This is a genomic window from Alcaligenes sp. GW821-FHT11D07, assembly GCF_058808495.1.
Genome location: NZ_JBXART010000003.1, coordinates 56,271 through 113,941 on the forward strand (window position 1 = coordinate 56,271; position 57,671 = coordinate 113,941).

Sequence of the window (57,671 nt, forward strand, 5' to 3'; positions counted from 1 at the left end):
TCTACCTGTTCCAGCAACCAACGCGCCACCAAAGCCTGGGCGGTGTGCAGATCTTTGGCCTGTTCACCATCCAGATCCTGACGCACCATCGCCTGACCCTGAGCATCTTTCACTTTGAAAGCAGGTTGAGAACTGCCAATGCCCGATACCTGACCGCCAAACTCAAAGGCCAGTTGGTCGCCCGGCTGCACCTTGTACATATGGAATTTCAGGCTGGAGCTGCCTGCGTTAATGACCAGAATCTGCTCGCTCATGAGTTCTGAGCCTCCAGTGCAATTTTGCGCTCCAGGTAGCCCGCGTAGATGCTGGCAACCGCGCAGGAGGCCATGCGAGTCTGAGCGCTGTCTGCACGACTGGTCAGAATAATTGGCACGCGAGCGCCCATCACGATGCCAGCAGCTTGCGCCCCCGACAAAAAGGTCAGGTTTTTGGCCAGCATATTGCCCGCTTCCAGATCAGGAGCCACCAGAATCTGCGCCCTGCCTGCCACGGGCGAGACGATGCCTTTGATACGCGCCGCTTCAAGGCTGATGGCGTTATCCAAAGCCAAGGGGCCATCCAAGACACCGCCCGTAATCTGGCCGCGATCTGCCATTTTGCACAGCGCCGCCGCCTCCAGAGTTGTCGGGATTTTTTCAGTGACTTGCTCGACTGCCGACAAAATGGCGACCAGGGGAGTGCCCAGGCCCAGACCGTGGTGCAGATCAATGGCGTTTTGCACGATGTCCGCTTTAGTGCTGAGGTCCGGGAAAATATTGATGGCACCATCGGTGACAAACAACGGTTCCGGATAGCTGGGTACATCCATGATGAACACATGGCTTAGACGACGGCCGGTACGCAGGCCCTTGCCCTGGGTGCACAGCACCGCCTGGATCAGTTCATCGGTGTGCAAACTGCCTTTCATCAGCAACTGAGCGCGACCTGCCAACACTTCCGAGACCGCAACCTCTGCCGAAGCATGACTATGCGGGGTATCAATCACGTTTATGCCATCCAGGCTGTAGCCGTGCTCTGCAGCGACTGCATGCAATCGCGCCTGCGGACCCACCAGAACAATATCAAACAGCCCTTCCGAACGCGCCTGCAAGGCAGCGCCCAAAGACACATCATCGCAAGGATGAGCCACCACACAAATCCGACTGTGCTCTTTCTGAGCCTGTTTGATCAATCGGGAATAATGACTGGAAGGCCCAGTACGATCCGTAGCTGCCGGGGCCAAACCCAAGCCAACAGGGTGATTCATGATAGATGACTCCTTGTAGATGAAAGAAGGCTAACCCAACACTAAACCATTTATCTGTACGCCTGTCTTTGATTGCGAACAGAGAAACCTCAATATTTTGCCTATATAAGGTTGGCTCGCCGCTTAAATGAAGCATAAAGCTTAGGGAATTAAAAAATCCGGTTTACCCATGCGGTAAACCGGATTTTCAACAGGCTGTCATCGTTTATTCAAAAACCCGCGTTCAGGCAACTGCTGCAAATCAGACCTTACAAGTCTAAATCGCTCAAACTAGGGTGCTCATCAGGGCGACGCCCCAGGGGCCAATGAAACTTGCGCTCGGATTCCGTGATGGCCAGATCATTAATACTGGCGTGACGTACGGCCATATAACCGTGCTCATCAAATTCCCAATTTTCATTTCCATAACTGCGCCACCATTGGCCATATTCGTCATGCCATTCATAGGCAAAACGCACGGCAATCCGATTTCCATGCCAGGCCCACACTTCTTTAATCAGGCGATACTCACGCTCTTTTTGCCATTTACGCTCTAAAAAAGACTGAACCTGATCACGTCCCCACGGAAATTCGCTGCGATTGCGCCAGCGAGTATCAACGGTGTAAGCCTGCGACACCTTGACGGGATCACGGCTGTTCCAGGCATCTTCTGCGGCACGCACTTTCTGGCGAGCACTCTCCAAACTGAAAGGAGGCAGGGGAGGACGTTGTTCCATAGTGATCTCCTAGAAAACAAAAGTGGACCAGACAGTCTAGCGGCAATTCAGGCCGGGACACGTATCAGTCCGCATCAGCCCACGCAGCTTGCTCAAACTGGGTCACCAGAAAATCAATAAAGGCTTGCACCCGCGCAGAACGCGAACGACCGGGCGGGGTCAACAGATGCAAGGTCAGGCTGGGCAGGTCCCACTGCGGCAAGACCAGCTCCAGCGCCCCCCGTTCAAGCAGGTCTCCCAACAAGAATTGCGGCAACACCGTCAACCCCAGTCCTTGCAACAAAGGGGGAATCAAAGCCTGGGCATTATTGACTTGCAGAGCGCAAGGCACCGTCTGGGAATAGTGCTCCTTGCCTTGCTGAAAGCGCCAGACACTGCCCCGCCGTTCATAGGCATAGCGCAGGCTGATATGGCTGGCCAGCTCGCTGGGATGCGTCGGTCTGCCGTGCTGGGCCAGGTAAGACGGTGCGGCCACCAGCCGCAAACGCAAATTGCATAAACGACGCACCAGCAGGCTGGAGTCATCCATGGACGAAATACGCAAAGCCATATCAAAGCCCTGCTCCACGATGTTGACCTGCGCATCGTTGAAATGCAGGTCCAGCAGCACTGCCGGATGTTCTCGCATGAAGTCTGGCAACAAGGGGGCCAGATGCTCCAGGCCAAAGGACATGGGGGCAGCAATCTTGATACGGCCTTGCAGTTGCTCGCGCTGATCCCGTGCCAGGGCCTCAGCGCTTTGCCCTGCGGCCAGCAAAGCCTGCGCCTGCTCCAGGCTGGCTTGCCCGGTTTCGCTCAGAGACAAGCGTCGTGATGTCCGATGAAACAAGGACACTTGCAGCTGCTTTTCCAAGCGCGTAATGGCTTTGGAGACGGTAGGTTGCGACAAGCCCAGCACCTGGGCCGCCTGAGCAAAGGAGCCGGTTTCCGCTACCGTGGCAAAGATCGCCCATGCTTGTAAGTCTGGAAGTGTTTTCATGAAAAATTTGGAATGGATACTATGCAATTGATTCTATTTTATTCATACCACAAGAGGCCTAGAATTCTTTTTAGTATCTAATTTTCAGGAGCGCATCATGATTGAACATCGGCCTTTTGATCAGCTGGGCGGCGCAAACCACGGTTGGCTGGACGCCAAGCACCACTTTTCCTTTGCTAACTACTATGACCCTGCCCGCATGAGCTGGGGGGCACTGCGTGTCTGGAACGATGACACCATCGCGTCCAACACCGGTTTCCCACCGCACGATCATGCCGACATGGAAATCATTACCTATGTGCGCGAAGGGGCCATCAGCCACCAGGACAGCCTGGGCAATAAAGGACGTACCGAAGCAGGCGACGTGCAGGTAATGAGCGCCGGCACCGGGATTCGCCATGCAGAGTACAACCTGGAGTCCACCACCACGCGGATTTTCCAGATCTGGATTCAGCCGGAAAAACGTGGTCTGCCTCCTGCATGGGGTGCCAAACCTTTTCCCAAGGATGAGCGTTCGGGACAGTTTGTGGCCTTGGCCAGCGGCTTTGAGCAAGACAAGGAAGCCCTGCCGATTCGCGCTCAAGCCCGAGTTCTGGGGGCTACTCTGAAGAAAGGCCAGACCGCATCGCTGAGCTTGCCTGCAGACCATCTGGCTTATCTGGTATCAGCGCGCGGACGGGTTACGGTCAACGGTCTGGAGCTGAATGCTCGGGACGGTGCTGCGATTCGCAACGAGACCGGGCTGGAGATTGAAGCCCTTGAATATGCCGAGCTGGTCTTGGTGGAAACAGCGCAATAAGCCTATTTGGCGGGCTCTTGAAGGGGGCACTTTGCCGGTGCCCCCTTCTTTTATTTACCGGCTCAGCTTGCTGACCCGGCTTGCGGACAGTCCCTGCAAAGCATGGCTGCCGGAAATGCTGTCCAGCGCATCGGCAAGGCATTTTCTGGCCGTGTCATTGCCGCTTGCAACGTCAGTAAACCCGGCCATAAAAATGGGCCGGAAACATTCAAAAAACAGATCAAAGACCTCGAAACAACATCATTAAACTCTTTGTTCTTAAACTACAAAGATCTAATCTCATTAATATCGTTACAATTGTTGTAACATCAAATTTCAACATTCCCTTACTGCGCGCTAACGCACCGTGTCTTCTCCCCACCAGTATTTTGTTCTGATCGTCCCGGCCTGCGCGGCATTGCTGGGCGTCGCCATGATTTACTGCTGGAGCCGTTTACGCGACCATCGCTACCTGCTCTGGATTGCCACGGGCTATATCGTCACCGCCATTCCCATGGGCATTCACAGCTTGATGCCCAATGCTTTGCTGGCTCGCTGGACACTGCCTTTATCCACGATGTATCTGATCGGCGTATGGGCCATGTCCCATGGCGTTGCATTACGATTTTCCGGACGTGCTCATACCGGAATCGCCTGGCTCCTTATTATCAGCACCTTGTCGCTGCAGTTTTATTTCTCTGTATTGAACGATGAGCTCTGGCTGCGACTATTGATTCTGAATACGGGCCTTGCCCTGCTGGTCGCCCTGCCCGCGAAATCCATTCTGCGCGGCCGCAGCGCTACCTTGCCGCTGGCTACCTTGCTGCGCGCGTCCTACCTGACGGTACTGCTCTATGCCCTTGTTCGTGTCTTTGCATTGGCTACCCTGATCCCCCAGGAAACGCAGCCCGAACTGACACGCTCCGGTTTTTGGCTGGTGATGCTGGCCACCAATATGCTGATCAGCATCTGGCTGGCTCTGGCTATTTTGACCAGCACGGCCATGTCCATTGTGCAGACCCTGGATCAGGAGCGCAGCCGCGATTCTTTAACGCGCCTGTTAAACCGCCGGGCTTTTTTCGAGCAGGTTCAAAAACGTCTGGATATCTTCGGCCCCAGCGGTTGGGCAGTGATTACCTGCGACCTGGACCACTTCAAGCTGGTCAATGACACCTGGGGCCATGCTGCCGGGGACCGGGCCCTGAAAGAGTTTGGCGCTTTGCTGGCCCGCACGGTACGGCAGGATGATCTGGCCGCCCGCTTCGGCGGCGAGGAGTTCGTCTTGCTCTTGCGCAGTTCCAGTCTGCATACCGCGGTTCTGGTGGCAGAGCGCCTGCGCAGCAGTGTGATGAACCTGCACATCCACGCTACTGCCCACACGCTGACAGCCAGCTTTGGGGTTGTACAACTGAGCGGCAGCGTCGATATCAACCAGGCAATCGAACAGGCCGACAGGCTGCTGTACGAAGCCAAGCATGCAGGCCGAAACCGCGTCGTCTGGAAGGCTTCCTGAGCGGTTTTTGCTGCTTGCTGCTAACCTTACGGATTCTTTTTTGAGCCAGCCCTGTCAGAGGCTGTCCAATCGAACGATCACAGCACAGGACGGGGCATTGCATGCCCCCTAGGAGACCCCATGTCACTTACCGAACTTAGCGCCAGCGAACTGCTGGCCGGTCTGGAAAAAAGCCAATTCAGCGCCCGCGAAATTGCCGATTCTTTGCTCAAGCAATCGGAAGAAATGGCCCATTTAGGTGGCTTGGCACATTTGAACTCGGACTTGTTCTACCAGCAGGCGGATCAGTCCGATGCCCGCCGCGCTCGTGGACAAGCCTTGCCGCTGGACGGTGTGCCACTGGTCTTGAAAGACAATCTGAACACCACGGATATGCCCACCACCTCCAGCACCGGCGCGCTGCAGGGTCGTATTCCTTTGCAAGATGCGCAGATTGTCAGCAACTTGCGCAAAGCTGGTGCGGTACTGCCCGCCAAAGCCGTGATGCACGAGCTGGCCTTTGGCATTACCACTAACAATGCCACCACCGGCCCCAGCCGTAACCCCTATGATCCCGACCGCATTCCGGGCGGTTCTTCCGGTGGTACCGCCACCGTGGTTGCTGCACGTCAGTTCCCTGCGGGTCTGGGCACGGACACGGGTGCATCCGTGCGTTTGCCTGCTGCGCTTTGCGGTCTGTACGGCTTTCGCCCGACGGTGGGCCGCTACTCGGGCCAGGGCATTGTGCCGCTATCACCCACTCGCGATACAGCAGGCCCCATGACTCGCAGCCTGGCTGACATCAGCCTGCTCGATTCCTTGCTCTGCGAAAAAGCACCGTCCATTATTGCTACGCCCTCCTTGAACGAATTGCGTTTGGGCGTGCCGCGTGACAATTTTTGGAAGAATCTGGATGCTGGCGTGGCTGAGGTCACTTTGGGCTTTTTGGATGAACTGCAAAAAGCCGGTGTCACCCTGGTGGATGTAGACATGTCCCCGGTGCTGGCCATCAATGCCCGTGTCGGCATGCCGATTGTGCTGTACGAAACCCTGCAAACCTTGCCCCAGTACCTGGCAGAGAATAAATACGGCATTAGTCTGGATGAGTTGATTGCGGGTATTCACAGCCCGGATGTCAAAGAAATCTTTGATGCCATCACAGGCGACTACACCATCAGCCAGGAAGCTTACGAAGAAGCTTTGAACGTAGACCGCCCCCTGATGCAGCAAGCCTATGCCGAGCTGCTGCGTCACGCCAATGTGGGCGGGTTGATCTTCCCGACCACGCCATTGACCGCCTGCCGCATTGGCGACGATGAGACCACCCTGTTGAACGGCAAGGCCGTGCCCACCTTCAACACCTATATTTCTCGTACCGATGTAGGCTCCAACCTGGGCGCCCCCGGCATCTCCCTGCCTATCGGCCTGTCAGGTGGATTGCCCGTGGGCATGTTGATCGAAGCCGGTATCGGCGCAGATGATCAGTTGCTGGCTTTGTGTCGTGCCATTGATCCTTTGCTACCTGCAACACCGGCTCCGGACTTGAGCAAACGGGCTACAACGGCTTAGGCCATCATCAGAACCGTCCACGCAAAGTCAAAGTGGCATTACGGGGCTCGCCATAAAAGCTGCCCCAGCCTGGCGCACCAATGGTCTGGTAGTACTTCTTGTCGAACAGATTATTGACGTTCAAGGCTGCCGACCAGTTCTTGTTGACCTGGTATCCCACCCTGGCGTTCCACAAGGCGTAAGAAGCTTGAGCCACTTTGACACCGCGGGTTTCGGTATGACTGCCGCTTTGGAAGTTCACCCCTGCGCCCAGATTCCAGGCCGAGTAAGTCCCCGGTAACTGGTAGTCAGACCACAAACGGAAGATATGCTTGGGGGTTACCGTACGCCCGAAAGAAGTCGTCTGTACTTGCGTGTCGTCCAGGAACTTCAAGGTATTGAAGGTATAGCCAGCAAACAGCTGCCAACCGGGAGCCAGCTCACCGCTGATCTCGGCATCAATACCCTGACTGCGCACTTTACCGCTGGACAGGTAGCAAATATCGCCAACCGCGCAATTGCCCACCAAATCTTGCTGAGCCCGATTTTTCTGATCAATGCGGAACAAGGCGACAGACGTGTTCACCCGCCCATCCAACAGCTCACCCTTAACGCCCAATTCATAATTGGTGCCCTCAATAGGGTCCAGCACCTTGCCGGCCGCATCTAATGAGTTCTGAGGCTCGAAAATCTGCGCAATGCTGGCATAAGTGGACCACTCAGGGCTGAGTTCATAAATCAGCCCCCCATAAGGGGTGACCACGCCGTTTTCTTTATAGGGATCGGTGTAAGACAGCCCCGTATCACGATAGCGGCTGTTATTTTCATACCAGCTGATGCGCGCCCCGGCCACCAAGGTCAAAGGGTCGCTCAAACTGAAACGCCCCACCCCATACAGGCCCTTCTGCTTCATTTTTACAATGGTTGCCCCACCACGATACGAGTTCTCTCGCAACCAGTCATCCGCGGGTTCTGGCACATGAGGGTTCGGGTTCCAGACATCAATGGAATGATTCATGCGCGCCAAGGAAAAGTCATCCTTGCTGGTCAGATCATTGAGGCTTGCACCAAAACTGAGTGAGTGCTTGCGCCCCAGCGCTTCGAATGCGCCATTGACCTCCAGGTCCAAGGCCTTATTGCGGGTCGAAAAATCAAACACACCACCGGCCATCAGAAAACCCAGGCCCGTGGCTGGATTTACCGGGCCATCCATATAAAAGGCATATTTGGAGTCATTGGACTCTTGCGTACTGGTGCCCGTCAGACGCATTGACCAATCATCATTGAAGCGATGGGACAACTCCGCAAAAGCCGATGTTTGCGTACCATTCCAGCGGTTCCAATCCTGAGCCAAGGACGTTGACCGGCTCAAGCCCAGGTCATCCCCATTCGGGTAATGCGGCAAGCCATGAAAAAAGGGTTTGGAACGCAGCTTTTCGTAGCTCAAGCCACCGGTCAAAGTCGTATCCGGGCTGAAATCATAGCTAAGGGCGCCATACAGCACACCGGTGCTGCTTTCAGCGTGGTCATAGAAATAATCGCGCTCGTTGTAGCTGGCCACCGCTCGGCCCCGCAAAGCGCCGTCCTCACTTAAAGGCCCAGTCACATCCAAGTCAGCCCGATAGTTATTCCATGACCCACCGCTAAACATCATCTCAACCTGGTTTTCTGCCAGAGGGCGTTTGCGCACCAGGTTCACGGCGGCACTGGGTGACCCTGCACCTTGCAGCAGACCTGTAGCACCCCGGATGATCTCAACCCGGTCCAAAATTACCGTATTGCTGGTGAAACTATTGGCTTGGGGGTAATAGAAAGCGCGGTTAACGCCGTCAAATTGATAGCTATCCACCCGGAAACCGCGCGAAAACACATAGTTCCCGCCCATGGGGCTTTTATAAAGCGTCATGCCCGTGCTGTTGGCCAGCACATCGTCCAAGGTCGTGGCGTTCTGGTCATCCATACGTTGACGCGTCACCACTGTGACCGACTGCGGGATTTCTTTCAGACTTTGCTGACCTTTTCCTATGGTGACTGCCCGCGCGGTATAGCTACCCGTTCCTTCCGTTACAGGGTCTTTCGCCCGGCTTTTAACCTTGACCGACTCCAGCATGGACACGCCCGGCGACTGCTGGGGAACACGGCGCAAGTGATAGCCTTCACCGTTGCTATTTGCCACGGCCTGCAAGCCGGTACCACTTAAGAGCAGGTCCAGACCTTGTTCAGCGGTATAGCGTCCGCTCAGCCCCTGCGTCATGACCCCACTGGTCAAATCCGGGGAGGCCGCCACCGTCACCTTGGCCGCTACGCCGAACTGGCCCAATGCGGTATCCAAAGCGCTAGGCGCAATCGCAAAAGCGATCCCTTGCTGAGAGACTGCCTGAGCCCAGCTTGTTGCTGGCATGGCAAGCGGAGCAGCCACCAAAGCAAGGCTGATGGCAAGACGCAAACGCGTGGGCTGTGCGCGTGGCGTCGTCAACACGGCGAAGTGGGAGGAGGACTGACTTGGAGGCATGACTGAAATTCCTGGTTCGTCGAATAAGAAGATCAAACCCCGGGCGCCTCGGGGCTATCACTAGGTCTGACGAAACAGAATGAGAAATCTTCGGTGCTGTTACAAAATAAGGACGGCAAAACTTAGAAAGACGATTCGATGCGCGCTCTTATACCCGCCCTACGCTGACCCAATAAGGACTGCGGTATCTCACGCTCAAGTGCAGCACCCCAGCCAAAACCTCCAAGGCCTTGTCCGTATCATCAAGCCGAAACGCTCCCGACACGGTCAGATGGGCGACCTCGGCATCACAGCGTAAGAAACCAGGTCGATAACGGCCAAGTTCGACCAAAAACTGGTCCAGACGCATCCGGTCTGCCACCAACATGCCCTGGGCCCAGGATGGCCCTGAGCCTTCCAAGGCAGCTGCAGCAGACAGGCTGTGGCGATCAAACTCCAGCTGTTCACCGGCATGTACGACCGGAGCGGATTCTGGGGCGGCTGACCGCTCTACCCTAACTGCCCCTTCGAATACCGCCAGCCGTGTCATGGACTTGCCGCCATCCATCTGCCGAACCGTGAAGCGGGTGCCTAAGGCCGTCAGTACGCCATTGGGGGTGTCCACGGTGAAGGGGCGGCCGGCCACATCCTTGGCCGTACTGATCAGAATCTCACCCCGACGCAGTTCAATTCGGCGTAGTTGCTGGTCGTAATGCAGCTGCACAACAGAGCCTGTGTTCATGGTCAGCACCGTGCCATCAGGTAGCTTCACAACGTGCAACTCGCCCGTCGCGGTGCGATACACCTCATTGCCATCAAACAGCCCTTCTTGCATCCCAAGCAAGCCCAAGGAGCCTAGTGCCACGCCCCCCAGCATCCACTTCATGGCAGAGCGACGCGAACGTTGTTCGCAATAGCGCAAGATAGTCTGGCCGGCGACGGGCGCGGAAGCACTATTGCCGATAGCAGTATTCAAATTCTGACTGATTCCCTGCAAACGCTGCCAAGCCAGTTCATGGCGGGCATCAGCCTGCCTCCACTGCTGACACGCTGTTTGCGTTGCCGCATCCGGCCTGTCCCCGATACGCATCATCCACTGGGCTGCCTGCTTGATGATGTCAGGGTGCAAGGGTTCCGAAGAAGACATGTTCATGCGTATAAAACCGCATAACAGTGCTGCCAGGCTTTGACCATATCGCGCTGCACCGCCTGCACTGAAATCCCCAATGCTTGCGCCACCTGTTGGTAGGGCAAGCCTTCCACCTGCACCATTACAAAAACCCGCCGTACCCGTGAAGACAATTGCTCCATCATGCGACACACCGAGTCCAGCGCTTCCACGACCAGGGCGTGGGTCTCCGGGCTAGGCTCCGTTTCTTGACTGCGGGCGGCCAGGGTTTCCAGATATGCCTGCTCAATGGCCTGCTTGCGCCACTGATCGATCAGCAAGCGTTTGGCCACCGTGGTCAGAAATCCGCGCGGCTCGTTAAAAACAGCCGCGGACTGGCTACGAATCACCCGCTCAAACGTGTCATGCGCCAGATCAGCGGCATTGTCCGTATTGCCACTTAAGCGACGACGCAGCATCTGCACCAGCCAGCCGTGATGCTCGCGGTACAGGCTGACGAACTCGTCGGAGGAGGCGAAGTCAGAGGGGTTTGAGGTGGAGCTCATTCAAACGGTAATGGGAATGATTGCTAATTAAGAACGGTATTGTACCTGCACCAAAGCCAGATCGCAGTGACCCTATTGCAAGGTTTAAAATCTGTTGTTGTGCAGGCTATTTCCCGGTAAACGCGATCCCATTTTCTTAATTGATTCAAAGCTCAGCGCTGTCAGAACGTCGTTTTTCCTCCATGAAGGACGATGAGCAAACTGTCCCTTGGCCGCGCTCTACCCCCTGCACCCTCCCCTCAGATCCACGAGAACATGAATACACAAATTATTTTGCTGCGCGGTGTAATGCCCACAGGCAAGAACAAAGTCCTGATGGCCCCGCTACGTTCAGCGCTGGAAACAGCCGGACTACAGGAGGTCAGGACTTATATCCAAAGTGGCAATGTCATTGCCTCTACGGCGCTAGGCCAAACTGAACTGGAAAACCTGGTTCACCGGGTCATCAAAGCTGAGTTAGGGGGAGATATTCAGGTGGTGGCACGGACACCGGCTTACTTTTCTCAAGTAATGAACGGCAACCCGTTCAAAGATGAAGACCCGAGCCGGCTTTATTACACCTTGCTCAAGACGCAGCCTGAAAAGATCGTGTTGCAGGCGTTTCTGGATCTGGGGCACGCGCCCGATCGCGTCCAGGTGGTGGGAGATGTCGCCTATATCTTGTGTGCAACTAAATATAGTGAACTGAAAGCCAATAACAACTTCATCGAGAAAAAACTCAAGCTGGTTGCCACCACGCGCAACTTCAATACGATGAGCAAATTGCTGGCCTTAAGTACGGCGCAATAAACAGCCCATCAGGCTCCAAGCGCCTGCCTAGGGCCACTCTGGTGATCTCTGCCACATTAAGCAAGGTCGGCCCAAGAGCCTTGTAAAATCAAATACTTTGAGCAAAAGCCCGGCTCTTTTAGCGCTTTAGCGAGCGAATTCTGCCCGGGCTTCTCATCAGCAAACGCGGCCAAGCGCCCGCATTGTCTCAGTGGCCCAGGACAAATATGTAACAGTACTGGCCTCCTGCTCTTGAAATTAGTGAACTCGTCCCTATAATTAGCACTCGAAGGGGTTGAGTGCTAAACGCCTCGCCCCCCAATCGGACTCACAACTAAAGTCATATCTAACAGGAGTTTCTCCATGGCACTGCGTCCTTTGAACGATCGTGTGATCGTCAAGCGTCTGGACAACGAACGCACCACCGCTTCCGGTATCGTTATCCCCGAGAGCGCGACTGAAAAGCCTGATCAAGGCGAGATTCTGGCCGTTGGCCCTGGCAAGAAGACCGAAGATGGCAAAGTTCTGCCTCTGGATCTGAAAGTCGGTGACAAGGTTCTGTTTGGCAAGTACTCCGGCCAAGCCGTCAAGATCGACGGTGACGAGTTGCTGGTGATCCGCGAAGAAGAAATCTTCGCCGTGATCGAATAAGTACCGCCAACAAAAATTCAATAGGATTCAAACCATGACCGCAAAACAAGTGTATTTCGGCGACGATGCACGTACACGCATCGTACGTGGCGTCAACATTCTGGCTAACGCTGTTAAGACCACCATGGGCCCTAAAGGCCGTAACGTTGTGCTGGACCGCTCCTTTGGCGCTCCTACCGTTACTAAAGACGGTGTGTCCGTTGCTAAAGAAATCGAACTGAAAGACAAGTTTGAGAACATTGGTGCTCAACTGGTTAAAGAAGTCGCTTCCCGCACCTCTGATAACGCCGGTGACGGTACCACCACCGCTACGGTGTTGGCCCAGTCCATCGTTGAAGAAGGTCTGAAGTACGTTGCCGCTGGCATCAACCCAATGGACCTGAAGCGCGGTATCGACAAAGCCGTGGTTGTTGTTGTGGAAGAACTGCGCAAACTGTCGCGTCCTTGCACCACCACCAAAGAAATCGCTCAGGTCGGTTCCATTTCCGCCAACAGCGACCACTCCATTGGTGAGATTATCGCCAATGCAATGGACAAAGTCGGCAAAGAAGGCGTTATTACCGTTGAAGACGGTAAGTCGCTGGAAAACGAGCTGGACGTGGTTGAAGGTATGCAGTTTGACCGCGGCTACCTGTCGCCTTACTTCATCAACAACCCAGACAAGCAAGTTGCTGTGTTGGAAGATCCGTTTGTGCTGATTTTCGACAAGAAAATCTCCAACATCCGTGACCTGCTGCCCGTACTGGAGCAAGTTGCCAAGACCAGCCGTCCTTTGCTGATCGTTGCTGAAGACGTGGAAGGCGAAGCCCTGGCTACGCTGGTTGTGAACAACATCCGCGGCATCCTGAAGACCACCGCTGTCAAGGCTCCTGGCTTTGGCGACCGTCGTAAAGCCATGTTGGAAGACATCGCTATCCTGACTGGCGGTACCGTGATCTCCGAAGAAACCGGTATGTCTTTGGAAAAAGCGACTCTGGACGATCTGGGTCAGGCCAAGCGCATTGAAGTGGCCAAAGAAAACACCACGATCATTGACGGCGCTGGTAACGGCACCGACATCGAAGCTCGCGTGAAACAAATCCGCGTGCAGATCGAAGAGTCCACTTCCGACTACGATCGCGAAAAACTGCAAGAGCGCGTGGCCAAACTGGCCGGCGGTGTTGCTGTGATCCGCGTTGGCGCTGCCACCGAAGTCGAAATGAAAGAGAAAAAAGCCCGTGTTGAAGACGCGCTGCACGCCACTCGCGCAGCCGTTGAAGAGGGTATTGTTCCTGGCGGTGGCGTAGCCCTGCTGCGTACACGTGCTGCTGTGGCTCAACTCAAGGGCGACAACTCCGATCAGGACGCCGGTATCAAACTGGTACTGCGTGCTATCGAAGCCCCACTGCGCACCATCGTATCGAACGCCGGCGAAGAAGCCAGCGTCGTGGTTAACCAAGTGGCCAGCGGCACCGGCACCTACGGTTACAACGCGGCTACCGGCGAATACGGTGACCTGGTCGAGCAAGGTGTTCTGGACCCAACCAAGGTAACCCGCACTGCCCTGCAAAACGCAGCTTCGATCGCCAGCTTGTTGCTGACTACCGAAGTGGCCGTGTCGGAAATCGTGGACGACAAACCCGCTCCAGCCATGCCTGACATGGGTGGTATGGGCGGCATGGGTGGTATGGGCGGCTTCTAAGCCACTTATCAGCACCCAAGTCAGGGCGGGAATTGATCACTTCTGCCCTGGCTGCCACGCTTCAGTACCAAAAACCGGATGGATTTTTCCATCCGGTTTTTTTTCGCCCAAGCAAACCCCTATAATCAGGGCACCTTAATCTTTGTCTTCCTTCATGTCGGACTCTCCATTCAAAAGCAAAGGCGGTCTGGGCCGCTTGTTCAATGCCCTGCGCTACTCCAGCCAAGGCTTGGCCGCTGCCCTGCGCTATGAGGCCGCCTTTCGCCAGGAACTGGCATTGGCGATCATCTTGGCGCCACTGGCTTTCTGGTTGGGAAATAGCCCGCTGGAAGTCATGGCCTTATTGGCAACCCTGGTGTTTGTATTGGTGGTGGAGCTGCTGAACTCGGCGCTGGAGGCTTTGGCCGACACGATTACGCTGGAGCACCACCCTTTGATCGGGCGTGCCAAGGACCTGGCCAGTGCTGCTGTGCTGATGTCCCTTATTTTTGCTGGTGCCGTCTGGCTCAGCTTTTTGTATAGCCGTTTATTTTCCTGATTCCCATGACATTCATAGAAAAACTGAACCGTGCCTGGACTGACAACCAATCCATGCTGATGGTTGGCCTGGACCCGGACCCTGCCCGCCTTCCTTTGGAACTGGCTGGCAAACCCGGCGCGATTTTTGAATTTTGTAAGGCGATTGTGGACGTCACAGCCGACTACACCTGTGGAATCAAACCCCAGATTGCTTACTTTGCCTCGCAAGGTGCAGAAGACCAGTTGCAAGACCTGTGCGATTACGTGCGCAGCCGCTACCCCCACCTGCCTATTGTGCTGGATGCCAAGCGCGGCGACGTCGGTTCAACCGCCGAGCAATATGCCCGCGAGGCCTTCGAGCGCTACCGCGCCGATGCCGTCACTGTCAGCCCCTACATGGGCTACGACTCGGTAGAACCTTACCTGGAGTACCAGGACAAGGGCGTGATCGTGCTGTGCCGCACATCCAATCCTGGCGGCTCGGACCTGCAATTCATGGAAATGGCCGACGGCACCCCTTTGTACCTGCACGTTGCCAGCCTGGTAGCCGAAAAGTGGAACAAAAACGGCCAATGTTCTTTGGTGGTGGGCGCAACCTTCCCGGAAGAAATCGGCAAGGTGCGTGAGCGCATTGGTGATATGCCTTTGCTGGTCCCCGGTATCGGGGCTCAGGGTGGCGATGTGGTCGCTACTGTGGCTGCCGGCATGGACTCGCAGGGCAAGGGCATGATGATCAACTCCTCGCGTGCCATCCTGTATGCCAGCCGTGGCGATGACTGGCGTGATGCCGCACAAGCGGCGGCCACGGCCACGCGCAATGCGATCAATGATGCCCGTACCGCTGCAGGTCGCTAAACAGACCTTGCCGCCCTGCTGATGGCTGCTCCTTGCAGCAGCCTGGGCAGCACTTAAAACGGCACATAAAAACACCCCGTCGCTTGATCTCCAAGCGACGGGGTGTTTTTTTATAACTTCTGGCGTAACAAGACCTAGCGTCGGCCCTGATTGCGCCATTGCACCAGCTCTGGACTATCAGGCCCCAACAGTGTTTCCAGCGCCTGCTCGGTATGTTCGCCCAACTGCGGCGGAGCCATGCGATAGGTAACCGGACTATCTGAAAAACGCATCGGGCTGGCCGTCATGCTGACTTTGCCCGCCTGACTATGAGCCAGCTCGATACGAATATTTCTAGCCTGCACTTGCGGATGAGAAAACACCCCGTGCAGATCATTGATAGGCCCGGCCGGTACACCGATCTTATCCAGCAATTCCAGCCAGTACGCACTGCTGTGTTTTTGCATGGCCAGACTCAGAATCTGCTCCAGTTCATCGCGGTGTTTCACGCGTTGACTGTTGATGCGAAAGCGCTCGTCCTCAACAATTTCCGGATGCCCAATTGCGTCGCAATAAATCGCAAACTGGCGGTTATTGCCGATCGCCACAATGATGTGGCCATCTTCAGTCGGAAACACCTGGTAAGGCACCAGATTCTGATGGGCATTGCCTGCTCGCTTAGGAGCCTGTCCGCTGACCAGATAGTTCATGTTCTGGTTCGCCAACATGGCGACCTGGCAGTCCAGCAAGGCAATATCAATATGCTGCCCCAAGCCGCTGCGTGAACGCTCGAACAAGGCTGCCAAGATGCTGCTGGTGGCATACATGCCCGTCATCAAATCAGCGACGGCCACTCCGGCCTTTTGAGGACCGCCACCGGGTTTGTCGTCCCGCTCGCCAGTCAGGCTCATCATGCCGCCCATCGCCTGGATCATGAAGTCGTAACCTGGGCGCTCGGCATAAGGGCCGGTCTGACCAAAGCCGGTAATCGAGCAATAAATCAGCTTCGGGTTGATCTCTTTCAAGCTGGCGTAGTCCAGACCATATTTGGCCAAGCCCCCCACTTTGAAGTTCTCCACCAGAATGTCGCAGTGACGCGCCATGGCTCGCACCACATCCGCGCCTTCCTGGCTGGCAATATCCAGGCTGATGGACTGCTTATTGCGGTTGGCCGACAAGTAATACGCGGCTTCCGCCGTGTCTTGCTTGTCGGGTGTCTGCAAGAAGGGAGGCCCCCAGGCACGGGTATCATCGCCGGTTTCAGGGCGTTCGATCTTGTAGACACTCGCACCCAGATCGGCCAGGTTTTGAGTACACCAAGGGCCTGCCAGAATGCGGGTCAAATCCAGAACCCGAATACCCTCCAAAGGGGCAGGACGGGTAGCCTGCGGGGCGTGCTGATCGCTCACGTTACGGTGCTCCATTCAAAAACAATTAGTCCAGCGTGATATCAGCTTGTTTGATCAAGCTGCCGAACTTCTCGTCTTCCTGGCGCAGGAATTCAGCGTACTGGGCAGGGGTGGAGGAAATGATATCCACACCCTGACGGCGGAAGGTTTCCACGAATTCTGTTTCTTCGCTGACCGTTTTCATGGCCTGGCTCAAGCGATCAATAATTTCGCTAGGCGTGCCGCTGGTCACGTGAAAGCCAAACCAGGCGGTCACGGTATAGCCTTGGTCCAGACCCAGTTCTGCAAATGTGGGGACTTCAGGCAATAAGGACGAGCGCTCCGAACCCGATACCGCCAAGGGGCGCACGGTATTGGCGGCAATATGCGTAATCGCCGTGCCCATGCTGTCGAACATGAAAGAGATATGCCCGCCCAGCAAATCCGTCATGGCAGGTGCACTGCCGCGGTAGGGAGCGTGGATGACATCAATATTGGCCATCGTAGTGAAAGCCGCTGCGGACAGGTGGGAGGAGGAACCGTTACCGAAGGAGGCATAGGTCAACTCTTCAGGATTGGCACGCGCATAGCTGATCAACTCTTCGCCACTGTTGAAAGGGCTTTGCTTGGCATTTACTACCAGCACGTTCTGCCCTTCTGCCACCAAGGACACAGGGGCCAGATCCTTGACTGGGTCGTAAGGCAATTTCTTGTACAAGTGGTTATTAACCACTGCCTGCCCAACTGCAGCCAGCAAGATGGTGTAGCCATCCGGTGCAGATTTGGCCACCAGATCAGTAGCAATAATGCCGCTGGCGCCCGGTTTGTTTTCCACAATGATGATCTGGCCCAGATCCTTGGACAGCTGTTGGGCCACACCGCGTGCAATCACATCTGTCACACCGCCGGGCGTGAAGGGGACGATCAAGCGGATAGGCTTGTCCGGGTAAGCCGCCTGGGCTCCCAAGGAACAAAACAGCAGGCCCACTCCAGCCAGGAGGGGGGCGATCTTACGGGCTACTAACTTTTTCATGAATCACTCCACACTTATTTTGTTCGGTAATCGAACACCGATATTAATTGGCTAAGTCTTGTTTTTTTTACAATTTATCATCGATAATTCTTATTAATCCCTAGTGGTTCGATAATCGAACAAAACAAGCTCGGTGGTGGAGATCTGATAATGGTGACAAGTAAAGACACGATTCCGGCTGCGGACAGCTTCAAGGGCGATCCTGACTACATGCAGTCCCTGGCCCGTGGCCTGCAAGTCATCACCGCTTTTTCCGATAGAAGACGGCCCCTGCGGGCCGCAGAGATTGCCCTGAAAACAGGTCTGGCACGAGCGGTCGTTCAACGCTGCCTGTATACCTTGCAGGCCTTGGGCTATGCCCAGCAGGAAGGAGCGTTCTGGAAGTTGCGGCCCGCAATCTTGCAGTTGGGGCACGCTTATTTTTCGTCGACATCCATCGTCAGTCTGGCCCAGCCCATCCTGGACGATTTAAGCGAGCGTGTTGGTGAAACCTGTGCCTTGGCGCTGCTGGATGGGGACGAAATCCTGTATCTGGCACGAGCGCAGCGACAGCGTGTCTTGACCGTATCGTTGGGGCTGGGTAGTCGCTTGCCGGCTCACTGCACCTCTATCGGGCGCATGATGCTGTCCCAGCTTCCCCAGGCCAGACTGGATGCGTATCTGGACACGGCCCCCTTCAAGATCATGACGCAATACACCGCCCATACCCGCGAGGCTTTGCAGCGCGAGCTTAAGCAGGTGCAGGAAAAGGACTATGCCTTGATCAAGGAAGAACTGGAGCTGGGATTGACGGCGATTGGTGTGCCGGTGCGCACCGCCAGTGGGCGTGCCATCGCAGGGATGAGCATCAGCATCAAGAACTGGCAGGATTCGGAAGAGAAGCTGATTCAGCGCTGCCTGCCCGAACTTCGTTCGAGCGCCCGGCAGCTAGGTTTGATGCTTCCTGTCTAAACAGGGATCAGGCGGGGTTGAGCATGGTCAGCGCGTTGACCAAGGCGTACTCCACCGCCTGCTGGCGGATCTGAGCACGATCACCGTTAAAAATATGAGCGCTTGCACGGGTAACGATACCGTCGCCCCGGCGCTGTGCGAAACCAAAGCAAACCAGACCAACCGGCTTGCCCGCAGTGGCTCCGTCCGGACCGGCAATACCGGTGGTAGAGATAGCCAGTTCGGCACCCGCTGTGGATTCCAAGGTGCCTGCTGCCATTTCCATGGCCGTCTCTTCACTGACCGCACCAAAGCGATCCAGTGTGTCCTGATTCACCCTAAGCTCCTGGACCTTAGCCATATTGCTGTAGGTGACAAAACCTCGCTCGAACCAGGCGCTGGAACCGGGCAGATCCGTCAAGGCAGCCGCTAACAGACCACCGGTGCAGGACTCGGCGGTAGCAACCATCCAGCCGCGATCTTTCAGGGCTCTTCCCAAATTCAGGGCGGCATTGCCGTGCTCGTATTCGCTCATGAGAACACTCCAAAACGTACCAAGACAGCCATCAGCAACAAGGTATACCCCGCCGCCAGAAGATCGTCCCACATAACGCCAAAACCATTATGCAGACGACGATCAAAGTAACGGATCGGTGGCGGTTTGAGAATATCAAAGAAACGAAATAACACGAATGCGATGGTCTGGGCTAACCAGGTCTGGGGAATCAGCCAGAGGATCAGCCAGAACGCCACCATCTCGTCCCAGTTCATGCCGCTGTGGTCAGAGACGCCCAAATCGTAGCCAGTACGATGGCAAGCCCAACAACCAATGAAAAAACTGACAGGCAAAAAGATGGCCATTTGCATGTCCGACAGAACATGCAGCCCCAAGACCCACAAGACCCAGGCCAGTACAGTGCCCCAAGTACCGGGACCTGGACGCAAAACGCCTGTACCGCCACCAAAGGCGATCAGGCGCCACGGTTTTTTCACGACCCAGTCCAGCGTAGGACGCTGAATAGGATTTAAAGAAGGATCAGGAAATGTGCTCATGAAGCAGACTCAGCCACCAAAATGATCGAAACCGCCCTGGGCAGGGGCAGGATGCAGGCCCTGTTGATCACGCACATAAACCCCACTACCTGCCTGCATAGCGCCGATACGGCTCAGCAAGACGCCTTCACGCCGGGCCAAGCCCATGATGGACTCGCGCTGCTGGGGGTCAGCGGTAAAACACAGCTGGAAAACATCACCGCCGACCAAGGCCGCTTCACGCTGCAGATCGGCAGGCAAACCCTGTAGCGACTCATCCAAGGGCAAGGCATCCCAATCCAAGTGCGCAGCACATTGGCTGGCATGGGTGATATGGCCCAGATCCTGAACCAGCCCGTCAGACACATCAATAGCAGCATGCGCCAGCCCTGCCAGAGCATGCCCCAGGCGATAGGGAGGCCAAGGCTGCTCCAAGGCGCCACGGCTAGCGGCCAAGCGCTCAGGATCAGCAGCAAGACGTCCCTGCAAGAGACGCAAGGCAATATCTGCCGCGCCCAAGGTGCCGGTCAGCCAGATGTCGTCACCAGGCTTGGCCGCACTGCGCAGCAAAGCCTTGCCGGGCTCAACTTCACCCAAGACGGTAATGCTGATGAAAACGCCCTGCTTGCTGCGTGTGGTGTCCCCGCCAATCAAGGGACATTGCGCCTGATCAGCCAGTTGAAACAGCCCTTTTGAAAAGGCTGACAACCATTCAGGGCGAACTTCAGGCATGGACAAAGCCAAGAGGCAGGCCCGTGGCCGTGCGCCCATTGCACCCAGGTCGGACAGATTCACTGCCAGCGCCTTGTGGCCCAGCAGAAACGGATCGACGTCAGGAAAAAAATGCTGCCCCTCGATCAGGAGATCTACGCTGCTGGCCAGTTCCCAGCCCGGTGTAGGGGTAAAGAGAGCGCAATCATCACCCACTCCTAAATACGATTCAGGAGCGGGGCGATTGAAATACTGCTGGATAAGACCGAACTCGTTCAGCACGGCACGCCCCGTTTTAGCGGCGGGCCTGCTTGGCAATTTCGGGGGCGCGCACGTCGGCGGCCAGTTTGTCCAGAACGCCGTTGACGAATTTGAAGCCGTCCGTACCGCCAAAGGATTTGGCCAGTTCCACCGCTTCGTTAATGGCAACGCGATAAGGCACTTCGACGTGATGGACAAGCTCGTAGCTGCCAATCAGCAAAATGCCGTGTTCGATGGGAGAGAGCTCTTCCAAAGGACGGTCAACGTAAGGCAAAAAGCGTTCGCGCAGCACGGGAGCTTCGCGCATCACACCGAACAGCAAGGTTTTGAACCAGGCTGCGTCGGCTTCACCAAATTCTTCGTCACCACGAATATGGGCGTCGATAGAAGTGGCTTCTTGCAGGCCATCGGCCCCTCGCAAAAGCCAGGAGTAGATGCCCTGCAGGGCAAATTCGCGCGAGCGGCGGCGCGCGGATCGTCCGTTGGCCTTGCTGGCCGGGACTTTATTTGTCGTCGTCAAGATCTTCGTCCTCGTAATCTTCGTCCTCATCGTCGTCCAGCTCGGGTTCGAGGACGGCGATAAGATTGCCCAGTTCCACTGCTGTACGGGCGCAATCGCGGCCCTTTTCAGCAGCGCGAACTTCGGCTTGTTCATCTGTGTTGGTGGTCAGTACACCGTTGGCAACGGGAATGCCGGTTGCCAAGGAGACCTGTGTAATTGCCGACGCGCTTTCGTTGCTGACCACTTCAAAGTGATAAGTGTCGCCACGAATGACTGCACCCAATGCGATCAGGGCATCGAATTCGCCGGTTTCGGCCATTTGGCCCAGGGTAATGCCCAGTTCCAGCGCGCCGGGGACGGACAGTACCGTCACGTCACGCTCGTCCACGCCCAAAGCTTCCAGCTCTTTCAAGCAAGCTTCCAACTCGGTCAGACCGATGGATTCGTTGAAACGCGCACGCACAATACCAATGTGCAGACCTTCCCCGTTCAGGTCAGGGGTAACGATGTAAGGATTCATGTTGGAAGCTCCGCTTAGGATTGAGAATCTGGTTCGCTATGGTAACCCGTCACGGTCAATGCAAACCCTGCCATACTCGGCATTTTACGTGGTCGCGACATCAAACGGGCTTTACCAACATTGAGGTCACGCAAAATCTGTGCACCAATTCCATAAGTGCGCAAATCATTGCGGCTGGGACGACCACGGGGAGCTTGGGCCGGGCTATTTTCACCCCAGGCCTGGATCTGTTCAAAGCTTTGTTCTTCGGAATTCTGGCAGTTCATCAACAAAACCACACCGCTGTCCGATTTGGCCACTGTGCGCAACGCCGTAGGCAAGGTCCAGCTATGGCCAACGCTGTCTTCCACCAGAACATCCAGCACGGTAGTGGGTTCGTGCACACGCACCAGGGTTTCAACTTCCGGGCTGATTTCGCCGTGAACCAAGGCCAGGTGCAAGCCACCCGATGACAAGTCGCGATACGCGTGGCATTCGAACTCGCCATACGGCGTTTTGACCGGCTTGCTGTGCATGCGCTCGATCATGGATTCGTGTTCGCTGCGGTACTGGATCAGATCGGCAATAGTGCCCACCTTGATGCCATGCTCACGGGCAAACACCAGCAAATCAGGCAGACGCGCCATGGAGCCGTCTGGATTGAGCACTTCGCAAATCACGGCAGCAGGCGTCAGGCCAGCCATCGCAGTCAGGTCGCAACCGGCTTCGGTATGGCCGGCACGCACCAGCACCCCCCCTTTTTCTGCTTTCAAAGGGAAGATATGGCCAGGCTGCACCAGGTCCGTCGGGCGGGCATCGCGCGCCACCGCAGCTTGTACCGTGCGAGCACGGTCAGCCGCAGAAATACCAGTTTCCACGCCTTCCGCCGCTTCAATTGACACCGTAAAGTTGGTGCCAAAACGCGTCCCGTTACGTGTCGCCATCAAAGGCAGGTCCAGCTGACGGCAGCGCTCTTCGGTCAAGGTCAGGCAAACCAGGCCACGGCCATGGGTCACCATGAAGTTGATCGCTTCGGCATTCACGAATTCGGCGGCCATGACCAAGTCGCCTTCATTCTCGCGATCTTCCTCGTCAACCAGAATAACCATGCGCCCTGCGCGCAGTTCTTCAACAATCTCTGGAACGGGCGCGATAGGACTGGCGCCAAGTTGACCAGCGTCGGACTGAATTTCTTGATTCATCGTGCTCTTTGCTCAGACAGATAATAATTAAGGGCTATTTTACGACACCCAGGCCCCGGCGGGCAGCTTCATTAGTCGGTACACTTGAAGACCGTGCCAAACCGCCTAAAGCTCCTATGACCGAACCCATTTTGCCTGCTCTGGACGAAAAACGTCGACGCATCCAATCAATTGAAACGGGTTTTGGCCTGTTAAAAGCGCTAGTCGACAGCGGCAAGCCCATGATGCTGCGTGATCTGGCAACCCAGGCGGGCATGAGCTCGGCCAAGGCGCACCCCTATCTGGTCAGCTTCACCAATGTGGGGCTGGTGCAGCAAACCCCTGCAACGGGATTGTATGAGCTTGGCCCCTTTGCCTTGCAAATGGGACTGGTCAGCCTACAGAGCCAGAACCCGGTCAAGATCGCCCTGCCCCTGGTGCAATCCTGGGCATCGCGCATTGGTCATACCCTGGGTTTGGCCGTCTTGGGCTCGCACGGCCCCACCATGGTTCATATCAGCGAGGCAAGCTATCCGGTCCACGTCAATATGCGCTGTGGCACCGTCATGTCCATGCTGCACACGGCAACCGGTCACGTCTTTGCCGCCTGGCTGCCCCCCGAGGTAGCGCGTCACTACATCGAGCGTGAAGCTGGTGACAGCGCGGTGGTTACCAGTATCAGTCCGCTACGCCCCAGCCCCAAGGAACTGGCGGCCATGCTGGAAAAAATACGAGAACAAGGAGTAGCGCAAGCCTTGGGTAATCCTTTGCCCGGCATTGATGCCTTATCCGTACCGGTGTTTGATCACTCCGGGCAGATCGTCCTGGCCCTGACTAGCCTTGGCCCCAGCACGCTGTTTGATGCCAGCATCGACAGCCCTATCCTGGATCAGTTGCGCCAATGTGCCAACAGCATCTCGCATCAGTTGGGTTGGCGCGAGCCGCTGGGCACGCCGTCGCTCTAAAGCCAGGCTCAGTCACGACTGCAAACATTTGCACGAGCTGCAGCTACTTCAAGTTTGGCGTATTTGCATGCAAAATATCTGTTTAATCCGCCCGCCTTCTGTGGGCGATGTCTCGAGTGCGATGCTGTGCTAGAACAAGAACTGAAATTTTTTGTGCCCGAGAGTGCCCGTCCCGGTTTACTGACCGCTTTTGACGCTGTGCGCACGGGTAGCATTACCTTAAACGCCATTTACTTTGATACGCCCGAACGCGATCTGGCTCGCTCCAGCATCGCCCTGCGCTTGCGCAAAGAAGGCGATCAATGGGTGCAAACCGTCAAGCTGCCCGGCCCCGATACGCTGTCCCGGATTGAAATCAATCATCCGCGACCTGGCCCGGAGCTGGATCTGAGCCTGTACAAGAACACTGCCGCCCATGCCGCCCTGGCTCCGTATGCACAGCAGATTCAGGCCCGCTATCAGACCCGCATTCAGCGTGAACTGGCGCTGATCAAACAAGGCAGCTGTGAACTGGAGCTGGCCTACGACGTGGGTCACATTGAATCCCATGACCTGAAGTTGCTGGTAAACGAGCTGGAAATTGAGCTGATCAGTGGCCAAAGCGTGAGCATGTTCGAAGCAGGACAGCGCTGGCTTTATAAACATGGCCTGATTCTGGAGATGCGCAGCAAGTCCGAACGCGGTGATGCACTGGCCAGTCTGGCGGATCGCCGCCGGGCAAAGTCAGAAAGCCTGGATTTATCGCCAGAGCAAGTTGCAGCCGCCCTGACCCGCAAAGCCTACGATCTGCCCAAGCCCCACTTTGTCGATACGGAAGATCTGGAACAGTTTTACAGCTTGAGCGCGACCATGAGTCTGGAGCAAGTCATCCGCAATGCCGCCCTGCTGGCGGGTGTGGATGGCATACGTCCTGACTCATCACGGCAGGCAGACTATCTGGCTCTGATGCGAGTCGGACTGCGCCGCCTGCGCTCTTGCCGCAAACTGTTCAAAATGTGGCTCTCAGCCAGTGAAGGCTATGCCAACACCCGCCTGACTCACTACTTTGGGCTGTTTGGTCAGGCACGAGATCACGATCTGGTGCATCTGGAAATTACCCCCTTGCTGCTGCAAGCAGGCATGCCCGGCCCTGCTCCCGAGCCCATTCCCGCACATCTGGAACATGATCCTGTGCAACTGGCCAGCGCTGCCGAGTTTCAGTCTTTGCTGCTCAGTAATCTGCAAAGCCTGATTTGCGGGCCCACGCTGGAGCTGAATGGGGTGCCCCAAGCCGAGCATCTGGTTGAGGCACGTATCAGCCGGTGGTTTCAGACTATTCAGCTGCGCAGCCAGCGCTTTGCTCAAATCAGTCAGGACAAACAGCATCGACTGCGCAATCGCATCAAAAGCCTGCGTTACTGCCTGGAGTTTTTGCCCAGTGCAGCCGACAAGCAAGGACTGCACAAAGTGCTGCGCGAATGTCAGGCACTGATTGGCGCCGTCACGGATGTGGACGTAGCGCTGGACTGGTATGCCCAGCATGCCGCCAATCCGGAGCAGGCGCAGTTTGCCCGCGACTGGCTGACCCATGCCCGCCAGGGCCGCGCCGCACGCGCCCAGCATGCGCTAAACGCCCTGGATCAGCATCAGCCCCAGACAGAGCTGCTGCGACGCTAATAAAAAACGGCGCAAGCTCTTGGAGCTTGCGCCGTTTTTTTATCTAAGCAGGGCTGGAATCAGTCGTTCAGACCCAGCAAGGCCGAGGCAAACTCATGAGCCACAAAGGCTTGCAGGTCCTGCATGCCTTCGCCCACACCAATCCAATACACCGGAATCGGACGCACGCCTTGAGCACAGGCTGCGACAGCGGCCAATGTGCCGCCCTTGGCCGTACCATCCAGTTTGGTTACGACCAGACCGGTCAAGCCCAGAGCCGCATCAAACGCGCGAATTTGCGAAATGGCATTCTGGCCGGTATTGCCATCGACAACTAACAGAATTTCATGCGGCGCTTGGCCATCCGCCTTGCCGATGACCCGCTTGATCTTCTTGAGCTCTTCCATCAAGTGCAACTGGGTAGGCAAACGGCCAGCCGTATCCACCATGACCACACCCATATCGCGGGCCCGGCCTGCATGCACGGCGTCAAAGGCCACGGCAGCGGGGTCACCGCCATCCTGGGCGATGACGCTGACATTATTGCGAGTGCCCCACTCGATCAATTGCTCACGTGCCGCCGCTCGGAAGGTATCCCCCGCGGCCAGCAGAACTTTCGCGCCCTGCTCCTGAAAGGTATGGGCCAGCTTGCCGATCGAGGTGGTTTTGCCTGCGCCGTTTACACCGGCAATCATGACAACCAGTGGCTTAGCTGATTCCAGCGGGAAGGATTTCTCCAAGGGCTTGAGGTGATCCGTCAGGATTTCGCAAAGGACTTTTTTGACCTGGGCGGCATCGCTGATCTTTTCCTTGCGCACACGCGCACGCAAAGAGGTAATCAGTTTTTCTGTTGCTTCCACACCGGCGTCTGCCATCAACAAGGCATCTTCCAGTTCCTCAAACAGTGCTTCATCAACCTTCGCACCAACAAACAGGCTGCTAAGGCTTTGCCCGGTACGCGACAAACCTTTTTTCAGGCGCGACATCCAGGAGGTCTTGGCCACGACGGGAGCCTCCTCCTCAGACTGAGGGGCGGGGGCAGGCTCGGGCTCGGGCTCGGGCTCAGGAGCAGGTGCTGGAGCAGGCTCAGGAACGGGTGCTGGTGCTGGTGCTGGTGCTGGAGGAACGACCTCTGGTTGCGGCTGCGGCGCAGGAGCTGGAGCGGGTTCAGGTACTGGGTTTGGCACCACTTCAGGCTCAGGCACCGGCACAATTTCAGGTGCGGGGGCAGGAGTCGGCTCCGGGATGGGCGCAATTTCTGGCTCGGGAGCGGGGATAGGCTCCTGAACAGGCTGAACGTCAGGCACAGGCACACTGGCAGGTACAGGCGGTGGCACCTCTTGCGGCGTACGCGTAGACTCAGGGGCGGCAAGATGCTCAGACTGGCTGCCATCGCGGCCGTCCAAGGCCACCGCAGGTGGCGAGGCAGGCGGCCGCACCGGGTTGCTGGGCTCTTGCGCTTCGACCTGGGGCTCGGGCTGGACAGGAGAAAGCGGCTCAGTCAGCTCCGAAGGAGTGGCTTGCGGCTCTGGCTTGGCCTTCTTTCTTTTAAAAAAACTGAACATACGATTTACACTAGAAAATTCTGTTGAATGACCACATTATCCGATCAAAGCGCTAATGAGAAAACATGCTGTCCGTATTGTAGGTGGTGATTACCGCCGCACACCGATTTCGGTTGTCGATGCGCCCGGTCTACGGCCCACCCCGGATCGTGTACGCGAAACCTTGTTTAACTGGCTAAACCACTTCTGGAGCGGGCAGTTCAGCGATAAAAACGTGCTGGATCTGTTTGCTGGCAGTGGCGCCCTGGGCTTTGAAGCGGCCTCTCGGGGCGTGGCCTTCGTACAAATGGTGGAACGCCATCCCCCCGCGGTTACCAATCTGCGCGCCCTGCGCACCAAGCTTAAGGCCGAACACGTCCGCATTCATGCCGGCGATGCCCTCCATATTCTGGAGCGCAGCCAGATGCGCTACGATCTGGTCTTTGTAGACCCGCCTTTTGCCCGTGACTGGATGGACCGCATCTGGCCCTTGCTTCCCAATGTGCTGGCACCGGACGCCTTAATTTACATTGAGTCCGAAACCCCTATACAAGCACCGGATCAATACGGGATACTACGACAGGATAAGGCAGGGCAGGTACATTATCATTTGTTGCGATTTGCTGCGATGCAAAAAACAGTCAATAATGCCGAATTTTCCGGGACGCCTGCACCGCTTCCCCCGGACGCCAACTTGCCAACTTGAACCACTTACGCGGATGCACCATGATCACAGCTGTTTACCCCGGCACCTTCGACCCCCTGACCCGAGGCCATGAAGACTTGGTCAGGCGAGCCGCCAATCTTTTCGATCACGTCGTGGTCGGTGTGGCCTCCAGTCAGAACAAGCGCCCATTTTTCACCGTCGAGGAGCGCGTTGAAATCGCCTCCGAAGTGCTCAGTCACTACCCGAATGTGGAAGTAAAAAGTTTTTCCGGCCTGCTCAAAGACTTTGTACGCGAACAAAATGGCCGCGTTATTGTCCGTGGCCTGCGCGCCGTGTCCGACTTTGAATACGAATTTCAAATGGCTGGCATGAACCGTCATTTGCTGCCCGAAGTCGAGACCATGTTCATGACCCCATCGGACCAGTACCAGTTCATCTCCGGCACCATCGTGCGCGAGATTGCCATTTTGGGCGGCGATGTGGGCAAGTTTGTGTTCCCATCCGTAGAGCGCTGGCTACAGAACAAGGCCAAAGAGCGCAGCCAGCAAGCCGTATCGGCTACCTGAACTCGCCCTGCTCGGCGGTCCGTACTACACTGTAGGGTGACCGACTGGTCAAATCCAAGGACCACGCTTATCAGGACACTGCGCTATGGCACTGCACATTACCGAAGAATGCATTAACTGCGACGTTTGTGAGCCGCAGTGCCCTAACCTGGCTATTTACATGGGTGACGAGATCTACGAGATCAATCCCAACCTGTGTACCGAGTGCGTCGGCCACTTTGACGAGCCTCAGTGCGTAGTGGTGTGCCCGGTTGAATGCATCGAGGTCCACCCTCAGCACAAAGAAGACCAGGACACGCTGCTTGCGCGCTATCACCGTCTGCAAGCCGAACCTACCAGCTGATAAGAATACAGATTAAAAAAGCCTGCTACGAGCAGGCTTTTTTGTTGGCTGAATCAGCCCCAAGGCGAATAATTCAAGGCAAACGCTTGAGCAAACGCAGTGGCTGCCCCACGTAGCTGCTGAACCACTGCGCGGGCAAATCACCCTCGTCGACCAATTGAACAGGCTGGCCATGTTCCTGCCAGACCGAGAAAGAGTCCGGATCGTCCTCGATGACGTTCATCTCCAGATCCAGACGCAACATGCCAGGGGCTCGCAGTACCAGCTGACCAAAACGCAGCTCCAGCGTCAGCTCTGCCAGAGCTGGCAGCGCACCCGCTGCCACCACCTGCCCCTGCTCATTGCCTAGCACCCAGCGCCCCGTGCAGGCCACTGCCTTGACATCTGCCAAAGCCGGACCGCCCTGCAAGAGCGTCACTGCAGTTTGGGGCTGACCGTTGCTCATGTCGGAGACAAGGCTCATGGCCTGAACCACTGCTTCATGGCTTCGCCTACCGTCTGCGGAACTTTAGCGCCCAGATCATCCTTGATCTGCTGAACGTCGGATTTGACCTCGGCCTTGGCGTCCGCCGCTTGCTGGCTCAACAAATCCAGCAAACCGTCTTGCAGCGCTTTTTTAATCGAATTGCTGGCAATTTCTTTCCATTGAATCTGGTAGGACAAATCCGCCCACGGGCCAGAAATATGAATAGGAATCAGCACATTGCGCAGATCCTGGAAGGACTTGCGCTCGTCCTGAGCCAGATTGTTCTGAATCAGGCGGGCCTGCAAGATCACATCCGCACGCTGCGAAACCAGATCCAGGCTAGAGCCCTTGGCCGTTGCTACTGTCAAAATCGGCGTGGTTGCCTTGAAGTTGCGAAAGCTGGCCTGACCCTTCTTGATATCCAGCGTGCCCTGCAAGCGATTCAGAACCGTGCGGCGCTGTGGATCGGACTCGGGCAGCAGCAATGGAATCTGTCCGCTAAATGCGTTGCGCACAGCTTCGTTGATATCGCGCACGCTCTGATCCAGATCGACACTGCGCCAGCTGCCGTCATGCAAGTCCACGGTCAAATTACCGTCCAGAGCATTCAGTCGTTCTTCCTGAGTAGCGCCTTGAGCCTTCAGGTTCAAGTCCACATTGCCCTTACCCGCCAGGTAATCATTGCCGAACGCATCCAGCAAGAGCGAACCCACCTGCATTTGCTGCAGCTTCAGCCCCAGCTCAAAACGCTCGCCCGGCTCAACCTTGGCCTTGGCCTGTAGCTGTCCTTCGTAGGCATGTGCATTGAACTGCGACAGATTAATCAGCTGGCCCTGATTTTGCACTTGGGCCTTGACCTGCTCCAGCACCACACCCAGGCTACGCAGCTTCTCAATTTCAAAGCGCAGGTCAAACGTCAGTGCATCCAGCCAGGCAAAGGACGACGAGTCCTCCACTTGCTCTTGTGCAACAGGCGCGGCTTGAGCCTTTGCGGCTTGCGGCTGCTCAGCTTGTTCAGGCGTTTCTGACGCAGGCGCTTGTTCCTCGGCTGCTTCGTCTGGGGCCTCGGCTTCCGGCTCCGGTTCGGCAGGGGTAACTACTTCAGGCGCAGTCAGCCAGAAAATGGAACGCAATTCGTCCAGGTCCAACTTGTCAGCCTTGAGCACGGCATCCAGCAAAGGCCCTTTGCCCTTATCTTTCAGCGTCACATCCAGGCTACCTTGGGCCTGTTCGGTACTGCTGCTTAACTGAGCGCTGTATTCCTGCTTGCCCTTGTTCAGATCGGCTTGCCCGCTTACCGGCATCTCGAAGCGGCTGCCCGCATCGGCTTCGTCTTCAACGCGGAGATTGGCCTGAATATCAGGGAAACGCAGCCATTCATTGGAGGGCTGCCATTGCAACGACGAGGTGGCTTTCAACTGCGCCACACGGCTGCCCTGTTTGACAGCGCCGTCCAGCTTGGCCTGCTCAAACACAAGCTCCTCGCTGTTACCCGACAAACCTTGCAGTGTCAGGCCCAAGCCCCACACTTTGGGGCCGCTTACTTTAAGACTGGCGACCAGAGGCGCACCTTCGGCCTCGGCAGGCGAGACCTGGATACGGGGCACATCCAATGCCAGATCAAGATTCTGATCTTCATTCTTGCCACGGATACGCAAGGCCAGCTTCTCGAAAGAAACCAGGTCGCTCACGCTATCAATCTGCATTTTGGGCGTGCTTAGGGACGCACTCAGATCGCTGACGGGGTAAGCACCCAACCATTGGCCTTGCAGTTGTGTATCCAGATTCGTGGCGTTGAACTGACGTTGAGAGGACTTGTAAGCCACATTGCCTTTGAGTGTCAGGCTTTGTGCCTTGAGCTGGTCCAGATCACCCACAAAGTTCAAGCTTAGTTTTTGAGCGGCATACGACTTGGACGCCGGGTCCAGGCTCAGTTGCCCCTGCCCTTCCAAAACGCCATCGGCCACGGGGTAGTCCCCGGACAAGCGGCTTTTGAAGGCCACATCAAAAGGCTGGCCAAAGGTCATGCGGCCGGTGTTCACTTCCAGCTGCAACAAACGGCCAATCATATTGCTGCGTTTGCTGAAATAGTGGATCTCGCCACCCTTCAAGCTCAGACCGGCAATATCAATCTGGAAATCGGTTTCGCTACCGGAGCGCTTGGCAATCAGTTCCGGGACAGGCAAGGATTCAGGAGCAGGTGCGGGCTCAGCCGGTTTCTCCGAAGTCGGGGCCTCGGCCGCTTGAGCGGCAGGCAATAGGCTCACGCCAGTGCGGGCAAGGGGCTGGGGACCTGCAGGCGGAGCTTGCAGCAGATCGTCGAAATTGAGCTTGCCTTTCTCATCGCGCACAATCCAGGCCTTAAAGCCTGTGACCGCGACGTGATCCACCACCAAACGGTTATTGATCAAAGGCCACAGGGCCACCGCAAAGCGGGCGCTTTCCAAGGAAGCGAAGGGATCGTCCGAGTTACGGTCGGACAGCGACAGCCCCTGCACAGACAAGCCAATGCGGGGAAATAAAGAAAGTTCTATATCACCGTCAATCTTGAGCGTACGTTGGTACTTTTGCTGAACGATATCGGCCAGCTTCTGCTTGTACGAATTGGGATTGAAGGTCAGCAGGAAAATTGCCCCGCCAACCACTGTGACAATAGCCAAAACGACGAGGCTGAATAAACCCCGCTTAAACCATACTTTCATGTAAGCCTCTAGGACCTCGGGGAAGGATGCAACACGCCATCTTCCCGGAAACGAAATGCTAACCCATGTCGGGCCATTACGAAGTAACGAAAATAAGAAATATCCACCTGCTAATTAAAAAGCAGAACCACGGATGGTGAGCAGTACGTTATTACCAGAAGAAATAAAGACATAGTTCTAAAGTCTGCGCCCTTAGATGCCTTTCCCTATAAACAAGGGTTATGCTTGCTCTATCTTATATAAGCCGCTTAATCATCAATCCCATAATTAGCCATGAAACTAGAGACACTCGCCATTCACGCAGGCTACCAGCCAGACCCAACCACAAAAGCTGTTGCTGTTCCGATTTATCAGACCACTTCCTACGCTTTCGACAACACGCAGCATGGCGCGGATCTGTTTGACCTGAAAGTCGCCGGGAACATTTACACCCGTATCATGAACCCCACCAATGCCGTGCTTGAAGAGCGCGTTGCTGCATTGGAAGGCGGGATCGCTGGCTTGGCAGTAGCCTCTGGCATGGCGGCCATCACGTATGCTATCCAAACGATTGCCGAGGCCGGCGACAACATTGTGTCTGTCAGTAAACTGTATGGCGGGACGTACAACCTGTTCGCTCACTCCTTCCCTCGTCAGGGCATTACCGTCAAATTTGCCCAGCCTGACGACATTGCAGCGCTGGAAGCCCTGATCGACGATCGCACCCGTGCTGTTTTCTGCGAAACCATCGGCAACCCTGCTGGCAATATCGTTGATATCCGTGCCTTGGCCGATGCGGCTCACCGTCATGGCGTGCCACTGATTGTAGACAATACCGTGGCCTCGCCCGCTCTATGCCGTCCTATCGAACACGGCGCCGACATTATCGTGCATTCGCTGACCAAATACATGGGCGGCCATGGCACCACTATCGCCGGCATGGTCGTGGACTCCGGTAAATTCCCTTGGGCCGAGCACAAAGATCGCTTCGCCATTTTGAACACTCCTGACCCGTCCTACCACGGCGTGGTCTACACCGAAGCCTTCGGCCCTGCCGCCTTTATTGGCCGCTGCCGTGTGGCTCCGCTGCGCAACACCGGTGCAGCCTTGTCCCCCATGAGCGCCTTCCAAATCCTGCAAGGGATTGAAACCTTGCCGCTGCGCATGGAACGCCATACAGAAAACGCCCTGAAAGTGGCTGAGTACCTGAACAAGCACCCGCAGGTGTCTTGGGTCAAATACGCGGGTCTGAGCGATCACCCCGACCACGCATTGGCCCAGCGCTACATGGGCGGCAAACCGGCTGCAATCCTGTCCTTTGGTATCAAGGGCGGCATTGAGGCCGGCACCCGCTTTATCGATGCGCTGAATCTGGTTCTGCGCCTGGTCAATATCGGTGATGCCAAATCCTTGGCTTGCCATCCTGCCAGCACCACCCACCGTCAGCTCAACGCCGAAGAGCTGGCTGCAGTGGGTGTCAGCGAAGATATGGTGCGTCTGTCCATCGGTCTGGAACATATCGACGACATTCTGGCCGATCTGGAGCAAGCACTGGTGGCTGCACGCGGTTAAGAACTAGCGTCTAGGGGGAATGGCTGCTGCTGCCCTTCCCTAAGAGCCGCAAAAAAGGCCTGGAACCGGTGCAAACCGATTCCAGGCCTTCTTGTATCTGGCTCAGTCCGCAGGGGACTGGCTGACTAAGTCCCGCTCAAATGATCAGGACTTACGAAAAAGCTGCGTCAAACCGCCCAGCAAGCTGCTGGCATCGGTGATATGCGAGGGATCAAACTGCCCATTGGGGCTGGCCTGATTGATCAAAGACGGCAACATGATCTTCAGGTTATCCAGCACGCTTTGCTGGTTCAGACCAGACAAGTCCACCAATTTCTGGATCGCGGGCTGGCCCATCACGCCCAGCAAATCCTGCTGACCGATCTCTTTATTGCTGCCCTGAGAAATCCAGGACGACACCACATCCGCAAAACCACCGGCACGAAAACGTTCGATCAGACCGGTCAAACCGCCGGGATAGCTGCTGACCACCTGGATCAGCGCGGGCAGCAACGCGCCCTGTTCCTTGGATTTCTCGTCGGTGGACGACAAAGCTGACACGACAGAATTAAGCAAACTCATTATTTTTCTCCCCAAAGCACGGCACCGCGCTTGAGCAGGTGCTGATATCAGGCCTCATTATGCCGCGATCACTCGCCAACCGGGGCAGATTAAATGTCAAGGTGGGTCAATAAGATCCAGGGCGAGAGTGACATAAATAGCCCTCGGAAAGGCCCTATTGCCCTCCGCGCTGCCTACGCTACACTGGGTCACCGATAGCCTGACACTATGTCCCGTCACTGGGACCGATTTGTTGGAGACCTTGAATGACTCTGCCCCCGTATACCGTATTGTCTGCAGAAGAAACGGCACGCTTTCTGCCCTATCCGGAATTGGTTGCGCAACTGGGTAAGGCCGCCGCACAGTATGCCGCCGGCACCATCATTGCCCCTACCCGCCAGGTTCTGGACTATCCGAAGTCCGGGCAAATGCTGTCCATGCCAGCCGTTTCCAGTGATATTGGCGTGCATAAGCTAGCCAATGTCATGCCTGACAATGCGGAGCAGGATCAGGCCATTATCCAGGGGCTGGTCAGCGTCTATGACGCCAATAATGGCTTGCCCTTGCTGCTTATGGATGCCCCTGTTGTGTCGGAGCGCCGCACAGCCGCAGTATCCATGCTGGGCATTCAGGCTCTTTGGCCCCAAGGTCCGGAGCACATCACGCTGCTGGGCTACGGACGGCAGGCTCTTGCTCACTGCAATGCCATCTTGACGCTCTACCCAAAAGCTCGCATCAGCCTGACAGGTCGCAGTCTGGAGCGCGCCCAAGCTGCTGCTGCATCGTTCAGCCCACGCTTTGGCGAACGGGTGCAAGCCGCTGCCCAAGTACCCGAAGATGCAGATGTCGTCATTACTTTGACCTCCAGCCTGAGCCCGATTTATCACGAAGCCGCTCGTCTGGACCGCTTGCTGATCGGTTTAGGCGCATTCAAACCCGACATGGCCGAATTTGAGGCCCATACCCTGCTCGATAGCCGCTTGTATGCAGATGATGTAGTGGCTGCCCGTCATGAAGCGGGTGATCTGATTCAGGCAAAAGTGGACTGGGATCAAGTCCACAGCATCCACCAAGTACTGCGTACCCCCGCTCCCCGCGACAAGCCCTTGTTTTTCAAATCCGTGGGCTCTGCTGCCTGGGACTTGGCAGCAGCGCGTTGCGCCCTACTGTGCATGAACCAGGCTTAAACCCTTAGTCAACTAATTAGCATCGAAATCTTGGCCAGAGTGCTACTCTGGCACCTACAATCACTTACAGACATTTACCGATTCTTTTCCCGTACTTTCCATGACCTCTTCGCTCCCCCCAATCGAGGACGATCCCTACCAGATCCAGTCCAAATTTGAAATTCTGCGTGTTTTACGGGCTATCGAAAAAGGGGGCCTGCTACTGCACATGGAAGCCAACCATGGCAATGACCGGATTGTCACCACGATTCTGGACATTGATCTGGACAATAACGTGGTGGTGATCGACACCGCCAACAAAGAAGAAAAGACGCGCAATCTGCTGCAGTCCGAGCACACCAACTTTGAAACGTCCATCGACAAGATCAAAGTGACATTTCAGGGTCCAACGCCTGAAGTGGTGTCTTATGAAGGCCAACCGGCCTTGGCAATCCCCATTCCCGAATCCATCCGTCGCTTGCAGCGCCGCGAGTTCTTTCGCGTGAACGTGCCTGTCAGCGAACCGGCCATGGTGATCTTGCGATTGAACAACGAGAGCAAGAGCTTTTTGCTACATGACATTAGTGGGGGTGGCCTGTCTTTGATAGACGAGTCCCAGAGCCTGGCAGAAGTCATCGGCACGCACAAAACCGAGTCTTTGCTGGAACTGCCCCAAGCCGGTTCATTTGTGGTGGCTTTGCAGGTCGCTCGTAAAGAAACGCAGCAATTGCCCAACGGCAAACAGATCCAGCGTCTGGGCTGTACCTTTATTGACCTGTCTGCCTCTACACAAATGGCGATTCAGCATTACATCAGTCGTCTGGAACGCCAACTGATCGCCAAGCAACGCGGTCACGGTTAAGGAAAGATCAAGCCTTCTCCAAATCACCGGGGGTGTCTACATCTCGCACAATCCCCGTGTCGACCAAGGGAACAAACAGGGTTTGTTCCTGATTAGCTTGTAATAAGCCCCGAGCGCCCTGCTCGTCTGGCAGAGCTAAAAGCGCTTCGCGCCACTGCAGGCCAAACCCAATCGGATTACCCGGCTGACCTTCCAGCACAGGCCGAACAATGCCCGCCCCGTCCTGCACTGCCTGAGCCACTGCCGCCACGGTACTGGGTTTCACCCATGGCATATCGGCCAGCAAAACCACATAACCATACAAAGGCTCACTGGCGCGCACCCCGGCTTTCAGACTGACACCCATGCCGCGAACCGCCTCAGAGGCCGTCACAAACCGTAGCGGTAAATCACCCAGCTCTTGTCGTAAGGCTTGTTCGTGTACATCGCAGACGAGCAACACGTCCTCCAGCACAAACAGGGCTGACTCGCATACATGCCGCACCAGCGTCTTGCCATCAGGCATTTTGGCCAGTAGCTTCAAGTGCTGCCCGGAAGGATCAAAGCGCCGGCCCAAGCCTGCAGCCAGAATCAAACCCGTCACCCCCAATACCCGCTGCTGCCCTGCCATCTATTCACCTTTAAATTGCTTACGCCTGCAGGCGCTTCACTGCCGTTGAACTTACTAGGCTAAAGGATAAGTCTGGCCCCTAACAAGAGACCAGGAAAAAAACCGAATCCCCCGACTCAGCAACCTCATCGACAGGACACACCAAGCGATCCCCTATCCTTCACTAAAAAACCGGTGTACAGAGCCCGTTTAAAAAGGGACCAAAGGGTTTAAAACCACCAGAGTCAGCCTGAGTTCATCTGCTATATTTTCCCGCACAAGCTGGGGAAACTCCCCTGTGCATGCAGACCGCCATCGCAACACTGAACGCATTACTCTAATCAGATAGCTTCCTAAGCGACAGGAGCCCTTCAGTGCCGATCCCATTCCGCGCATTCAACGCCTACTCAATAATGAAACTCACAAAACTGAGTGCCGCACTGGCGCTAATCATTAGCCCGCTATCTGCCCACGCTCTGGAAGAAAGGACGGTAGAAGATCCATCAGGGCGCACCGTGTTTATCGCGCGTTTTTTCGATATGAACGACGGTTTGTTTGACGGTGACAATGCCTCCGCCTGGAGCTGGGAGGGCCATCAGACTTACAAAGAAGATATTCTTAAAGGCATGGGCTATTGGGCTGAAATACTGCAGCCCCAAAGCGACAACCCTCCAACCATCGTCAATATTGGCACGAGTAGTGTGCAAGAAAATGCCTACGGGGGCTCGCCCACCGCCAATGACGGCCAAAGCACCCTCACGGAGATGCAGCAAAACATACTCGGCCTGACACCGTCGGAGGGAACACTGCCATTGGGAGGGCATGGCCTTTTTGGCCTGGGTGAGGACGACTATGCAAGGAACCCCTCCTTTACGCAAACGCCCCTTACCGGTAAAGACAGCGTACTTCTGACCGCCGTCCACGAAATTGCCCACGGGCTGGGCATTTCAAGCAGCGTAAAAGACAGGGACATACTCAATGACACGCAACCCTATTTCACCGACAACCTGAATAGCTGGACGCAGCTGCTCAGAGACGACAACGGTAAGCCAGCGCGCCCAGGTCAGAGCATTGTGTGCGACGGTTGTGACAACGTCTACGATCCTGACGCATTTGATTTGCGCCAGGATACGGGCTTCCTGCTTGGCCCCAACATCGAGCAAGTCCTTGCTGGTGGCCTGCGCGGTGTGCCAGTCAAGATGCTGGGCGAGGATGGCAGCGTGGACGATAACTACATGAGCCATATTGAACTTCGAAACAGCGTCATGAGCCATCAAAACTACCGCAACTATTCAGTCTTCATGGAAGCGGAGTTGGCAGTCCTGCAAGACCTGGGGTACACCATTGACCGGGCCAATTTCTTTGGCCGCTCAATCTACGGCGATGGCCTTGAGTTGGTCAACACTCAAGGTTTCTTTGCGCGTAATACCACTGGTACCCAGTATCTTCCAGGCCAGTACAACCAGGCCACGCTAGGCTTGGGCCTGCATATCTACGGCAGCAATAACCAGATCCGACAAGCCGCAGACCTGCTGGCAGCGGGGTCCGGTGGCGCAGGGATACGAGTCGATGGCGAAAACAATACCCTGATCGTCGACCCAGGCGTCAAAATCTACGCCGATGGCTTGAACGGACAAGGCATTCAGTTTGCCTACGGTCGGGGACACACGCTGGTTCATCGCGGCGACATCCAGGCTACCGGCCCTCAAGGAGTCGGCCTGCGTTTTGATTTTGGTACCAATTCCTTAGGCGACCGTACCGAGCGTCGTGGCTCTTATATACGTACCGTTGGTGGCCAAGATAAAGACTTGCTCCCCGAACTGAACGGCCCATTGGTTCAACAAGCCGACATTAGCGGGCGAGTTGCGGGCAATGAAGCAGCCATCCTGATTTCTGACAACGCCTACGTGCAGCGCATCAACCTGATGCAAGGCGCACAGATTGAAGGCGACATTATTTCGCGTTATGCACAGCGTGACGAGAATCAGCAACTGCGCCTCACCACGCTGTCCTTTGGTCAGGCGGCCGACAGCCAGGGCCGCAGTCTCAGTCAAGCCGATGACGCCTTTCACCTGAGCTACGCCGGCAACATCACCGGCAAAGATAATCTGGCCCTGTCGTTTGACGGCGGCACTAGTCAGTTGGACGGAACCTTGCAGGTCTACAGCGCCACCATTCACAAAGCCGCAACCTTAGGTGGCAATGCCAGCTTTGATCTGGCCAGCGGCAAGGCTTTGATCAACGCTGGCACACTGGCTCCCGGCAACTCAGTCGGGCGTATCAAGGTCAATGGGGACTTCCAGCAAACAACAAGTGGGCGCCTTTTGGCCGAATTTGATGGCAAAGGCGGTCACGACATACTTGCTGTCAGCGGCAATGCTGAACTGGCCGGCACACTGAAACTGACGCCTTTGGCGGACTGGTATCAAAACTCCTGGTCGGTAGACACCGACTCTATCGTGCAAGCGAGCAGCCACAGCGGCAGTTTCGACAACACTCAAATCTCCGTCGTATCACCCACCTTGCAGTTTGACGCCGTGCATTTGGGCAGTGAACGCTACCGCCTGTCTGCCACTCGAGCTGACACTGCCTACAGCCAATATGGCCACGACACCAACCAGCAAGAGGCCGGAAACGCCTTGTTCCAGTTGGCGTCCACCGCAGCTGCACCAGCTCAAGCACTGTTCCAGGAGCTCGATTTCTCGGCCAAAGACGGTTCACTGATCACTGACGCATTGGATCAGGTTTCGCCAGCCGGCTACAGTGCCGCGATCGCCGCCTCCCTGATGCATGAGCGTGAAATCATGCAAACAGCCCGCAAAGGAATACAAGGATCTGGAACGGATTGGCAGGGCTACGCCTTGGCATTCGGTTCAAGCGCTGATCAAAACACTCGTGGATCCATGCTGGGCTACGATGCCCACAGCTATGGCCTGATCATTGGAGCCGGACGCGGGCTGGAATCCGCACCCGACGTCGCGTTTGGCGCCCAACTTGATATTGCAGAGCTCTCAGTCAAACCAGATGCGCCCTATTCGGGCAAGAGCAAAGCAACCGCATTTGGGGTCGCCGCCCAACTGCAGTACCGTCCTGGTGCAACGCAAGGTCTGTATGCGTTCAGCGGGCTGCGCCTGGGTCTTGAGCAAGCTGATATGCGCAGGCAGATTGCCATTGGAGACTACCAGGCCTCTCACTCATCTGACTGGACAGGGCACAGTCTGTCGCTAGATGCAGGCACAGGCTACCTGTGGCAGCTCAACCCATCCTTTGCAGTAGGCCCCTTCGCCAGCATGAACTATGCCTCAGTGTCCCGACCCTCTATCGACGAATCGGGCAATGCGGCAACACGCCTGCACCTGGACAGCAAGCGCGTCGATGCCCTGCGCTCCAGCCTTGGCCTGACGGCATCCTGGAACCACCCGCTGAACGATGGCAGCAAGCTGGGCATGAATTTCGACATAGGCTGGAATCATGAATGGTTGAACCGCGACCTGACTCAAGCAGCACACTTCGCGATTGCCTCCACGGACACCAGATTCAACACCCGCAATAGCGTGCTCCCACGCGACACAATGAGCCTGCGAGCGGGCCTTACCTGGCAACGCAGTGAGCGCCTGACGATTGGCACCGATATAAGCTCACAATTTGGGGGCGGATACTCCTCCCTGCAGGGCCAAGTAAATCTGCGCTGGGCATTTTAAGAATAGACACTTACCAAGAAACGGGATGACTGCTTGAACGGGTGGGGGCGCTGAAGCATACACACAACGCGTCCTCCCCATCCCAACAACATTATCACTCTCACTAATGCTGCACATCTTCTTGTAGGGCCTACGCTCCTAACATCCCAAACCCATCCCAGTTCCGCTTAGGCTTTCACTGACGCTACTTGTTTTCTTGCGAGGCCCGTGTACAACTTGGCGAACGAGCCAGGCCCCTTGCTGCAGGCAGAGGAACGATACGGGAAGCAAAGAGCGTGCTGTTTGAGAAGTGCCAAAGCTTCACTCACTCACATAATCAGCACATCAAACAACAGCATAGAGGCTCATTAATCGGGGCATCTCTCTCGTGAAACCCCAAAATACTCCCAGTACCGTTTGAGCTTTCACCGATGCTACTTGTTTTCTTGTGAGGCCCGTGTACAACTTGGCTAACGAGCCAGGCCCCTTGCCGCAGGCAGGGGGGCGATGCGGGATGCAAGGGACGCGCTGTTTGAGAAGCACCAAAGCTCCGCCCATTCGCACAATCAACACATCAAACAACAGCGCAGAGCCTCATCAATCTGGGCCTCTCTCTCATGAGATCTCAAAACCACCTCAGTACTGTTTGAGCTTTCACCGATGCCACTTGTTTTCTTGTGGGGCCCCTGTACAACTTGGCGAACGAATCAGGCCCCTTGCCGCAGGCAGGGAGACGATACGGGAAGCAAAGGACGTGCAGTTTGAGAAGTGCCAACGCTTCACTCACTCGCATAATCAGCACATCAAACAACAGCATAGAGGCTCATTAATCGGGGCCTCTCTCTTGTGAAGCCCCAACACACCTCCAGTACCGTTTGAGCTTTCACCGATGCCACTTGTTTTCTTGTGGGGCCCGTGTGCGGCTTGGCGGGCGAGTCAGGGCTCTTGCCGCAGGCAGGGTGACGAGGCGGGAGGCAAGGGGCGTGCTGTTTGAGGAGCACGCTTGCGGCTGGTCCGGGGGACCAGCCGCGCTCCGAGTTCACGACCCGCCCGCAACGGCGCACTGACAAGGGCACCCACGCGCAGCGTGGGCAAGGGACCCGCCAAGACAAGCCGCACAGGGGCCCCACAAGAAAACTGTCTCCCCTATCACGCAAAGCTCACCCGGCACATTCAGCAACCCTCCTGCGCCTCCCACACATCGAGCGCGAATCCAGAGGCCAACACGTGATCAACTGAGCGGCTGCAAAGCCCTATACCAAGGCCCCAATGCTGCGCCACAGTGCATAAAAAAGCCCCCGAGAGCCATTCGACTCCCAGGGGCACAGGTCCGACAGCCTGCCCCCAAGCGGCAGACCATCGATACTCGATCACAGCTGTCTGTAAAGCAATTTACAGAAAGGCTGATTACAAACCAATCAGCTTCATCGCCTCTTCACGCGTTGCCACGGTGGCGTACTTCTGACGCATGTCGAACAAGTTCGCCTCATGCGGGCCAATTGCACGGTCCCCCACGCAATCAGACACCACCAAGGGGCGGAAACCCAACTGCATGGCATCGACCACGCTAGAGCGCACGCAACCACTGGTCACGGCACCGGCCACCAGCAGCGTCTGCACACCACGCTGCGTCAACCACGCCGCCAAAGGCGTACCGAAGAAGGCCGAAGGCACGTTCTTGCGAACAACAAACTCGCCCGCAGCCGGAGCCAGCTCCGGCACGATATGGCTGTTATGTGCGTCTTCCGTCAGCCCCAGCATGCCGGGGACCTTGATGCTGAAAATATTGTTATCAGCGCCATCATCGGCATACACGATGCGCGTATGCGCCACCGGCCAGCCTTGCTCACGCGCCGTCGCCAAGAGCTTTTGCGTGTTCTCGATCGCTTCAGGAATATTGCCGCCACCAAACACTGCCGGGTCGGCAAAGCCGTTCACCAGATCAATAATCAGCAGCCCATATGGAGCTTTAGGCTCCAATGTCGATCCAAACCCTTGTTGAGCGTAAACCGCCCCTTCATTCGTACTCACCCACGCCTCCGTCCAGTACTTTGCCATCACGCACCACAGCGCGACCATCCAGGCTCACCGTGCAATTACGCAATGGAATATCAATGTGGCAGGCCGTTGTCCGCTTGCCACCCGCTTCATTGTTCGGGCCCAAGGAGAACAAGAAATTGCCCTCGAACGCACGCGCATCCATGCCAATGGTGTTCTCACGCGAGTACAAACCCAGCGTGGACCAGTGGCAACGTGGCTGCAGCCCCCAACCAATGTGGGAGATGGCATAGCCTTCGGGGTCGTTAAAGGACTTCATGTACTCGTCCAACAACTCGGCTTCGATACCGCCTTCAATCTTGGTGGCGTAGCCGTTTTCTACCGTCAGAATGATCTGCTCAGTCGAGTACTTCTTCTGTGGCAACAGGATGTCGCCCTTGTCGATCACGATGGTGCCGTTGGTACCCAACTCATTGGGCCAGGTCAGCACAAAACCGCTGGGCCAGTGGTCCCAACGTCCGGGCTCATCCACAAAACCGTACTCACGAATGGCGGGGAATTCACCCAGCGGGCAACGCAAATCTGTACCGGCAGCCGAAGTGATGCTCATTTCCTTGGCGGCTTTAATCAACGCAGCCGCAGCCGTCACGCGTGCACGATCTGCTTCAGTCGGCACGGTACGAACCAGAATCTCGGGTGGCTCTACCGCCAGCAAAATCTTGGTGCCGGACTTCAGAATGTCGATCTGCTCGGGCGAGAACAACAGGGTCATCAAATCCAGCACCAGATCGCTGGCCTTCAAGGCTGCGATCGCTGCTTCATTACCCGTTAAAGGCGTCGTACCTAGGTAAGCCAGGGAATCCCGGCTCAAGGCTTTTTCTGCATTGACCGGCAACAAGTCCAGGCGATTCACAATCGCACCCATAGACTGAGCCGCAATCTGTGCACACTGCATAGTCTGCGGGTGCGTGGTCGAGCTGGTCAGCAAGGTCACTGTTTGACCGGCCTCCAGCTTGGACAGACGCAGCACTTCCTGCCACGCCTCGATAAGTTGGTAATCACTTACTGCCATCTTGTCTCTCCTTGTGAAAGGTTCCGACACTGACGCGGAACCTCTGCATCACGACGGGCCACCCATGTGGCCCTTTCAACATCACACCAGGCGCTGGCCCAGGAAATCACCGAAAGCCTCGTAAAAGCCGGCTTCGTTGTCCCAAGGAATCATGTGACCGGCGTTGGGCACGCGCACGTGCTGCACACCAGAAGCCAGTTGCTGGATCTCGGCCACGTCTTCATCGCGCACCACATCACCACGCTCGGCAGTCATCAGCAAAGCAGGGACCTTCAAGTGTGGGAAATCGGCGTGAATATCGTCGGTGTGGAAACCTTCAAAGCTGGCCAAGATGGCGGGCTCGTGGCAGGTGTGCAACCACTGAGCACGCAATTGCAGTTGCTCTTCGGTCCAGGTCGGGCAGAAGGCACGCATGTCTTCAGCCGTACAACCCTTGCGAGCCATCGCCATGGAATCCACGTACCACGGCAACTTGGACGGGTAAGCACGGCGATCTGGGCCGGAGACGGGAGGATCCACCATGACCAGACGGTTCAAGCCATCGCTGTTCTTATGCGCCGCACGCAAACCAATGCGCGCACCCATGGAGTGACCGACCACAATGTAGTCCTTCAAACCCAGGGCTTGAGCCAAGGCAATCAAGTCATCCGCTTGCGCATCCAGGCTGTAATCCATGCCTTCAGCCGCTTCGCTTAAACCACGGCCACGCACATCCTGGATGTAAGTATCAAAGTGCTTACCGAACTGCTCGCCTACAAAACCCCAAGTCACGGCTGGGCTGGTGATGCCTGGCACGATGATGACCGCAGGGCGCTGATCGCGGCCGTCGCTGGAACCACCGTAACGCAGGTAATGCTGACGAATGCCATTGGCATGAACATGGCCGCCGTAAAGAAAGTTACTCATTAATCTGTCCTTGGATTGAAACCGTCAGGCCTGGGCCTGACCCATGAAAAGAGCTGCTGCCTACGCCCTTACAGGCGCAGCAGCCAGCGCGGCCCGGACCACATCCGGTGTAAAAGGCACTTGCCGAAAACGTCGGCCAGTCGCATCGAATAAAGCATTGGCAATGGCCGAGGCACAGGGCACGGAAGCGGATTCGCCCGACCCCATCGGCGGCTCGGATTGCCGGTCCATCAAAATGACTTCAATGGGCGGGATGCGCGGAAAATCAACAATGGGGTAAGCCCCCCATTCCGCGCTGACCACACCTTGCGCATTGAAAACCACTTGCTCATACAGAGTGCGACTCAGTGACTGGATCACGTTGCCGTGAATCTGATGGCGAACGCCGGCCGGATTCACCATCTGGCCGGTATCCTGCCCTACATAAATCTGTTGAACCTCGATCACACCGGTTTCGACCTGTACCCTTAGATCCAGCAACCAGGCTGACCAAGCAGCACCAAAACCAGGAAATTTGCTATGGATATAACGGGCGTAAGACAGGCCACGACCATATAAATAGCCCTGCTCGTCCGGCTGTCCGCGAGAGCCACGCTGCCCTGCCTGCCACTGCCCTTTGTCGGCAACAGCCTGCAAAAGCTCTTGGGCCCGCACATCGCTGTCCAGGTAGCGCAAACGGTAAGCCAAAGGATCAGCCTGGGCTTCAAAAGCCAGCTCGTCCAAAAAGCAGTCATGTGCAAAAGAGTTCGGCATGGCTGACACGCCGCGCAGCCAGGAGGCTCGCACAATGGCGGCCATGTCCTGACACACCACACGCTGCTTGGGGTAGCTATAGGGCGGCACGGCAGTGCGATCACCCATCTCCAATTGACGGGGCGCAGCCGATTCACGACCGGTCAGCAACAAAGCCAGATTGGGCGCATCGTTCGAGGGGTAATGAGTCACAAAATCATAGTGACGCAATCCGCCATCGGTATCGATAGAGCCTTCCACATCCATCAGTTGGGCGGCCCCTTTAGGCTCCCAACCATGCTCCTGCTCACGAGTCAGCTGCACACGCACAGGCGCACCCACGGCACGGGACAAAAGCAAAGCGTCGGCGCACACGTCGTCCGCACAATTGCGGCCATAGCAGCCTGCGGCCTCGTGACGAATAATCTCTATACCCGCCTCATCCTCATCCAGCAGTTGGCTAAGATGAACACGCAGCATGTGCGGGTTTTGCGTGCCGGACCAAATCCGGCTGTGCCCCTGCTGATAATCCGCAACCGCGCAAGAGGGGCCAATAGAAGCGTGCAATTGAAACGGCCAGATATAGCTGCGTTTCAGGCGCTTGCCTTCAGCGGGCAACTCGTCAAAATCCGGACCGCTATCCGCCAGCAAACGCTCAGTCTTGGGCTGACGACGGATCAGTTGTTCCAGATCGCTCATGTCCTCTAAAGGCGGAATGGCTTTCCAGCGCAGCTTCAGCTCACGTGCTGCGCGAATAGCGTGCTCTTCACGATGAGCCACCACCCCCACAAAATCCCCAATCACCACGACACGTAGTCCATCGGCAATGTGACGAATGGAGTCCTCATCAAGCGACTCCAGGCTGCAACCTACAAAATCACCACTATCGCGCCCAACATAAGGGGGACGTACAACGCGCCCATGCAACATGCCGGGTACGCGCACGTCATGAACATAGACCCACTGGCCGGCGACCTTGCCTGGAATATCGACACGCGCCTGCGGCGTACCCACAATGCGCAGGTCCTTGGCCGCTTTAGTCGGTGTTTCCTTATCCAGGTAGGCACGCAGCGCCTGGCCTTCCAGCAATTGCCAATACGTCAGGCTGCGTCCGTCAGCAGCGATCACCGTGCCGTCTACTACCTTTAATTGATCTACCGACAGTTCCCAGCGTTGCGCGGCCTGAGCCAGCAGCAATTGACGCGCTTGAGCCGCCGCCTTGCGCAGCGGCACGGCGTGAATCTGAATGGAGGCACTGGCAATGGTGGGGCCCTGATTGGGCACCGCATCGGTATGACCGAGCACCATCTGCACACGTGACATGGGTACATCCAGCTCGTCAGCCACAATCTGGCTCAAGGCCGTCTGTATTCCCGTCCCTAAATCCACATGTCCGTTAAACGCCCTTACCCAACCTTGCTCGGACACAGCCACGAACACATCATCGTGATCTTGCAGATACTCAGAGACCACGCCAGGCTGACCGGGCGAAGGCTTGGGAGGCCGGACCGGTGCCGCTAAAATCAGCAATGTGCCTTGCGCCTTGAGCAAATCTTGCTGCTGGTGACGCGGCGCTTCATAAGACATCACACTCTCCTGGCTAGGCTGCTATCAACAAGGTCCATAAGAAGCAGGTACGGATCAGACCCTGAAAACCCGCCTTAAGCGCGCTGTACCAAAGCCCTAATTACTAGTGTACACGCCCTATTAAAATCAAATGAAGTGCGCTGAAATTCATTTTCCGCACTTACTATAAAGAGAAAATCAAGAGCCCAATAATCAGTGTAAACCCTATATCAACTATGAATTACACGATTTTTACATCGTTTCCCGAGAGCTCTTTGATTGATACCTCAAGGGAGTAGTAGAATCTATTTACTCAATAAATTAAAGTGTATACACTTAATTTAAGCATATCAATACCGAGCAGGCAAAACCCCATGAACCCTTGTTCCCGCCCGTGCACCTTGCGGGTCAATCAAGAGACCCACATCATCGAGGTGGAACCCGACACCCCGTTGCTCTATGTGCTGCGCAACGATCTGGGGCTGAACGGTCCCAAATTTGGCTGTGGGCTGGGCGAATGCGGCGCCTGTACCGTCTTGGTGGACGGGGTGGCAGCACGCTCCTGTGTGGTGCCTGTCAGCCTGGTCGAACACCGCCAAATCACTACGCTGGAAGGCTTGGCCCAAGATGGCCAAGCCAATGATGTCCAGCAAGCCTTTATTGATTGTCAGGCCGCTCAATGCGGCTACTGCTTGAACGGTATGGTCATGACGGTGCAGGCTTTACTGGATCGCAATCCGCACGCTACAGAAGAACAGATCCGGGACGAACTGCGTTATAACCTGTGCCGCTGCGGGACCCATGTGGAAATCATGCAGGCAGCACTTCAAGCCGCAAAGGCCCGGCGATGAGTCATTCAGTACAAAACACGTCCCCGGCGCAATGGCTGGAACTGCCTGCCGGCGTCAGCCTGCTCCATGCTGCGGTGCTACGTCCCCCTTTCTGGTCCTATGAAAACGGCATGTATCAGGGTGCGGAACTACAGGCCGTCGACAAACACGCCGCCATGCAAGTTCCGGGGGTGGTGGCCTGCGTGCACACAGGCAACTTTCTGGGGGTGCTGGCCGTTCAGGCAGAACAAGCCCAACAAGGAGCCGCACTTCTGGATGCCCGTTGGGCCACGCCTGTCATTGCCAATCAAGCAGCGCTGGACAGTCATGAAGCTGCAGCCCGCAGCCCAAGCACACCCGACCAAAGCTATGAATGGCAGGCAGGAACCGAGCATCAAGAAACGGCTTGGGCACGTGCCTGTTACTACGACAATAAGCTTTACGTCTGGGCTCACACCCTGCGCCCGGCCGCCCTGTTGCTGGAGCTGCAGGCCCTAAGTGGCCTGCCGGCCGAGCAAATCTGCTTGCAAGATATCGCCGCCAACCAGGCTGATGCGTACGACTGCGCGATGGATGCAGCCGTCATGGCTTTTGGCCGCCCCCAGGCAGTCCAGGTGCGTGCCAGCCACAGCGAATCGATTATTCGCTTGAGCGTTTATCAGCGGGCCAACAACGGTGGTTTGAGTGCCCAGTTGCAATCCAGCCGCTGGCATCTGAACACCTTGTCGGGGGCCCGTCCTTCTCTGGCAGCTATTTTGTGCGGGCAGCAAGGGCTGCCCAATACTGGCCCGCAAGTCCAAAGCGAGTACTTCGCCGCCCCTATTCCTAACTATGACGGCGCAGCAGCCAGCAGCGACCCGGACAGCTTGGCCCAAGCGACAGTCTTCGCTCAAGAATCGCAGTTCGACCAGGACTGCCACGCCCTGGGCCTGGACCCTTTGCAAGCCCGCCTGGAGCAAGTCAGTAGCCCCCAAGGCCGTGATCTGCTCCAACGAGTAGCTGCTCAGTCGGACTGGTCCGAGCCCCTCCCTGCTCACCAAGGCCCCCTGCGCAAAGGTCGCGGGCTGGCCTATAGCCATATCGTCGAGCAAGTGCCCGGACAGGCAGCAAGGGAGCAATGGTCTGCGTGGGCCGTAGATGTCAGCGTGGATACACGCCAAGGCACCCTGAGCATCGACAAGCTGACCATTGGTCATGACAGCACAGAACTGGGGCCGTCAAACCAAACGACAGAATCTGCCCCGGCCCTGGCAGACCGACTGGGACGCTGGGCACAGAAGCTGCTCAATGCGGGTTCCACCCCTAAGCAATCAGGCCAGAACAGCCAGACTGTTGATTCAGCAAGTGCCAAGCCTTCAGTGCAACTGGTCAAGCGCGAGAACGCGGTTGGCCAGCCTTTGGCCTGGAACCAGGGCGTGGAGCTACCAGCTGCGGCCGCTATCGCCAATGCGATTTTCAACGCCAGTGGCATACGTCTGACCAGCGCTCCCTTTAACGAGCAATCCCTGGCCTTGGGCTATCAGTCCGGCAAGGCTGGCAGCAGCAAGAAACGTAAAACCTGGCTGGGTGCATTGGCTGCCGTCGCAACGGGCACGATGCTAAGCGCCATGCCCTGGCGTCCTGCTATCGCCCCGGTAGGCCAGGTCGATACCTCCATCTTTTCGGATCTGGCGATCGAACGAGGCCGGCTGGTCGCCATTGCAGGCGACTGCGTGGTTTGCCACACCACCGAAGGCGGCAAACCCAATGCCGGGGGCCTGGGGCTGGATACACCTTTTGGCACGATCTACACCACCAACATCACTCCGGATAAAGAGACCGGTATAGGCACCTGGAGCTACAAGGCATTTGAACGCGCCATGCGCGAAGGCATCCATCAAGACGGACGCCACTTGTACCCGGCCTTCCCCTACACCGCTTTTGCCAAAATCAGCGACGAAGACATGCAGTCCCTGTATGCCTATCTGATGACGCAAGAGCCTGTGAAGTCCGAGGTGCCAGAAACTAAGCTGCCCTTCCCCATGAACATGCGGCCTTTGGTAGCGGGCTGGAACGCCTTGTTCCACCGCGATCCCAATGCCTATGTGCCGGACCCGACGCAAACCGTGCAGTGGAACCGGGGCGCGTACCTGGTCAATAGCAGCGGGCACTGTGCCGCCTGCCACAGCCCACGTAATTTCCTGGGAGCCGAGAAAGGCGGGGAAGCCAACTTTCTGGCCGGAGGCTTTGCCGACAACTGGGAAGCACCTGCTCTCAATGCCCTGTCCCGCGCCCCGATTCCCTGGACAGAACAGGAGCTATACCAATACCTGCGCACCGGCTATTCGCCTCGTCACGGTGTAGCAGCCGGTCCGATGGGGCCTGTCATTGCCGGTTTGGCCGAACTGCCTGAGTCCGACGTAAGGGCTATGGCCAATTACTTGAGCAGCTTGAATCCCGTCGAAAGCCAGCAAGAACAAGAGCACGCCGCCCAGGCTGCGCGTCTTGAACAAGACAGCCGCAGCAATAAAGACGTGATGGTGATGCCCGGTGAAAATCTGTTCAACGGTGCCTGTGCCGTCTGCCATGATCCGCGCGGTGGTCCGGTGTTGTTTGGTGCTCGCCCTTCCCTGGTCCTGAACAGCAATCTGCACAGCGACCACCCGGACAATACGATTCAAGTTCTGATGCACGGCATTACTCGCCCTGCCCAAGCTAGCCTGGGTGCCATGCCCGCCTTTAAAGACAGCATGAACGATCAGCAGATGGAAGATTTGCTGAACTATATGCGGGCGCGCTTTGCACCAGACAAACCCGCCTGGAAAGGTTTGAAAGACAAGATTGCAGCTATTCGCCAACAAAAAGGCCACTTATAAAACGGGCTTATTAGCCGCTTCTTTTCCCCATAACAAAAGGCCTGGGTTCGGTATGACACCGAACTCAGGCCTTGTTGTTTTTACCTATCATTGTCCTGGCGAGCGAAGAGCTTGTTAGCAAGTCCCGCCCAGGACCTAGCAAGCACTACAAGCCTGGCCACCCTCAGCCAGAAAAGCCGCCTTCTCGCAGAAACTGCTTTTCCTCTTCGGTAGTTGTGCGACCCAGAATGCTGTTGCGATGAGGAAACCGGCCAAATCGCTCCACCACATCCAGATGTTCCTCGGCATGATCCAGCCAAGGACGACCAATTTCCTGATTCAAACGGACGGCCTCTTGCTGATCAGCCAAGTTTTCCGCATGTGAATAAGGCAGGTAGCAAAACACTCGGCGCTCCACTGGAATCTGCTTGTCCAAACCCTTGGCCACCATTTGTTTGGCCAGGTCCAAGGCTTTGTCATCCGTGGCGTACATGCGTGTCGTGTTGCGAAACGAGTTACGCGGGAACTGGTCCAGCAGAATCAGCAAGGCATAACTGCCTTCAGCCGTTTGTGCCCAATCATCAAACTCGCCTTGGGCGGCACGTTCGTGCCAATCCAGAAAACGTTCGCGAAACTCCCGGTCGAAATCATCGGATTTGCGAAACCATTTTTCTGGGCCTGACTCAACCCAAAAATCAACCACGGTCTGCGGATTGGGACGTGCGTCTGCCATAGTGTTCTCCTGAAGCCAGTCAGGCCGGGGCCCGAAATTAAACAGACAGGTAAGTGCGCCGCACCTGCTCGTTGGCGCTTAATTCCTGCATGGCGCCACTGTACCGTATTTGCCCCTTTTCCAGCACATAAGCCCGGTCCGAAACCAGCTCGGCAAAATGCAGATTCTGCTCAGACAGCAAAATACTGACGCCCGCCTGTTTCAGCTCCAGAATCATCTGCACCATTTGCTCCACAATCACCGGGGCAACGCCTTCGGACGGTTCATCCAGCAGCACCAGATACGGATTGCCCATCAAGGTACGGGCCACAGTCAGCATTTGCTGTTCGCCCCCGCTCATCTGTCCGCCGGGCCTGTCCTGCATCTGGCCCAGATTGGGAAACAGGCTGTAGAGTCGCTCCGGCTTCCAATGCGGAGCAGCCGTGCCATCAGGCCAATGCCGCGGCGGCTGACGCCCCACTTCCAGATTCTCCGTGACGCTTAAATCCGTAAAGATGCGCCTGTCCTCGGGCACAAAACCCAGCCCTGCCCGAGCAATTTCAAACGGCTGCTTGTCCTGGATGGCTTGCCCCATAAACTGAATCTGGCCGGAGCTACGCTCCATCAAACCCATAATGGACTTCAAGGTTGTGGACTTGCCTGCACCGTTACGCCCCATCAGGGCGACCACTTCTCCCCGCTGCACATTCAAGGACAAATCAAACAGGATATGCGCCGCGCCATACCAGGCATTGAGCCCCTCTATGGTCAGCAAAGCCTCTTTGTTCTGGGCCTGGGCCGTATCGGCGCTAGTTTGCAGATCGCGCATCATGCCGACTCCTTGTTCTCAAACGTCTTGCCAGTCCCAAAGTAGACTTCCTGCACCTTGGGGTGTTGGCGGATATAGTCGGCATCGCCCTCCGCCACCAAGCGGCCACGGGCCAGCACCAGCATGCGGTCCGAGTGCTCGAACACCACATCCATGCTGTGCTCGGTAAACAGCACGCCCATATTGCGTTCCACCACCAGTTTTTTAGTCAGGCGCATCAGCTCATTGCGTTCACGCGGGGCCATACCAGCGGTAGGCTCATCCATCAGCAGCAGGCGTGGATCATTGGCCAAGGCAATCGCCAGCTCTACCCGCTTCACGTCGCCGTAGGCCAGCTCGCTGCACGGGCGCTCGGCCTGCGCCAGCATGCCCACCTGATCCAGCAAATCCAGGGCTCGCGCCCGCTCAAACTCTGCTGCCCGTCGCCAGAACGAAAACAGTTTCTTTTGATGGGCCAGCAAAGCCATCTGTACGTTTTCCACCACGGTCAGAGAAGCAAAGGTGGCTGCAATCTGGAAGGTGCGGCCCACACCCATTGCCGCAATTTTTCGTGGAGCCAGCCCCACCAGTTCCTGGTCATCCAAACGCACCGAACCTGCTGTTGGCGTCAACTGCCCGCCCACCATATTGAAGGTAGTGGTTTTACCGGCCCCATTAGGGCCGATCAAGGCCAGAAACTCGCCCGCCTGCACATCGAACTCAATCCCGTCCACGGCCAGATTGCCACCAAATGCTTTTTTAAGACCTCGTACTTGCAGCAAACTCATGACGATGCCTCCGCTCCGGCAACAGGGGCCACGCGACGATGCGCCCAGCGTTTGAAGAAGCCGGCAATACCTTGCGGGAAGGCCAACACCAGCAAGAGGATCACGGCACCAAACAAGGCGCGCCAATACTGTGTAATGCCCAGGAAGAAATCTTGCAGCAAGGTGAAGACAGCGGCACCCACGATGGGGCCAACCAGAGTTTGCAAACCACCTAGCAAAACCATGACCAGGCCATCCACTGATTTATTCACGGCAATCACTTCAGGCGATACGCTGCCCTTGGAAAAGACAAACAAGGCACCGGCCAGACCGGCAAATGTGCCCGCCAGAATGAAGGTCAGCCATTGCACCCGCTTCACAGGAATCCCGATGGCTTCGGCCCGCAAGGCTGAATCCCGACTGGCACGCATGGCATAGCCAAAGGGCGAGAACAAAATCCGGCGCAACAAGAAGGCGGCTGCCACGACAACCAACAACGCAAAGTAATAGTAGCGATCCCCCGACAGCCATTCGGCCGGCCAGATTCCCACTACCCCGTTAGAGCCACCTGTAAAACTGTCCCATTGATAGACAATCGACCAGACAATCTGGGCGAAGGCCAAGGTCAACATAGCCAGATACACGCCGGACAAGCGCACGCAGAACCAGCCAAAAATCATGGCTCCCAGACCGGCTACCGCCGGTGCCAAAATCAGCGACCAGCCCATAGACAAGGCTGCCGCCTTAAAGAGCAAGGCGGCGGCATACCCGCCCAAACCAAAATACGCGGCATGACCAAAGGAGTTCATCCCGCCGGGGCCCATCATGAAATGCAGGCTCAATGAAAACAGGGCCAGCACCAGAATATCCAAGGCCAGTACGGGTGCGTAAGGGAACCAGTCGCTCATCAACGGCAAGGCGGCCATCACACCCAATACGGCCAACACCATGAACTGAAAGGCCCGGCTACCCGGACGCAATGGCGCTTCGATAGGAGCGGAGTTACGGCTGACAGCCTGGGCACGGCCAAACAAGCCCCACGGTCTGAAGACCAGCACGACCGCCATGAAGATGAACTCCACCACCAGCGTCAATTTCGGGAAGGCAAAGTCCACACCAAAGATACTGACGGTCCCCAAGGCGATGCACAGGGCTTTCAATTCAGCCACGATCAAGGCAGCCACATAAGCACCGGGAATCGAGCCCATGCCACCGACCACCACGATCACAAAGGCGTCGCCAATCACGCTCAAATCCAGCAGCAAGTTCGCGGGCTGGCGCGGCAACTGCACCGCTCCCCCCAAACCAGCCAGAAAGGCGCCCAAGGCAAAGACCCCCGTGAACAGCCAAGCCTGGTTTACACCCAGCGCCCCCAGCATTTGTCTGTCATGAGTAGCGGCGCGTACCAGCACGCCCCAACGGGTGCGAGTCAGCAACAACCAAAGCAATCCCAAGACCACCGGGCCAATCACGATCAGCACCAGGTCATAGACCGGAAAAAAGCGGCCAGCAATGGAGATGGAGCCATTCAAACCCGGTGCCAAGGGCCCCAGCAAATCCTCCGGCCCCCACACGGCCAAAGCCCCGTCATTGATGACCAGCACCAAGGCAAAAGTGGCCAATAACTGGAAGAGTTCGGGCGCTTTATAAATACGCCGCAACAACACAATTTCCAGCAAGGCCCCCAAGGCCCCGACCAGCAGCGCGGCCACGATCAGGCCCGCCCAGAAACCCAGCGCCGAACCGCCCATGAACTGCACGGTGGAATACGCCAGGTAAATACCCAGCATATAGAGGGAGCCGTGGGCAAAGTTGACGATGCGTGTCACCCCAAAGATCAGGGACAAACCCGCTGCCACCAGGAACAAAGACGATGCCTCGGCCAGTCCATTCAGGAACTGAACCCATAAACCCGATAAGGCCATTACTGCCTCGCGTCAGAAGTGGCGCGCCAGATGGCGCGCCGATCTACGAAATACTGCGTTCTTGGAATTATTGATTAGCTGCGGCAGGACGCCACTGGCTGACTTGCTCATCCGTAGGCTGTACATCCTTGCCGTCGGCATAACGGATGTTGGTCATGATGCCTTTGCCATCTTGCTTGGCCAGTACACCCACATAGGCCCCTTGCGTGGATTGCTGATCTTGCGTGCGGTAGGTGATGGGCCCAAACGGGGTGACCACATCCAGACCACGGAAGGCTTTAATCATGGCTTCGGTATCTGTCGAACCGGCTTTTTCAATCCCGGCAGCGATAGACACAATGGTGCTGTAGCCAATGATGGTGCCCAGACGCGGATGCTCTTTGTACTTGTCCTGATAGGCTTTCAGAAAGGCATTGTGCTCGGGCGTGTCAATGGCATACCAAGGGTAGCCGGTGACAATCCAGCCTTCTGGTGTCTCTTCACCCAAGGGGTCCAGATACTCCGGCTCCCCCGTCAACATGCTGACCACGGGCAAAGCGGGCGTGAAGAACTGGCGTTGATTGCCAGCACGCACCAGGCGGGCCAGATCCGAGGCAAACAGCACGTTAAAGACGGCATCGGGCTTAGCTTCGGACAGAGCCTGAACCACGGCACCGGCATCCACCTTACCCAAGGGGGTGGCCTGCTCGGCAACAAATTCAATATCAGGCTGCGCTTCCTTCATCAAGGTTTTGAAGGTTGCAATGGCGGACTGACCGTATTCGTAGTTGGGATACACAATGGCCCAACGTTTTTTGTTCAGCTTGACCGCTTCAGGCACCAGCATGGCCACCTGCATATAGGTGGAGTTGCGCAGGCGGAAGGTGTAGCGGTTGCCATCGGCCCAGACGATCTTGTCAGTCAATGGTTCGCTGGCCAGAAAGAATACTTTTTTGTGCTTGGCAAAGTCCGTGATGGCCAAACCAATATTGGACAAAAAGGTCCCGGTCAGCACATCCACTTTTTCACGCGAGATCAATTCCTCGGCAGCGCGCACCGCATCGCCAGGGTTGGAATTGTCGTCCTTGATGATCAGTTGCAGTTGCTTGCCGTGAATGCCGCCAGCCTGGTTGATTTGTTCGACCGCCAGTTCCATCCCGTTTCGATACGGCCCCAAAAATGCGGGCTGGGATTTATAGCTGTTGAGCTCCCCAATCTTGATCACTCCCTCGGCGGCAACGGTGGCCCCCAAGGTTTGCAACATCATTGTTCCTGCCAGTGCTACCCCTACCAGTGTCTTATTCATTGTCTTCTCCGTGGGCTTGTGAAGCGAAACACGACTCAACAACTTGTCTTGTTTTAGTGATTTAAAGTGTACACATGGTATTTTTTCGAGTAAATCAGGCAGAGCCTAGGGATATACCCTTGAACACTTTAAACATAAAACACAACGAGCCAGGCAGAAAGCCGTAAAGACAAGGAAGTCACGGGGAAATGAGCAGAAAAAGCGGATAGCCTGAAAACAAGAAAACCGGGAATATACAGTGACTACACTTAATAAGCCCAAAGATTAAAACGCTACTGCCCTGCCAGGTTCCTGCACGCGCTGAATCATGGATTTCATAAACTGCTCCATCATATCCGGCAATAGGCTCTGGAGCGGCCAAAACAGAAAAGCAAGCCGCCAGGTACCTTTTCAAACCAGCATTTGTACTGGGGAAATCCTCTACAAAGTTTCACCTGGAAATATCAATACCTAAAGAATTTTGACGTTATATTCTCAAGAGATAAAAAAATGTCGCCCCTCAAAGCGACTGTTATGGAGACAAGATTTTGACTTTCACCCGCCGCTTTCCATCCCGGATGACTCTCAGTGTGCTCAGCGCCAGCCTTTTGCTGGCCGCCTGTGCCAGTGCCCCTGTAAGCGAGACTGGCAGCGTCACCATCAAGCGTGACAGCTACGGCACCCCGCATATTTATGCGGACAGCACTTATGGCCTGTTCTATGGCTACGCCTATGCCGTTGCCACGGACCGTCTGTACCAGATGGAAATTGCCAAGCGCTCTGGCTGGGGCACCGTGGCTGAAGTACTGGGCCCGGACTACCTGGAACTGGATAAAGTCACCCACAACAATATCGACCCGGACTCCATTCGCAAACAATTGGCCGCCTTGTCTAAAGAGGACCGGGCCATGTTTGAGGGTTACGCCGCCGGTTTCAGCCAGCGCGTGCGCGAGGTCAAAGCCCAAGCGGACACCTTGATGCCCAAGGAGTTTCTGGACCAGGGTTTTGAGCCTTCCGAATGGCAGCCCGAAGACATCGCCATGGTGTGGGTGGGGCTGATTCTGAACCGGTTTTTTGCCGGCACGGCGGAGGTAGCCAACCTGAATCTGCTTGAAACCTTGAAAGCGGACCAAGGCAGCGAGCGGGGTGAACAGCTGTACAAGCAATTGCGCTGGCTGAACGACCCCACCGCCCCCACCATCATTCCCCAAGCAGAGGCCAAAACGGCTGTGGCCGATTTACCCACGCACTTGCAGGCCCTGTCCTCGCAAGCCGCGCAGGACTATCTGCACAAGCAGTCCATTGCCATGGGGCCTACAGTAGCAGCCGGCACACCCACTGCCAGCAATGCCTGGCTGCTGGGCCCGGAAAAGACAAGTCATGGCCATGCCGTGCTGTACAACGGCCCGCAACAAGGCTGGTACACCCCATCCATCACCTATAACGTGGGCCTGCATGGCGCAGGCTACGACCTGACAGGCAGCACGGCCGTCGCCCTGCCCGCCATCCTGTTCGGCACGAATGGCCAGATTGCCTGGGGCTCCACCGTAGGTTCGCTGGACACCAACGATGTCTATCAACTGCGCCTGAGAGAAGGTGATCCGCACAGCTATTGGTATGAGAATGCCTGGCGTCCGATGGAACACAAGCAAGTACGCATCAAAGTGCGTGGTCAGGACGATGTGGTGCAGGACGTATACCGTGCCGCGCAAGGCTACGTCAGCAGTTGGGACAAGAAGAACAACACAGCCTACGCCAACCGTCGTACCTGGGAAGGCCGAGAAATCGAGACTTTGCTGGGCTGGGCGCAGGCTGCCAAGGCTCGCAACTGGGATCAGTTCATGGCTCAGGCGGCCCGCGTCAGCGCCTCGATCACCTGGTTCTACGCCGACACCCAAAACAATATTGGTAGCGCTGCCTTGGGTCTATTGCCCAAGCGCCCCGCCAATCAAGCCATCCAGTTCCCCGCAGCGGGCGATGGCAGCATGGAATGGCAAGGCTTTTTGAGCTTTGAGCACAACCCTAAAGTCCTGAATCCCCAACAAGGCTATATCGCCAGCTGGAACA

Annotated in this window: 50 protein-coding genes (2 of these 50 cut by a window edge); 21 read left to right on the forward strand and 29 right to left on the reverse strand. The window is 56.3% G+C overall.

Translation table 11 applies throughout. The annotated features are described in order from the left end of the window. From AC1RSM_RS13330 to AC1RSM_RS13345, 4 genes are all read right to left on the reverse strand, one after another. Positions 1–254, reverse strand: the beginning of a protein-coding gene (locus tag AC1RSM_RS13330; protein WP_492933033.1) for an acetate/propionate family kinase. 934 nt of this gene lie to the left of the window's left edge; the window shows 254 of its 1,188 coding nt (coding positions 1–254); it begins with the start codon at positions 252–254; the stop codon falls past the left edge of the window. Further along, positions 251–1,246, reverse strand: coding sequence for a phosphate acetyltransferase (locus AC1RSM_RS13335; RefSeq protein WP_492933034.1), 996 nt, complete (start codon positions 1,244–1,246; stop codon positions 251–253). The genes AC1RSM_RS13330 and AC1RSM_RS13335 overlap by 4 nt, the downstream gene beginning before the upstream one ends. A gap of 248 nt (positions 1,247–1,494) precedes the next feature. Continuing rightward, positions 1,495–1,962, reverse strand: a complete 468-nt coding sequence (locus tag AC1RSM_RS13340; RefSeq protein WP_492933035.1) for a nuclear transport factor 2 family protein — start codon at positions 1,960–1,962, stop codon at positions 1,495–1,497. 64 nt (positions 1,963–2,026) lie between these two features. Continuing rightward, positions 2,027–2,941, reverse strand: coding sequence for a LysR substrate-binding domain-containing protein (locus AC1RSM_RS13345; RefSeq protein ID WP_492933036.1), 915 nt, complete (start codon positions 2,939–2,941; stop codon positions 2,027–2,029). Between the two features lie 97 nt (positions 2,942–3,038). On the opposite strand from AC1RSM_RS13345, the gene AC1RSM_RS13350 reads away from it, so the two are divergent. From AC1RSM_RS13350 to iaaH, 3 genes are all read left to right on the forward strand, one after another. Beyond that, positions 3,039–3,740: a pirin family protein gene (locus tag AC1RSM_RS13350; protein ID WP_492933037.1), complete on the forward strand. Its 702-nt coding sequence runs from the start codon at positions 3,039–3,041 to the stop codon at positions 3,738–3,740. 346 nt (positions 3,741–4,086) lie between these two features. Continuing rightward, the gene (locus AC1RSM_RS13355) at positions 4,087–5,232 is read left to right on the forward strand and encodes a GGDEF domain-containing protein (RefSeq protein WP_492933038.1); all 1,146 of its coding nucleotides are present in this window, start codon (positions 4,087–4,089) and stop codon (positions 5,230–5,232) included. A gap of 120 nt (positions 5,233–5,352) precedes the next feature. Beyond that, positions 5,353–6,780, forward strand: a complete 1,428-nt coding sequence (iaaH, locus tag AC1RSM_RS13360; RefSeq protein ID WP_492933039.1) for an indoleacetamide hydrolase — start codon at positions 5,353–5,355, stop codon at positions 6,778–6,780. A gap of 7 nt (positions 6,781–6,787) precedes the next feature. Here the strand turns inward: iaaH and AC1RSM_RS13365 are convergent, their stop codons facing one another. The 3 genes from AC1RSM_RS13365 to AC1RSM_RS13375 all read right to left on the reverse strand — a co-directional run bounded on the left by AC1RSM_RS13365 (position 6,788) and on the right by AC1RSM_RS13375 (position 10,924). After that, positions 6,788–9,271: a TonB-dependent siderophore receptor gene (locus AC1RSM_RS13365; protein WP_492933040.1), complete on the reverse strand. Its 2,484-nt coding sequence runs from the start codon at positions 9,269–9,271 to the stop codon at positions 6,788–6,790. Between the two features lie 148 nt (positions 9,272–9,419). Further along, positions 9,420–10,397 carry a FecR domain-containing protein gene (locus tag AC1RSM_RS13370; protein WP_492933041.1) on the reverse strand — a complete coding sequence of 326 codons (978 nt, stop codon included), beginning with the start codon at positions 10,395–10,397 and terminating at the stop codon, positions 9,420–9,422. Between the two features lie 2 nt (positions 10,398–10,399). Continuing rightward, positions 10,400–10,924 (reverse strand): sigma-70 family RNA polymerase sigma factor, encoded by a 525-nt coding sequence (locus AC1RSM_RS13375; protein WP_492933042.1) that lies wholly within the window; start codon positions 10,922–10,924, stop codon positions 10,400–10,402. Positions 10,925–11,179: 255 nt separating this feature from the next. Between AC1RSM_RS13375 and AC1RSM_RS13380 the strand changes: the two genes are divergently transcribed. The 5 genes from AC1RSM_RS13380 to pyrF all read left to right on the forward strand — a co-directional run bounded on the left by AC1RSM_RS13380 (position 11,180) and on the right by pyrF (position 15,398). After that, positions 11,180–11,713: a DUF1697 domain-containing protein gene (locus AC1RSM_RS13380; RefSeq protein ID WP_492933043.1), complete on the forward strand. Its 534-nt coding sequence runs from the start codon at positions 11,180–11,182 to the stop codon at positions 11,711–11,713. 342 nt (positions 11,714–12,055) lie between these two features. Beyond that, the gene (locus AC1RSM_RS13385) at positions 12,056–12,343 is read left to right on the forward strand and encodes a co-chaperone GroES (RefSeq protein ID WP_492933044.1); all 288 of its coding nucleotides are present in this window, start codon (positions 12,056–12,058) and stop codon (positions 12,341–12,343) included. A 34-nt stretch (positions 12,344–12,377) separates the two neighbouring features. After that, positions 12,378–14,024, forward strand: coding sequence for a chaperonin GroEL (groL, locus tag AC1RSM_RS13390; RefSeq protein ID WP_492933045.1), 1,647 nt, complete (start codon positions 12,378–12,380; stop codon positions 14,022–14,024). A gap of 154 nt (positions 14,025–14,178) precedes the next feature. Continuing rightward, the gene (locus tag AC1RSM_RS13395) at positions 14,179–14,562 is read left to right on the forward strand and encodes a diacylglycerol kinase (RefSeq protein WP_492933046.1); all 384 of its coding nucleotides are present in this window, start codon (positions 14,179–14,181) and stop codon (positions 14,560–14,562) included. 5 nt (positions 14,563–14,567) lie between these two features. Continuing rightward, positions 14,568–15,398: an orotidine-5'-phosphate decarboxylase gene (gene pyrF, locus AC1RSM_RS13400; RefSeq protein ID WP_492933047.1), complete on the forward strand. Its 831-nt coding sequence runs from the start codon at positions 14,568–14,570 to the stop codon at positions 15,396–15,398. A 134-nt stretch (positions 15,399–15,532) separates the two neighbouring features. Here the strand turns inward: pyrF and AC1RSM_RS13405 are convergent, their stop codons facing one another. Then, complete coding sequence (locus AC1RSM_RS13405) at positions 15,533–16,786, reverse strand: CaiB/BaiF CoA transferase family protein (protein ID WP_492933048.1); 1,254 nt, start codon at positions 16,784–16,786, stop codon at positions 15,533–15,535. A gap of 25 nt (positions 16,787–16,811) precedes the next feature. Further along, a complete protein-coding gene (locus tag AC1RSM_RS13410; RefSeq protein ID WP_492933049.1) occupies positions 16,812–17,798 on the reverse strand; it encodes a Bug family tripartite tricarboxylate transporter substrate binding protein in 987 nt (328 codons plus the stop codon). A 150-nt stretch (positions 17,799–17,948) separates the two neighbouring features. Here AC1RSM_RS13410 and AC1RSM_RS13415 point away from each other — a divergent pair, with 150 nt between their 5' ends. Continuing rightward, positions 17,949–18,749: an IclR family transcriptional regulator domain-containing protein gene (locus AC1RSM_RS13415; protein WP_492933050.1), complete on the forward strand. Its 801-nt coding sequence runs from the start codon at positions 17,949–17,951 to the stop codon at positions 18,747–18,749. 7 nt (positions 18,750–18,756) lie between these two features. On the opposite strand, the gene AC1RSM_RS13420 is transcribed toward AC1RSM_RS13415, so the two are convergent. The 6 genes from AC1RSM_RS13420 to ribBA are packed head-to-tail and all read right to left on the reverse strand — an operon-like array spanning position 18,757 to position 22,935. Further along, positions 18,757–19,263, reverse strand: a complete 507-nt coding sequence (locus AC1RSM_RS13420; protein ID WP_492933051.1) for a CinA family protein — start codon at positions 19,261–19,263, stop codon at positions 18,757–18,759. Continuing rightward, on the reverse strand, positions 19,260–19,781 hold the full coding sequence (locus AC1RSM_RS13425; RefSeq protein WP_492933052.1) for a phosphatidylglycerophosphatase A family protein: 522 nt from the start codon (positions 19,779–19,781) through the stop codon (positions 19,260–19,262). Before AC1RSM_RS13425 ends, AC1RSM_RS13420 begins: the two co-directional genes overlap by 4 nt. Before the next feature lie 9 nt (positions 19,782–19,790). Next, positions 19,791–20,753, reverse strand: a complete 963-nt coding sequence (gene thiL / locus AC1RSM_RS13430; protein ID WP_492933053.1) for a thiamine-phosphate kinase — start codon at positions 20,751–20,753, stop codon at positions 19,791–19,793. A gap of 13 nt (positions 20,754–20,766) precedes the next feature. Beyond that, the gene (gene nusB / locus AC1RSM_RS13435) at positions 20,767–21,282 is read right to left on the reverse strand and encodes a transcription antitermination factor NusB (protein WP_492933054.1); all 516 of its coding nucleotides are present in this window, start codon (positions 21,280–21,282) and stop codon (positions 20,767–20,769) included. Then, the gene (gene ribH / locus AC1RSM_RS13440; protein ID WP_042488798.1) at positions 21,236–21,754 is read right to left on the reverse strand and encodes a 6,7-dimethyl-8-ribityllumazine synthase; all 519 of its coding nucleotides are present in this window, start codon (positions 21,752–21,754) and stop codon (positions 21,236–21,238) included. The genes nusB and ribH overlap by 47 nt, the downstream gene beginning before the upstream one ends. 14 nt (positions 21,755–21,768) lie before the next feature. Beyond that, a complete protein-coding gene (ribBA, locus tag AC1RSM_RS13445) occupies positions 21,769–22,935 on the reverse strand; it encodes a bifunctional 3,4-dihydroxy-2-butanone-4-phosphate synthase/GTP cyclohydrolase II (RefSeq protein ID WP_492933055.1) in 1,167 nt (388 codons plus the stop codon). A gap of 116 nt (positions 22,936–23,051) precedes the next feature. On the opposite strand from ribBA, the gene AC1RSM_RS13450 reads away from it, so the two are divergent. Beyond that, the gene (locus AC1RSM_RS13450; protein ID WP_492933056.1) at positions 23,052–23,879 is read left to right on the forward strand and encodes an IclR family transcriptional regulator; all 828 of its coding nucleotides are present in this window, start codon (positions 23,052–23,054) and stop codon (positions 23,877–23,879) included. Between the two features lie 126 nt (positions 23,880–24,005). Further along, a complete protein-coding gene (locus AC1RSM_RS13455; protein ID WP_492933057.1) occupies positions 24,006–25,535 on the forward strand; it encodes a CYTH and CHAD domain-containing protein in 1,530 nt (509 codons plus the stop codon). Positions 25,536–25,594: 59 nt separating this feature from the next. Here the strand turns inward: AC1RSM_RS13455 and ftsY are convergent, their stop codons facing one another. After that, positions 25,595–26,701: a signal recognition particle-docking protein FtsY gene (ftsY, locus tag AC1RSM_RS13460; RefSeq protein WP_492933690.1), complete on the reverse strand. Its 1,107-nt coding sequence runs from the start codon at positions 26,699–26,701 to the stop codon at positions 25,595–25,597. A gap of 433 nt (positions 26,702–27,134) precedes the next feature. On the opposite strand from ftsY, the gene rsmD reads away from it, so the two are divergent. The 3 genes from rsmD to AC1RSM_RS13475 all read left to right on the forward strand — a co-directional run bounded on the left by rsmD (position 27,135) and on the right by AC1RSM_RS13475 (position 28,634). Continuing rightward, a complete protein-coding gene (gene rsmD / locus AC1RSM_RS13465; RefSeq protein WP_492933058.1) occupies positions 27,135–27,764 on the forward strand; it encodes a 16S rRNA (guanine(966)-N(2))-methyltransferase RsmD in 630 nt (209 codons plus the stop codon). Between the two features lie 20 nt (positions 27,765–27,784). Next, the gene (gene coaD, locus AC1RSM_RS13470) at positions 27,785–28,291 is read left to right on the forward strand and encodes a pantetheine-phosphate adenylyltransferase (RefSeq protein WP_492933059.1); all 507 of its coding nucleotides are present in this window, start codon (positions 27,785–27,787) and stop codon (positions 28,289–28,291) included. An 85-nt stretch (positions 28,292–28,376) separates the two neighbouring features. Beyond that, positions 28,377–28,634, forward strand: coding sequence for a YfhL family 4Fe-4S dicluster ferredoxin (locus AC1RSM_RS13475; RefSeq protein WP_492933060.1), 258 nt, complete (start codon positions 28,377–28,379; stop codon positions 28,632–28,634). Between the two features lie 73 nt (positions 28,635–28,707). On the opposite strand, the gene AC1RSM_RS13480 is transcribed toward AC1RSM_RS13475, so the two are convergent. After that, complete coding sequence (locus tag AC1RSM_RS13480) at positions 28,708–29,097, reverse strand: MOSC N-terminal beta barrel domain-containing protein (RefSeq protein ID WP_492933061.1); 390 nt, start codon at positions 29,095–29,097, stop codon at positions 28,708–28,710. Then, entirely contained in the window at positions 29,094–31,802 is a 2,709-nt protein-coding gene (locus AC1RSM_RS13485) for an AsmA family protein (RefSeq protein WP_492933062.1), read from the reverse strand. Before AC1RSM_RS13485 ends, AC1RSM_RS13480 begins: the two co-directional genes overlap by 4 nt. Positions 31,803–32,075: 273 nt before the next feature. Here AC1RSM_RS13485 and AC1RSM_RS13490 point away from each other — a divergent pair, with 273 nt between their 5' ends. Next, a complete protein-coding gene (locus AC1RSM_RS13490) occupies positions 32,076–33,353 on the forward strand; it encodes a bifunctional O-acetylhomoserine aminocarboxypropyltransferase/cysteine synthase (RefSeq protein WP_492933063.1) in 1,278 nt (425 codons plus the stop codon). 144 nt (positions 33,354–33,497) lie between these two features. Here AC1RSM_RS13490 and AC1RSM_RS13495 read toward each other — a convergent pair whose 3' ends face one another. Continuing rightward, complete coding sequence (locus tag AC1RSM_RS13495; RefSeq protein ID WP_492933064.1) at positions 33,498–33,914, reverse strand: YidB family protein; 417 nt, start codon at positions 33,912–33,914, stop codon at positions 33,498–33,500. 245 nt (positions 33,915–34,159) lie between these two features. On the opposite strand from AC1RSM_RS13495, the gene AC1RSM_RS13500 reads away from it, so the two are divergent. Together AC1RSM_RS13500 and AC1RSM_RS13505 are read left to right on the forward strand one after the other, a co-directional pair. Next, the gene (locus AC1RSM_RS13500) at positions 34,160–35,080 is read left to right on the forward strand and encodes a delta(1)-pyrroline-2-carboxylate reductase family protein (protein ID WP_492933065.1); all 921 of its coding nucleotides are present in this window, start codon (positions 34,160–34,162) and stop codon (positions 35,078–35,080) included. Positions 35,081–35,180: 100 nt separating this feature from the next. Beyond that, complete coding sequence (locus tag AC1RSM_RS13505) at positions 35,181–35,921, forward strand: flagellar brake protein (protein ID WP_492933066.1); 741 nt, start codon at positions 35,181–35,183, stop codon at positions 35,919–35,921. A 7-nt stretch (positions 35,922–35,928) separates the two neighbouring features. Here the strand turns inward: AC1RSM_RS13505 and AC1RSM_RS13510 are convergent, their stop codons facing one another. Then, on the reverse strand, positions 35,929–36,531 hold the full coding sequence (locus AC1RSM_RS13510; RefSeq protein ID WP_492933067.1) for a nucleotidyltransferase family protein: 603 nt from the start codon (positions 36,529–36,531) through the stop codon (positions 35,929–35,931). A gap of 392 nt (positions 36,532–36,923) precedes the next feature. Between AC1RSM_RS13510 and AC1RSM_RS13515 the strand changes: the two genes are divergently transcribed. Beyond that, on the forward strand, positions 36,924–40,211 hold the full coding sequence (locus AC1RSM_RS13515) for an autotransporter outer membrane beta-barrel domain-containing protein (RefSeq protein ID WP_492933068.1): 3,288 nt from the start codon (positions 36,924–36,926) through the stop codon (positions 40,209–40,211). A gap of 1,386 nt (positions 40,212–41,597) precedes the next feature. Here AC1RSM_RS13515 and AC1RSM_RS13520 read toward each other — a convergent pair. From AC1RSM_RS13520 to AC1RSM_RS13535, 4 genes are all read right to left on the reverse strand, one after another. Then, the gene (locus AC1RSM_RS13520) at positions 41,598–42,221 is read right to left on the reverse strand and encodes an N-carbamoylsarcosine amidohydrolase (RefSeq protein WP_492933069.1); all 624 of its coding nucleotides are present in this window, start codon (positions 42,219–42,221) and stop codon (positions 41,598–41,600) included. Beyond that, on the reverse strand, positions 42,208–43,260 hold the full coding sequence (locus AC1RSM_RS13525) for a 2,5-dihydroxypyridine 5,6-dioxygenase NicX family protein (RefSeq protein ID WP_492933070.1): 1,053 nt from the start codon (positions 43,258–43,260) through the stop codon (positions 42,208–42,210). Before AC1RSM_RS13525 ends, AC1RSM_RS13520 begins: the two co-directional genes overlap by 14 nt. Before the next feature lie 81 nt (positions 43,261–43,341). Beyond that, entirely contained in the window at positions 43,342–44,166 is an 825-nt protein-coding gene (locus tag AC1RSM_RS13530) for an alpha/beta fold hydrolase (RefSeq protein WP_492933071.1), read from the reverse strand. 60 nt (positions 44,167–44,226) lie between these two features. Next, a complete protein-coding gene (locus AC1RSM_RS13535; protein ID WP_492933072.1) occupies positions 44,227–46,485 on the reverse strand; it encodes a xanthine dehydrogenase family protein molybdopterin-binding subunit in 2,259 nt (752 codons plus the stop codon). 353 nt (positions 46,486–46,838) lie between these two features. Here AC1RSM_RS13535 and AC1RSM_RS13540 point away from each other — a divergent pair, with 353 nt between their 5' ends. After that, positions 46,839–47,315, forward strand: a complete 477-nt coding sequence (locus AC1RSM_RS13540; protein WP_492933073.1) for a (2Fe-2S)-binding protein — start codon at positions 46,839–46,841, stop codon at positions 47,313–47,315. Beyond that, on the forward strand, positions 47,312–50,149 hold the full coding sequence (locus AC1RSM_RS13545) for a c-type cytochrome (protein WP_492933074.1): 2,838 nt from the start codon (positions 47,312–47,314) through the stop codon (positions 50,147–50,149). Before AC1RSM_RS13540 ends, AC1RSM_RS13545 begins: the two co-directional genes overlap by 4 nt. A gap of 163 nt (positions 50,150–50,312) precedes the next feature. On the opposite strand, the gene AC1RSM_RS13550 is transcribed toward AC1RSM_RS13545, so the two are convergent. The 5 genes from AC1RSM_RS13550 to AC1RSM_RS13570 all read right to left on the reverse strand — a co-directional run bounded on the left by AC1RSM_RS13550 (position 50,313) and on the right by AC1RSM_RS13570 (position 55,625). After that, positions 50,313–50,861, reverse strand: coding sequence for a DUF924 family protein (locus AC1RSM_RS13550; protein WP_492933075.1), 549 nt, complete (start codon positions 50,859–50,861; stop codon positions 50,313–50,315). A 37-nt stretch (positions 50,862–50,898) separates the two neighbouring features. After that, entirely contained in the window at positions 50,899–51,669 is a 771-nt protein-coding gene (locus AC1RSM_RS13555; protein WP_492933691.1) for an ABC transporter ATP-binding protein, read from the reverse strand. After that, entirely contained in the window at positions 51,669–52,436 is a 768-nt protein-coding gene (locus AC1RSM_RS13560) for an ABC transporter ATP-binding protein (RefSeq protein WP_492933076.1), read from the reverse strand. Before AC1RSM_RS13560 ends, AC1RSM_RS13555 begins: the two co-directional genes overlap by 1 nt. After that, positions 52,433–54,340 (reverse strand): ABC transporter permease, encoded by a 1,908-nt coding sequence (locus AC1RSM_RS13565; RefSeq protein WP_492933077.1) that lies wholly within the window; start codon positions 54,338–54,340, stop codon positions 52,433–52,435. Before AC1RSM_RS13565 ends, AC1RSM_RS13560 begins: the two co-directional genes overlap by 4 nt. Positions 54,341–54,407: 67 nt before the next feature. Continuing rightward, positions 54,408–55,625 carry an ABC transporter substrate-binding protein gene (locus AC1RSM_RS13570; RefSeq protein WP_492933078.1) on the reverse strand — a complete coding sequence of 406 codons (1,218 nt, stop codon included), beginning with the start codon at positions 55,623–55,625 and terminating at the stop codon, positions 54,408–54,410. A 527-nt stretch (positions 55,626–56,152) separates the two neighbouring features. Between AC1RSM_RS13570 and AC1RSM_RS13575 the strand changes: the two genes are divergently transcribed. Further along, on the forward strand, positions 56,153–57,671 hold the 5' portion of the coding sequence (locus tag AC1RSM_RS13575) for a penicillin acylase family protein (protein ID WP_492933079.1). It continues 917 nt past the right edge of the window; 1,519 of the gene's 2,436 nt are visible here — the first part of the coding sequence; the start codon lies at positions 56,153–56,155; its stop codon lies beyond the right edge, outside the window.

Bases quoted from the DNA above. Each gene is read 5' to 3' on its own strand.
- AC1RSM_RS13335 (WP_492933034.1), bottom strand. From the start codon at position 1,246: ATGAATCACCCTGTTGGCTTGGGTTTGGCCCCGGCAGCTACGGATCGT.
- AC1RSM_RS13340 (WP_492933035.1), bottom strand. From the start codon at position 1,962: ATGGAACAACGTCCTCCCCTGCCTCCTTTCAGTTTGGAGAGTGCTCGC.
- AC1RSM_RS13345 (WP_492933036.1), bottom strand. From the start codon at position 2,941: ATGAAAACACTTCCAGACTTACAAGCATGGGCGATCTTTGCCACGGTA.
- AC1RSM_RS13350 (WP_492933037.1), top strand. From the start codon at position 3,039: ATGATTGAACATCGGCCTTTTGATCAGCTGGGCGGCGCAAACCACGGT.
- iaaH (WP_492933039.1), top strand. From the start codon at position 5,353: ATGTCACTTACCGAACTTAGCGCCAGCGAACTGCTGGCCGGTCTGGAA.
- AC1RSM_RS13365 (WP_492933040.1), bottom strand. From the start codon at position 9,271: ATGCCTCCAAGTCAGTCCTCCTCCCACTTCGCCGTGTTGACGACGCCA.
- AC1RSM_RS13370 (WP_492933041.1), bottom strand. From the start codon at position 10,397: ATGTCTTCTTCGGAACCCTTGCACCCTGACATCATCAAGCAGGCAGCC.
- AC1RSM_RS13375 (WP_492933042.1), bottom strand. From the start codon at position 10,924: ATGAGCTCCACCTCAAACCCCTCTGACTTCGCCTCCTCCGACGAGTTC.
- AC1RSM_RS13380 (WP_492933043.1), top strand. From the start codon at position 11,180: ATGAATACACAAATTATTTTGCTGCGCGGTGTAATGCCCACAGGCAAG.
- AC1RSM_RS13385 (WP_492933044.1), top strand. From the start codon at position 12,056: ATGGCACTGCGTCCTTTGAACGATCGTGTGATCGTCAAGCGTCTGGAC.
- groL (WP_492933045.1), top strand. From the start codon at position 12,378: ATGACCGCAAAACAAGTGTATTTCGGCGACGATGCACGTACACGCATC.
- AC1RSM_RS13395 (WP_492933046.1), top strand. From the start codon at position 14,179: ATGTCGGACTCTCCATTCAAAAGCAAAGGCGGTCTGGGCCGCTTGTTC.
- pyrF (WP_492933047.1), top strand. From the start codon at position 14,568: ATGACATTCATAGAAAAACTGAACCGTGCCTGGACTGACAACCAATCC.
- AC1RSM_RS13410 (WP_492933049.1), bottom strand. From the start codon at position 17,798: ATGAAAAAGTTAGTAGCCCGTAAGATCGCCCCCCTCCTGGCTGGAGTG.
- AC1RSM_RS13415 (WP_492933050.1), top strand. From the start codon at position 17,949: ATGGTGACAAGTAAAGACACGATTCCGGCTGCGGACAGCTTCAAGGGC.
- AC1RSM_RS13420 (WP_492933051.1), bottom strand. From the start codon at position 19,263: ATGAGCGAATACGAGCACGGCAATGCCGCCCTGAATTTGGGAAGAGCC.
- AC1RSM_RS13425 (WP_492933052.1), bottom strand. From the start codon at position 19,781: ATGAGCACATTTCCTGATCCTTCTTTAAATCCTATTCAGCGTCCTACG.
- nusB (WP_492933054.1), bottom strand. From the start codon at position 21,282: ATGAGGACGAAGATTACGAGGACGAAGATCTTGACGACGACAAATAAA.
- ribH (WP_042488798.1), bottom strand. From the start codon at position 21,754: ATGAATCCTTACATCGTTACCCCTGACCTGAACGGGGAAGGTCTGCAC.
- ribBA (WP_492933055.1), bottom strand. From the start codon at position 22,935: ATGAATCAAGAAATTCAGTCCGACGCTGGTCAACTTGGCGCCAGTCCT.
- AC1RSM_RS13450 (WP_492933056.1), top strand. From the start codon at position 23,052: ATGACCGAACCCATTTTGCCTGCTCTGGACGAAAAACGTCGACGCATC.
- rsmD (WP_492933058.1), top strand. From the start codon at position 27,135: ATGAGAAAACATGCTGTCCGTATTGTAGGTGGTGATTACCGCCGCACA.
- coaD (WP_492933059.1), top strand. From the start codon at position 27,785: ATGATCACAGCTGTTTACCCCGGCACCTTCGACCCCCTGACCCGAGGC.
- AC1RSM_RS13475 (WP_492933060.1), top strand. From the start codon at position 28,377: ATGGCACTGCACATTACCGAAGAATGCATTAACTGCGACGTTTGTGAG.
- AC1RSM_RS13480 (WP_492933061.1), bottom strand. From the start codon at position 29,097: ATGAGCCTTGTCTCCGACATGAGCAACGGTCAGCCCCAAACTGCAGTG.
- AC1RSM_RS13485 (WP_492933062.1), bottom strand. From the start codon at position 31,802: ATGAAAGTATGGTTTAAGCGGGGTTTATTCAGCCTCGTCGTTTTGGCT.
- AC1RSM_RS13490 (WP_492933063.1), top strand. From the start codon at position 32,076: ATGAAACTAGAGACACTCGCCATTCACGCAGGCTACCAGCCAGACCCA.
- AC1RSM_RS13495 (WP_492933064.1), bottom strand. From the start codon at position 33,914: ATGAGTTTGCTTAATTCTGTCGTGTCAGCTTTGTCGTCCACCGACGAG.
- AC1RSM_RS13500 (WP_492933065.1), top strand. From the start codon at position 34,160: ATGACTCTGCCCCCGTATACCGTATTGTCTGCAGAAGAAACGGCACGC.
- AC1RSM_RS13505 (WP_492933066.1), top strand. From the start codon at position 35,181: ATGACCTCTTCGCTCCCCCCAATCGAGGACGATCCCTACCAGATCCAG.
- AC1RSM_RS13510 (WP_492933067.1), bottom strand. From the start codon at position 36,531: ATGGCAGGGCAGCAGCGGGTATTGGGGGTGACGGGTTTGATTCTGGCT.
- AC1RSM_RS13515 (WP_492933068.1), top strand. From the start codon at position 36,924: ATGAAACTCACAAAACTGAGTGCCGCACTGGCGCTAATCATTAGCCCG.
- AC1RSM_RS13525 (WP_492933070.1), bottom strand. From the start codon at position 43,260: ATGGCAGTAAGTGATTACCAACTTATCGAGGCGTGGCAGGAAGTGCTG.
- AC1RSM_RS13530 (WP_492933071.1), bottom strand. From the start codon at position 44,166: ATGAGTAACTTTCTTTACGGCGGCCATGTTCATGCCAATGGCATTCGT.
- AC1RSM_RS13535 (WP_492933072.1), bottom strand. From the start codon at position 46,485: ATGTCTTATGAAGCGCCGCGTCACCAGCAGCAAGATTTGCTCAAGGCG.
- AC1RSM_RS13540 (WP_492933073.1), top strand. From the start codon at position 46,839: ATGAACCCTTGTTCCCGCCCGTGCACCTTGCGGGTCAATCAAGAGACC.
- AC1RSM_RS13545 (WP_492933074.1), top strand. From the start codon at position 47,312: ATGAGTCATTCAGTACAAAACACGTCCCCGGCGCAATGGCTGGAACTG.
- AC1RSM_RS13550 (WP_492933075.1), bottom strand. From the start codon at position 50,861: ATGGCAGACGCACGTCCCAATCCGCAGACCGTGGTTGATTTTTGGGTT.
- AC1RSM_RS13555 (WP_492933691.1), bottom strand. From the start codon at position 51,669: ATGCGCGATCTGCAAACTAGCGCCGATACGGCCCAGGCCCAGAACAAA.
- AC1RSM_RS13560 (WP_492933076.1), bottom strand. From the start codon at position 52,436: ATGAGTTTGCTGCAAGTACGAGGTCTTAAAAAAGCATTTGGTGGCAAT.
- AC1RSM_RS13565 (WP_492933077.1), bottom strand. From the start codon at position 54,340: ATGGCCTTATCGGGTTTATGGGTTCAGTTCCTGAATGGACTGGCCGAG.
- AC1RSM_RS13570 (WP_492933078.1), bottom strand. From the start codon at position 55,625: ATGAATAAGACACTGGTAGGGGTAGCACTGGCAGGAACAATGATGTTG.